The organism is Bradyrhizobium sp., assembly GCF_030697065.1.
In the GTDB taxonomy this organism is placed as follows: domain Bacteria; phylum Pseudomonadota; class Alphaproteobacteria; order Rhizobiales; family Xanthobacteraceae; genus Bradyrhizobium.
The window spans coordinates 1-47556 of the sequence record NZ_JAUYQU010000027.1 but is presented as its reverse complement, the minus strand read 5'-3'; the positions used below and the strand labels follow the sequence as shown (position 1 = coordinate 47556).

The 47556-nt window shown below is 64.1% G+C and carries 45 protein-coding genes; 28 read left to right on the top strand and 17 right to left on the bottom strand.

Annotated elements, in window-relative coordinates:
* Both cimA and Q8R73_RS02270 read left to right on the top strand, forming a co-directional pair.
* Positions 1–1474: citramalate synthase (cimA, locus tag Q8R73_RS02275; protein WP_305717928.1), on the top strand; the 1474-nt coding region annotated here is incomplete at its 5' end.
* A gap of 134 nt (positions 1475–1608) precedes the next feature.
* The gene (locus Q8R73_RS02270) at positions 1609–1992 is read left to right on the top strand and encodes a VOC family protein (RefSeq protein WP_305717927.1); all 384 of its coding nucleotides are present in this window, start codon (positions 1609–1611) and stop codon (positions 1990–1992) included.
* A 3-nt stretch (positions 1993–1995) separates the two neighbouring features.
* Here the strand turns inward: Q8R73_RS02270 and Q8R73_RS02265 are convergent, their stop codons facing one another.
* A complete protein-coding gene (locus Q8R73_RS02265) occupies positions 1996–2601 on the bottom strand; it encodes a TIGR00730 family Rossman fold protein (RefSeq protein ID WP_305717932.1) in 606 nt (201 codons plus the stop codon).
* Positions 2602–2918: 317 nt separating this feature from the next.
* Here Q8R73_RS02265 and Q8R73_RS02260 point away from each other — a divergent pair, with 317 nt between their 5' ends.
* The 5 genes from Q8R73_RS02260 (at position 2919) to Q8R73_RS02240 (ending at position 10157) form a co-directional block, all read left to right on the top strand.
* The gene (locus tag Q8R73_RS02260; RefSeq protein WP_305717926.1) at positions 2919–4811 is read left to right on the top strand and encodes an ABC transporter ATP-binding protein/permease; all 1893 of its coding nucleotides are present in this window, start codon (positions 2919–2921) and stop codon (positions 4809–4811) included.
* A 133-nt stretch (positions 4812–4944) separates the two neighbouring features.
* Entirely contained in the window at positions 4945–7485 is a 2541-nt protein-coding gene (locus tag Q8R73_RS02255; protein WP_305717925.1) for an excinuclease ABC subunit UvrA, read from the top strand.
* A 137-nt stretch (positions 7486–7622) separates the two neighbouring features.
* Positions 7623–8321, top strand: coding sequence for a phosphatidylserine decarboxylase (locus Q8R73_RS02250; protein WP_305717924.1), 699 nt, complete (start codon positions 7623–7625; stop codon positions 8319–8321).
* 48 nt (positions 8322–8369) lie between these two features.
* Positions 8370–9296, top strand: a complete 927-nt coding sequence (gene pssA, locus Q8R73_RS02245) for a CDP-diacylglycerol--serine O-phosphatidyltransferase (protein WP_371126007.1) — start codon at positions 8370–8372, stop codon at positions 9294–9296.
* 141 nt (positions 9297–9437) lie between these two features.
* Positions 9438–10157: an RraA family protein gene (locus Q8R73_RS02240; RefSeq protein WP_305717923.1), complete on the top strand. Its 720-nt coding sequence runs from the start codon at positions 9438–9440 to the stop codon at positions 10155–10157.
* Positions 10158–10221: 64 nt separating this feature from the next.
* On the opposite strand, the gene Q8R73_RS02235 is transcribed toward Q8R73_RS02240, so the two are convergent.
* Together Q8R73_RS02235 and Q8R73_RS02230 are read right to left on the bottom strand one after the other, a co-directional pair.
* Positions 10222–13386 carry an efflux RND transporter permease subunit gene (locus tag Q8R73_RS02235; protein WP_305717922.1) on the bottom strand — a complete coding sequence of 1055 codons (3165 nt, stop codon included), beginning with the start codon at positions 13384–13386 and terminating at the stop codon, positions 10222–10224.
* Positions 13386–14657, bottom strand: a complete 1272-nt coding sequence (locus tag Q8R73_RS02230) for an efflux RND transporter periplasmic adaptor subunit (RefSeq protein WP_305717921.1) — start codon at positions 14655–14657, stop codon at positions 13386–13388. The genes Q8R73_RS02235 and Q8R73_RS02230 overlap by 1 nt, the downstream gene beginning before the upstream one ends.
* A gap of 497 nt (positions 14658–15154) precedes the next feature.
* Here Q8R73_RS02230 and Q8R73_RS02225 point away from each other — a divergent pair, with 497 nt between their 5' ends.
* The 7 genes from Q8R73_RS02225 (at position 15155) to Q8R73_RS02195 (ending at position 21939) form a co-directional block, all read left to right on the top strand.
* Positions 15155–15928 carry a motility protein A gene (locus tag Q8R73_RS02225; RefSeq protein WP_305717920.1) on the top strand — a complete coding sequence of 258 codons (774 nt, stop codon included), beginning with the start codon at positions 15155–15157 and terminating at the stop codon, positions 15926–15928.
* A 32-nt stretch (positions 15929–15960) separates the two neighbouring features.
* Positions 15961–16788 (top strand): flagellar motor protein MotB, encoded by an 828-nt coding sequence (locus Q8R73_RS02220; protein ID WP_305717919.1) that lies wholly within the window; start codon positions 15961–15963, stop codon positions 16786–16788.
* Between the two features lie 161 nt (positions 16789–16949).
* On the top strand, positions 16950–18851 hold the full coding sequence (locus Q8R73_RS02215; RefSeq protein WP_305717918.1) for a potassium transporter Kup: 1902 nt from the start codon (positions 16950–16952) through the stop codon (positions 18849–18851).
* 122 nt (positions 18852–18973) lie between these two features.
* Complete coding sequence (locus tag Q8R73_RS02210) at positions 18974–19309, top strand: rhodanese-like domain-containing protein (protein ID WP_305717917.1); 336 nt, start codon at positions 18974–18976, stop codon at positions 19307–19309.
* 8 nt (positions 19310–19317) lie between these two features.
* Positions 19318–20481, top strand: coding sequence for an aminotransferase (locus Q8R73_RS02205; RefSeq protein ID WP_305717916.1), 1164 nt, complete (start codon positions 19318–19320; stop codon positions 20479–20481).
* 49 nt (positions 20482–20530) lie between these two features.
* Positions 20531–21601, top strand: a complete 1071-nt coding sequence (locus Q8R73_RS02200; RefSeq protein ID WP_305717930.1) for a polyamine ABC transporter substrate-binding protein — start codon at positions 20531–20533, stop codon at positions 21599–21601.
* Between the two features lie 107 nt (positions 21602–21708).
* Positions 21709–21939: a DUF433 domain-containing protein gene (locus Q8R73_RS02195; RefSeq protein ID WP_305717915.1), complete on the top strand. Its 231-nt coding sequence runs from the start codon at positions 21709–21711 to the stop codon at positions 21937–21939.
* A 38-nt stretch (positions 21940–21977) separates the two neighbouring features.
* On the opposite strand, the gene Q8R73_RS02190 is transcribed toward Q8R73_RS02195, so the two are convergent.
* The 8 genes from Q8R73_RS02190 to Q8R73_RS02155 all read right to left on the bottom strand — a co-directional run bounded on the left by Q8R73_RS02190 (position 21978) and on the right by Q8R73_RS02155 (position 30113).
* Positions 21978–22910 carry a lipid A biosynthesis lauroyl acyltransferase gene (locus tag Q8R73_RS02190; protein ID WP_305717914.1) on the bottom strand — a complete coding sequence of 311 codons (933 nt, stop codon included), beginning with the start codon at positions 22908–22910 and terminating at the stop codon, positions 21978–21980.
* A 20-nt stretch (positions 22911–22930) separates the two neighbouring features.
* Complete coding sequence (locus tag Q8R73_RS02185) at positions 22931–24208, bottom strand: beta-ketoacyl-ACP synthase (RefSeq protein WP_305717913.1); 1278 nt, start codon at positions 24206–24208, stop codon at positions 22931–22933.
* Positions 24209–24235: 27 nt separating this feature from the next.
* Entirely contained in the window at positions 24236–25423 is a 1188-nt protein-coding gene (locus Q8R73_RS02180; protein WP_305717912.1) for a beta-ketoacyl-ACP synthase, read from the bottom strand.
* Positions 25420–25890, bottom strand: coding sequence for a 3-hydroxyacyl-ACP dehydratase FabZ family protein (locus tag Q8R73_RS02175; protein ID WP_305717911.1), 471 nt, complete (start codon positions 25888–25890; stop codon positions 25420–25422). Before Q8R73_RS02175 ends, Q8R73_RS02180 begins: the two co-directional genes overlap by 4 nt.
* Positions 25891–25899: 9 nt before the next feature.
* Positions 25900–26187 (bottom strand): acyl carrier protein, encoded by a 288-nt coding sequence (locus Q8R73_RS02170; RefSeq protein ID WP_304738538.1) that lies wholly within the window; start codon positions 26185–26187, stop codon positions 25900–25902.
* A 243-nt stretch (positions 26188–26430) separates the two neighbouring features.
* On the bottom strand, positions 26431–26790 hold the full coding sequence (locus Q8R73_RS02165; RefSeq protein ID WP_305717910.1) for a hypothetical protein: 360 nt from the start codon (positions 26788–26790) through the stop codon (positions 26431–26433).
* Between the two features lie 157 nt (positions 26791–26947).
* Positions 26948–27526 (bottom strand): peroxidase-related enzyme, encoded by a 579-nt coding sequence (locus Q8R73_RS02160; RefSeq protein WP_305717909.1) that lies wholly within the window; start codon positions 27524–27526, stop codon positions 26948–26950.
* A gap of 1024 nt (positions 27527–28550) precedes the next feature.
* Complete coding sequence (locus Q8R73_RS02155) at positions 28551–30113, bottom strand: AMP-binding protein (RefSeq protein ID WP_305717908.1); 1563 nt, start codon at positions 30111–30113, stop codon at positions 28551–28553.
* 90 nt (positions 30114–30203) lie between these two features.
* Between Q8R73_RS02155 and Q8R73_RS02150 the strand changes: the two genes are divergently transcribed.
* The 5 genes from Q8R73_RS02150 (at position 30204) to Q8R73_RS02130 (ending at position 34944) form a co-directional block, all read left to right on the top strand.
* Positions 30204–31178, top strand: a complete 975-nt coding sequence (locus tag Q8R73_RS02150) for a nitronate monooxygenase family protein (protein ID WP_305717907.1) — start codon at positions 30204–30206, stop codon at positions 31176–31178.
* Positions 31179–31282: 104 nt separating this feature from the next.
* On the top strand, positions 31283–33127 hold the full coding sequence (gene ilvD / locus Q8R73_RS02145) for a dihydroxy-acid dehydratase (protein ID WP_305717906.1): 1845 nt from the start codon (positions 31283–31285) through the stop codon (positions 33125–33127).
* A 119-nt stretch (positions 33128–33246) separates the two neighbouring features.
* Complete coding sequence (locus Q8R73_RS02140) at positions 33247–33741, top strand: DUF305 domain-containing protein (protein WP_305717905.1); 495 nt, start codon at positions 33247–33249, stop codon at positions 33739–33741.
* Positions 33742–33913: 172 nt separating this feature from the next.
* Positions 33914–34156, top strand: a complete 243-nt coding sequence (locus Q8R73_RS02135; protein WP_305717904.1) for a hypothetical protein — start codon at positions 33914–33916, stop codon at positions 34154–34156.
* Positions 34157–34284: 128 nt separating this feature from the next.
* Entirely contained in the window at positions 34285–34944 is a 660-nt protein-coding gene (locus Q8R73_RS02130; protein ID WP_305717903.1) for a hypothetical protein, read from the top strand.
* Between the two features lie 86 nt (positions 34945–35030).
* Here Q8R73_RS02130 and Q8R73_RS02125 read toward each other — a convergent pair whose 3' ends face one another.
* Entirely contained in the window at positions 35031–35258 is a 228-nt protein-coding gene (locus Q8R73_RS02125) for a cysteine rich repeat-containing protein (protein WP_305717902.1), read from the bottom strand.
* 236 nt (positions 35259–35494) lie between these two features.
* Here Q8R73_RS02125 and Q8R73_RS02120 point away from each other — a divergent pair, with 236 nt between their 5' ends.
* Together Q8R73_RS02120 and Q8R73_RS02115 are read left to right on the top strand one after the other, a co-directional pair.
* Positions 35495–35770, top strand: coding sequence for a hypothetical protein (locus Q8R73_RS02120; protein ID WP_305717901.1), 276 nt, complete (start codon positions 35495–35497; stop codon positions 35768–35770).
* A 286-nt stretch (positions 35771–36056) separates the two neighbouring features.
* Complete coding sequence (locus tag Q8R73_RS02115; RefSeq protein WP_305717900.1) at positions 36057–36356, top strand: hypothetical protein; 300 nt, start codon at positions 36057–36059, stop codon at positions 36354–36356.
* 11 nt (positions 36357–36367) lie between these two features.
* Here the strand turns inward: Q8R73_RS02115 and Q8R73_RS02110 are convergent, their stop codons facing one another.
* Complete coding sequence (locus tag Q8R73_RS02110; protein ID WP_305717899.1) at positions 36368–38302, bottom strand: ATP-binding protein; 1935 nt, start codon at positions 38300–38302, stop codon at positions 36368–36370.
* On the bottom strand, positions 38299–38976 hold the full coding sequence (locus tag Q8R73_RS02105; RefSeq protein WP_371126006.1) for a response regulator: 678 nt from the start codon (positions 38974–38976) through the stop codon (positions 38299–38301). Before Q8R73_RS02105 ends, Q8R73_RS02110 begins: the two co-directional genes overlap by 4 nt.
* Before the next feature lie 177 nt (positions 38977–39153).
* On the opposite strand from Q8R73_RS02105, the gene Q8R73_RS02100 reads away from it, so the two are divergent.
* Positions 39154–39774, top strand: coding sequence for a hypothetical protein (locus tag Q8R73_RS02100; protein WP_305717897.1), 621 nt, complete (start codon positions 39154–39156; stop codon positions 39772–39774).
* Between the two features lie 75 nt (positions 39775–39849).
* On the opposite strand, the gene Q8R73_RS02095 is transcribed toward Q8R73_RS02100, so the two are convergent.
* Positions 39850–40635, bottom strand: a complete 786-nt coding sequence (locus Q8R73_RS02095) for a 2-keto-4-pentenoate hydratase (protein WP_305717896.1) — start codon at positions 40633–40635, stop codon at positions 39850–39852.
* Positions 40636–41092: 457 nt separating this feature from the next.
* On the opposite strand from Q8R73_RS02095, the gene Q8R73_RS02090 reads away from it, so the two are divergent.
* Positions 41093–41548, top strand: a complete 456-nt coding sequence (locus Q8R73_RS02090) for a response regulator (protein ID WP_371126005.1) — start codon at positions 41093–41095, stop codon at positions 41546–41548.
* A gap of 35 nt (positions 41549–41583) precedes the next feature.
* On the opposite strand, the gene Q8R73_RS02085 is transcribed toward Q8R73_RS02090, so the two are convergent.
* Positions 41584–42360 carry a c-type cytochrome gene (locus tag Q8R73_RS02085; RefSeq protein ID WP_305717895.1) on the bottom strand — a complete coding sequence of 259 codons (777 nt, stop codon included), beginning with the start codon at positions 42358–42360 and terminating at the stop codon, positions 41584–41586.
* Positions 42361–42665: 305 nt separating this feature from the next.
* Between Q8R73_RS02085 and phnC the strand changes: the two genes are divergently transcribed.
* From phnC to Q8R73_RS02060, 5 genes are read left to right on the top strand one after another with little or no spacing between them, the layout of a single operon-like run.
* Positions 42666–43424, top strand: coding sequence for a phosphonate ABC transporter ATP-binding protein (phnC, locus tag Q8R73_RS02080; protein WP_371126004.1), 759 nt, complete (start codon positions 42666–42668; stop codon positions 43422–43424).
* A gap of 54 nt (positions 43425–43478) precedes the next feature.
* A complete protein-coding gene (phnD, locus tag Q8R73_RS02075; RefSeq protein WP_371126008.1) occupies positions 43479–44327 on the top strand; it encodes a phosphate/phosphite/phosphonate ABC transporter substrate-binding protein in 849 nt (282 codons plus the stop codon).
* A 5-nt stretch (positions 44328–44332) separates the two neighbouring features.
* Positions 44333–45136 carry a phosphonate ABC transporter, permease protein PhnE gene (gene phnE / locus Q8R73_RS02070; RefSeq protein ID WP_305717893.1) on the top strand — a complete coding sequence of 268 codons (804 nt, stop codon included), beginning with the start codon at positions 44333–44335 and terminating at the stop codon, positions 45134–45136.
* Positions 45133–46137: a phosphonate dehydrogenase gene (locus tag Q8R73_RS02065; RefSeq protein WP_305717892.1), complete on the top strand. Its 1005-nt coding sequence runs from the start codon at positions 45133–45135 to the stop codon at positions 46135–46137. The genes phnE and Q8R73_RS02065 overlap by 4 nt, the downstream gene beginning before the upstream one ends.
* Positions 46138–46163: 26 nt before the next feature.
* The gene (locus tag Q8R73_RS02060; protein WP_305717891.1) at positions 46164–47042 is read left to right on the top strand and encodes a LysR family transcriptional regulator; all 879 of its coding nucleotides are present in this window, start codon (positions 46164–46166) and stop codon (positions 47040–47042) included.
* A gap of 36 nt (positions 47043–47078) precedes the next feature.
* On the opposite strand, the gene Q8R73_RS02055 is transcribed toward Q8R73_RS02060, so the two are convergent.
* Positions 47079–47556: transmembrane anchor protein (locus Q8R73_RS02055; RefSeq protein WP_305717890.1), on the bottom strand; the 478-nt coding region annotated here is incomplete at its 5' end.

Genomic DNA, 47556 nt, shown 5'->3' with positions numbered 1-47556 from the left:
CTATGTCGAGGGCGGCTATCCCGGCGCCAATCCGTCCGACACGGAATTTTTCGCAACCAAGCCGAAATTCAGCCACTCGAAATTCACTGCGTTCGGCATGACGCGCCGTCCCGGCCGCTCGGCCTCGAACGATCCGGGATTGGCTGCTCTGATCGAGGCCAAGGCAGACGCGATCTGTTTCGTGGCGAAGTCGTCCGAATATCAGGTGCGGGTGGCGCTCGAGACGACCAACGAGGAGAATCTCGCTTCGATTCGCGACAGCGTGAAGGCGGCGAAGTCGGCGGGCCGTGAGGTGATGCTTGATTGCGAGCATTTCTTCGACGGCTACAAGGAGAACGCCGAATTCGCGCTGGCCTGCGCCAAGGCGGCTTACGATTCCGGCGCGCGCTGGGTGGTGTTGTGCGACACCAATGGCGGCACCATGCCGCACGAGGTCGCGAGCATCGTCGCTGCGGTGACAAAGCAGATTCCCGGCGATCACCTCGGCATTCACGCCCATAACGACACCGAGCAGGCGGTGGCCATTTCGCTGGCCGCGGTGCGTGCGGGGGTGCGGCAAATCCAGGGCACGCTGAACGGGCTCGGCGAACGCTGCGGCAACGCCAATCTGTGTTCGCTGATCCCGACGCTGCGGCTGAAGTCCGAATTCGCCGATGCCTTCGAGATCGGCGTGTCCGCCGACAGGATGGCGACCTTGATGAAGGTGTCGCGAACGCTGGACGACATGCTCAACCGCGCGCCGAACCGCCACGCGCCCTATGTCGGCGAAAGCGCGTTCGTGACCAAGACCGGCATTCATGCCTCGGCGGTGCTGAAGGATCCGCACACCTATGAGCACGTGTTGCCTGAAACGGTCGGCAATCACCGCAAGGTGCTGGTGTCCGACCAGGCCGGTCGCTCCAACGTCATCGCCGAACTCGATCGCGCCGGCATCCCATATGAAAAGAGCGATCCGAAACTGGCACGGCTGGTCGAGGAGTTGAAGGAACGCGAGGCTGCGGGCTATGCCTATGAGTCCGCCAACGCGTCGTTCGACCTGCTGGCGCGGCGCACGCTCGGCAAGGTGGCTGAGTATTTCCGGGTCGAGCAGTTCGACGTCAATGTCGAGCAGCGCTACAACGCCAACGGCCAGCGCATCACCGTCGCGCTGGCGGTGGTGAAGGTCGATGTCGCCGGCGAGCGGCTGATCTCGGCTGCCGAGGGCAACGGCCCGGTCAATGCGCTCGACGTGGCGCTGCGCAAGGATCTCGGCAAATACCAGAAATACATCGAAGGCCTGAAGCTGATCGACTACCGCGTGCGTATCCTCAATGGCGGCACCGAGGCGGTGACGCGGGTGCTGATCGAGAGCGAGGACGAGGAGGGCGAGCGCTGGACCACGATCGGCGTGTCGCCCAACATCATCGACGCCTCGTTCCAGGCGCTGATGGATTCGGTGGTCTACAAGCTGGTGAAATCAGCCGCGCCGGTGTGAGGGGATTTCGCGTCATTCCGGGATGGTCCGAAGGACCAGACCCGGAATCTCGGGATTCCCCGATGCGCAATTGCGCATCTGTGGTTCGCGCTATCGCGTGCCCGGAATGACGTTGAGGAAGCGGGGGACTTTCCATGATCGATCACGTCTCCGTCGGCGTCAGCGATCTCGACCGATCAGCGCGCTTCTATGAGGCGGCCCTTGCGCCGCTCGGCCTTTCGCGGCTGGTGACGCGGCCAGCGACGGTCGGTTTCGGCAAGACCTATCCCGAATTCTGGATCAATTTGCGCGCCGGCATGGAGCGGGTCGCGCCCGAAAACGGCGTCCATATCTGCTTCCGCGCCAGGGCCATCGCCGATGTCGACGCGTTTCATGCGGCGGCGTTGCAGGCGGGCGGCCGTTCCGACGGCGCGCCGGGCCTGCGCCCGCATGATCGCGTGAAATACTATGCGGCGTTCATCACCGATCCCGACGGCAACCGCATCGAGGCGGTGACGTTTCCCGGCGATGCGGGATAAGTTTTAGAGCTTGCTCGCCAGTTCAGGCGTCAGGTCCCCGGCGCCCTCGGGCGTACGCGCCGCTGCGGCCTGCAGGCGCGGCAGGATGTCCTCGACGCGTTCGGCCTTGAGAATATCGACCTGCAAATTGGGCCGGATGAACTCGGTTTCCCGCATATGCGCGAGCAGCGCCAGCAGGGGCTCCCAGAAGCCGTCGATGTTGGCGAGCAGGATCGGCTTGCTGTGTTGACCGAGCTGTTGCCAGGTCAGTTGCTCTACCAGTTCCTCCAGCGTCCCGATGCCGCCGGGCAGTGCCACGAAGGCATCGGAGTGCTCGAACATCAGCCGCTTGCGTTCGTGCATGTCAGGCGTGACGATCAATTCCTGCACGCGCCTGAGCGCGTTTTCGCGGGCGGTCAGGAACTCGGGAATGATCCCGGTCACCGCGCCGCCGTGATCGAGCACGGACTTGGCCACGGCGCCCATCAGCCCCACCGAGCCGCCGCCATAGACGAGACGGATACCGTCTTCGGCGAGGGTCTTTCCGAATGCGATGGCGGCTTCGACGAAGCGGGGGTTGGTGCCGGGGCCGGAGCCGCAATACACACAAACGGTTTTGATCGTGGTCATATCGGGCATGTGGCACTGCGAAGTAGGGGCGTCAACCCTGGCGGATTCACAAAGGCAGTTGAATCGTCGGCAAAATGGGGGAAATCGCGAGAGATTCGCCGCCCTTTGAGGGTGCACGCGGCGGGCAAACCCTCTATATGACGCAGCATGCCGAGGAACCGAAAAATAGCCGCGACCGCTGGTCGGCGCTGCGACTTGCCCAAGGTCTTTTGTTGATGGCCCACGGTGATTCGCATCGCGGCGCCGGAGACGCGCCGTCTTCCCGAGTGACTTCTGGTGGAACCTCCGGAGACAAGTCGATTGAACAGGCTTCCCTGATGGGGACGCTGGCGCATCTGTGGCCGTATATCTGGCCCGGCGATCGCGCCGACCTGAAGACGCGCGTGGTCTGGTCGATGGTGCTGCTGCTGGCAGCGAAGCTGGCGACGCTCACGGTGCCGTTCACCTTCAAATGGGCGATCGATGCGCTGACCGGCGCCGACAGTGCGCCGGTGCAGGCGTCGAACTGGATGCTCTGGCTGATCGCCTCGCCGCTGATCATGACCGCGAGCTATGGCGGCCTGCGCGTGCTGATGGCGGTGCTGACCCAGTGGCGCGACGGAATTTTCGCCCGGGTAGCGATGCATGCGGTGCGCAAGCTCGCTTATCTCACCTTCGTCCACATGCACGAACTGTCGCTGCGCTTTCACCTCGAGCGCAAGACCGGCGGGCTGACCCGGGTGCTGGAGCGCGGCCGCTCCGGCATCGAGGTCATCGTGCGGATGGTGATCCTGCAACTGGTGCCGACCGTGGTCGAAGTCGTCCTGCTGATGGCCGTGCTGCTGTGGGTGTTCGACTGGCGCTATGTGCTGGTCACCCTGATCACCGTCGTGATCTTCATGTACTACACCTATGTCGCGACCGAATGGCGGATCGAGATCCGCCGCAGGATGAACGAGTCCGACACCGAGGCCAACACCAAGGCGATCGACTCGCTGCTGAACTACGAGACGGTGAAGTATTTCAGCGCCGAGGAGCGCGAGGCCGCGCGCTACGACCGCTCGATGGAGGGCTACGAGCGCAACAGCGTGAAGACCTACACTTCGCTGGCCGTGCTCAATACCGGGCAGGCGATCATCTTCACCGCCGGCCTCACCGCGACCATGCTGATGTGCGCGATCGGGGTGCGCAACGGCACCAACACGGTCGGCGATTTCGTCATGATCAACGCCATGATGATCCAGCTGTATCAGCCGCTGAATTTCATGGGCATGGTCTACCGCGAGATCAAGCAGGCAGTGATCGACATCGAGAAGATGTTCAGCGTGCTGTCGCGCAACCCCGAGATCAAGGATGTTCCGGGCGCCCAGCCGCTGATCGTGAGCTCGGGCAATGTGCGTTTCGACGACGTGAAGTTTTCCTACGATCCCGACCGCCAGATACTGAAGGGTCTCAGTTTCGAGGTGCCGGCCGGCAAGACCGTGGCGATCGTCGGTCCCTCCGGCGCGGGCAAATCGACCATCTCGCGGCTCTTGTTCCGGCTTTACGACGTGTCCGGCGGCAGGATCCTGATCGACGGCCAGGACATCAAAAACGTCACGCAGTCGTCGCTGCGGGCCTCGATCGGCATGGTGCCGCAGGATACCGTGCTGTTCAACGACACGATCAGGTACAACATCCGTTACGGCCGCTGGGACGCGTCGGACGCCGAGGTGGAAGAGGCGGCGCAGCTGGCGCAGATCGACGGTTTCATCCGGATGTCGCCGAAGGGGTATGAAACCCAGGTCGGCGAGCGCGGACTGAAACTGTCCGGCGGCGAGAAACAGCGCGTCGCGATCGCGCGTACGGTGCTGAAGGCGCCGCCGATCCTGGTGCTCGACGAGGCGACCTCGGCGCTCGACAGCCATACCGAGCAGGAAATCCAGGATGCGCTGGAGCGGGTGTCGCGCAACCGCACCTCGCTCGTCATCGCGCACCGGCTTTCCACCATCGTGGGCGCCGACGAAATCATCGTGCTGGATCAGGGCCGCATCGCTGAACGCGGCACCCATTCCCAGCTTCTGGCATCGGGCGGACTTTATGCCAGCATGTGGAACAGGCAGCGCGAAGCCCAGGAGGCGCGGGAACGCCTGGCGCTTATTGCCGACGAGAACGCAGCGCCCAACCGGGCACCGCCAGCGGTTGACGATCCCGTGGTGACGGACAGGCCGGAAGCGCTGCCTCTGGCTTAGCCCGAAGTCGCGTTCCGCTGACGAGAGAACGATAGTTCGCCGGATCGGCGGTATCCCGTAGTTTTCAGCGGATCAAAACCTTTATTGGCCGGTTAGCCACAGGCAATCCACGCGGTCTTGAAAGCCCTTTCGAATGGACGAACCTGTTACTGGAGGCTCTCGAGCCGGCCCGGACCTTGACGGCTTTGTCCAGGTTCGAGGCGCGCGCGAGCACAATCTCAAGAATGTCGACCTGAGGATTCCGCGCAACGCGCTGGTCGTCTTCACCGGCGTCTCGGGGTCGGGCAAATCATCGCTGGCCTTCGGCACCCTCTATGCCGAGGCGCAACGCAGGTATCTCGAATCGGTTTCTCCTTATGCGCGGCGACTGTTTCATCAAATGGCGGTGCCGGAGGTCGATGAAATCGAGGGGCTGCCGCCTGCGGTGGCCCTGCAGCAACAACGTGGTTCGCCAACGACGAGATCGTCGGTCGGCAGCGTGACGACGCTCTCCAATCTGCTGCGGATGCTCTACTCGCGTGCCGGTGATTACCCGCGCGGCCAACCGCTGCTGTATGCCGAGTCGTTTTCGACCAATACCCCCGAGGGCGCCTGCCCTCGATGTCATGGGCTCGGCCGGGTCTATGAAGCCACCGAGAAGTCGATGGTGCCCGATGATAGTCTGACGATCCGGGAACGCGCCGTCGCCGCATGGCCGACCGCGTGGCACGGACAAAACCTGCGCGATATCCTGACCACGCTCGGATACGACGTGGACCGACCCTGGCGCACGCTTCCGAAGAAAGACCGCGACTGGATCCTGTTCACCGACGAGCAGCCGACGGTGCCGGTATATGCCGGCTACGATGCGGCCGAGGTCAAGCGCGCGCTCAGGCGGAAGGAAGAGCCGAGCTATCAGGGTACCTTTACCGGCGCCAGGCGCTATGTGCTGCAGACTTTCGCCAATACCCAAAGCCCGCTGATGAAGAAGCGGGTGGCGCGATATCTGTTGAGTGCCGAATGTCCGCTCTGTCGCGGCAAGCGGCTGACCCGTGCGGCGCTGTCGGTCAAATTCGCCGGGCTGGACATCGCCGAGATGTCGCGTCTGCCGCTGAAACGGTTGGCGCAGCTGTTCGAAGTCTTTTCCGCCCAAGGGACGGCTGGCCGAAAGGAGGATGCACAGCATCCGGAAAAGGCGGTTGTCGTCGGGCGGATCGCGCAGGATCTGAACTCGCGGCTTTCGGTGCTGCTCGATCTCGGGCTCGGCTATCTCAGCCTCGAACGCAGTACGCCGACGCTGTCGCCCGGGGAGTTGCAGCGGCTCCGTCTGGCCACCCAGGTTCGCTCCAACCTGTTTGGCGTCGTCTACGTGCTCGACGAGCCCTCCGCGGGTCTTCACCCATCCGACACCGAAGCACTGGTTCGAGCGCTGGGTCGCCTGAAAAAATCGGGCAATTCGCTGTTTGTCGTCGAGCATGAACTGGACGTCATCCGACAGGCAGACTGGATCGTCGATGTCGGGCCGGGCGCGGGCGAACTCGGCGGTCACGTGCTCTACAGCGGACCGCCGGAGGGGTTGAAGCGGGTCGAGCGCTCGCTGACGCGGCGTCACCTTTTTAGGGAGGTTGGACCGGCCCAATCGCCCCCGCGGGCGCCGACCGGTTGGCTGCGTCTGCGCGGCGTGATGCGCAACAATCTCGTTGGCGTGGATGCCGATTTCCCGCTGGGCGTCCTCACCAGCGTGACCGGCATTTCCGGTTCGGGCAAGTCGAGCCTGGTCAGCCAGTTCCTGGTCGAAGCGGTAGCTGAAAAGCTTGGCCATGACATGCCACCGGAGGATGACGAAGAGGAACAACTCGAACGGTCGGCCGTCGCAACGCTCGGCGGCAGCATCACCGGCGGCATGGAGGGGGTGAAACGGCTCGTCGTGGTCGATCAAAAGCCGATCGGCCGCACACCGCGCTCCAACCTGGCCACCTACACCGGCCTGTTCGATCATGTCAGAAAGCTGTTCGCGGCTACCAAGGCGGCGCGTGCGCGCCGCTACGACGCGGGACGTTTTTCGTTCAATGTCGCCAAGGGCCGATGTCAGACCTGCCAGGGCGAAGGGTTCGTCACCGTCGAACTGCTGTTCCTTCCCAGCGTTTACGCGCCGTGTCCGGCCTGTCACGGCGCCCGGTTCAATGCCAGGACGCTCGAAATCAGGATTCGCGAGAAGTCGGTTGCCGATGTGCTGGGTATGACGGTCGACGCGGCGTTCGAATTCTTTGCGGACGATGCGACGCTTCGCAGGTCGTTCGAGGTCATTCGCGAGGTCGGTCTCGGCTATATCCGGCTGGGACAGCCGGCGACCGAGCTTTCGGGAGGCGAGGCGCAGAGGGTAAAGCTGGCGACCGAACTGCAACGCGCGCAGCGGGGTGGCACCCTGTATGTGCTCGATGAACCCACGACCGGGCTGCATCCGTCCGATGTCGAAAGGCTCAACATACAGCTCCGCAAACTGGTGGAAACCGGCAATACCGTGATCGTGGTCGAGCATGACATGAGCGTCGTGGCGGCCAGCGACTGGGTCATCGATATCGGACCTGGCGCGGGCGACGAAGGCGGCCGGATCGTCGCCGCCGCCACTCCTGCGGATCTGGCATCGGCGCCGGGCAGCCGGACGGCCAGGTATCTGGCAGGTTTTCTCGCCTGAACCGCGCCGGCATCCTGCCGTCGTCCGCATCAAGATCAGGGGTTTCGCGACCTGCGGTTCTGGAATAATGAGGGGCGGACAACGCCGCCTTTTCCCACCAAGGGGGAGGGGGATAACGAACCAGTGAACCCCTGAAAATGTCTATCGTAAACTCGATCCGCGCTCAAATTCCGCCGATTCATCCCGAGGGCTACCCCTTTATCGGCGGCTTTGCGCTGGTCAGCCTGTTCCTGTTCTGGATCTGGACCCCGCTGGGCTGGATCGGCACCCTTTTGACGGTGTGGTGCGCGCTGTTCTTCCGCGATCCGGTGCGGGTGACGCCGGTGCGCGAGGGCATCGTGGTGTCGCCGGCGGACGGGCGCGTCTCGCTGATTTCGACGGTGTTGCCGCCGGCCGAGCTCGGCCTCGGCGACAAGCCGCTGCTGCGCATCTCGGTGTTCATGAGCGTGTTCAACTGCCACGTGAACCGCAGCCCGGTGACCGGGCGGATCGACCGGATCGCGTACCGGCCGGGCGCTTTCATCAACGCCGAGCTCGACAAGGCGAGCGAAGACAATGAGCGCAATTCGCTGGTCATCTCGACGCCGGACGGCCGCATCGGCGTGGTCCAGATCGCCGGCCTGGTGGCGCGTCGAATCGTCTCGTTTGTGCGCGAAGGGCAGTCGCTGGGCGCAGGCGAGCGGTTCGGCTTGATCCGTTTCGGCTCGCGGCTCGATGTCTTCCTGCCGGAGGGCAGCAAGGCGCTGGTGTCCGTGGGGCAGACGGCGGTGGCCGGGGAGACCGTGCTGGCCGATCTCAGGCTGGGCGACGGCGGCCGCACCTGGCGCACCGATTAACTATTTCAGGCGATGACCGGCCTGGCCGGCCGCCACGGCGCCGCCACAATGGCGCAGCCGCCTGGCAGTTGCTATATCTTGTCGATGCAGACCCCCATCGATCCCAAATCCCCGGAAATGCGCCGGCGCCGGTTTCGCCCGATCCCGGTGCGGATGCTGGTGCCCAACGTCATCACGCTGCTCGCGATCTGCGCAGGGCTGACCGCGATCCGCCTGTCCACCGAGGGGCGGATGGAACTCGCCGTCGCGGCGATCGTGTTCGCCGCGGTGCTCGATGGTGTCGATGGCCGTGTCGCCCGCATGATCAAGGGCCAGTCGAAATTCGGCGCCGAGCTCGACAGTCTTGCCGATTTCGTCAATTTCGGCGTCGCACCCGGTCTGATCCTGTATTCCTGGACGCTGCACGATCTGAACAATGTCGGCTGGATCGCCGCGATGGTGTTTGCGATCTCGGGCGGCCTGCGGCTGGCGCGCTTCAACGCCACCATGGACGATCCGAACAAGCCGGCCTTCGCGGCGAATTTCTTCACCGGCGTTCCGGCACCCGCCGGCGCGATCCTGGTGCTGTTGCCGATCTATCTTTCTTTCCTCGGTGTGCCGGTGCCGCCGGTCGAACTGACTACGGCCTATACGCTGCTGATCGCGTTCCTGATGGTATCGCGGTTGCCGGTATTTTCCGGCAAGACCGTGCGCTTGCGGGTGCAGCCCGAAATGGTGCTGCCGGTGTTCGTCGCGGTGATCTTGTTCGTGGCGCTGCTGATCGGATATCCCTGGCACATTCTGTCGGTGGGGTCCGTGCTCTACCTCCTGAGCCTGCCCTGGGGCTGGAAGGCCTATCGCGGCCATCAGCGTGCTGCCGATGCGCTGGCCGCGGCGCCGCCGGCCGATGCCGCCCCGCCGGATACCGCCGCGCCGCCGTTCGTTCCGCCGGTCGCCGAGCCGGCGAAGGACGACCGTCCGACGCGGCTGAACTGATCCGCCGATCCGCCGGCGACTTTTCCTTCGGATATCTGCCATGAGCTGCCGCCGAGTTGGGTTCGGTCCCAATCTCGGCTATAGGCAGATCAACGGGCGGCTTCAAAACGGCGGCCCTTCAAAATCTGGAGAGAAACGCCCGTGACGAAATCCGCATCCGCGCCGCTGCCCGCATCCGTGCTCGAAGCATTGGCGCGCTACGACACCCCGACGATCTGCAATGCGATGGAAATCGTCGCCCCAGAACGCCGCCTGATCGGCTACACCACCAAGCCCCTGGTCTGTCCGTTCCCGGATCTGCCGCCGATGGTCGGTTATGCGCGCACGGTGACCATCCGTTCGGTCGTGAAGTCGGGCCTGCCGGCCGATGAGGCGTCGAAACGGCGCATCGACTATTACGAATATGTCGGTACCGGCCATGGCCCGCGCATCACCGTGATCCAGGACATCGACGGCCCCGACGTCGGCTACGGCGCGTTTTGGGGCGAGGTGCAGAGCAACGTGCACAAGGCGCTCGGTTGTCTCGGCGTCATCACCGACGGCTCGATCCGCGACATCCCGCAATGGGCGCCCGGCTTCCAGGCGCTGGCAGGCTCGATCGGTCCGTCGCACGCCTGGGTTCACGCCGAAAGCTTCGGCGGCGAAGTCCGCGTCGCCGGCATGACAGTACGCTCCGACGATCTCATTCACGCCGACAGCCACGGCGCGATCGTGATCCCGCATGATATCGCAGCCAAGGTGCCGGATGCCTGCGAACTCTGCGCCCGCCGCGAGACGCCGATCCTCGAGATCGCGCGCAGCAAGGATTTCTCGCTGGAAAAGCTGAAAGAGGCCTTGAAGCGTTCCGCTGAAATTCACTGACGGAGAAAGCGAGCACTTCGACACCGGTCCGTATCACGGGTTCGAGTTGCATTGTCGATTCCGGCTACTTGGGTGTTCCGGTCCGAGATTCGCTTGAACTCGTGTTGCCCGGTACCGTCCGCAATTCAGCGGACGAATGTCTTCGGTCGCGTGTCACCAGACGGAAGAACAGCGGAACGAAAATGATCGCCAGAACCGTGGCCGCGATCATGCCGCCGATCACGCCGGTGCCGATGGAATGTCGGCTGGCAGAACCTGCTCCGCTGGAAATCGCCAGCGGCAGCACGCCGAGTATGAACGCCAGCGAAGTCATGATGATCGGGCGAAATCGCAGGCGCGCCGCTTCGATTGCGGAATCGTAGACCGACAGACCCTCACGGTGCCGCTGCGCGGCGAACTCCACAATCAGGATCGCGTTCTTTGCCGCAAGCCCGATCAGGGTGATGAGACCGATCTGGAAGTAGATGTCGTTTTCGATGCCCCGCAGCCAGATCGCAACGATGGCCCCGAACAGTGCGAACGGCACGGCAGTCAGCACGGCCAGCGGCAGGGACCATCTTTCGTACTGCGCCGCCAGGATGAGAAAGACCATCAGCAACCCGAACAGGAATCCCTGATAGCCGGTGCCCGCCGTCGAAATCTCCTGGTAGGCCGAGCCGGTCCAGCCGATCGAATAATCCGTCCCGAGATTGGCCGTCACGATCTCCTGCATCGCCGCAAGCGATTGGCCTGACGAGTATCCCGGCGCTGGGTTGCCGAGCAGCTTGGCGGAGGGAAAGATGTTGAAGCGGTCGACGGTATCGGGGCCGATCGTTCGGTCTACGGACACCAGGGCATCCAGCGGGATCATGGCTCCGGATTCGGAACGCACATAGATGAAGCGGAGATCGCCCGGCGAACTGCGAAACTCCGCTTCGGACGACAGGCTGACCCGGTAGGTACGTCCGTACAGTGTGAAGTCATTGACGTAGAGGCTCCCGAAGCCGCTCTGCATGGTCTCGAAGATGCTGTTGATGGGAACGCCGAGGGTCTTGGCCTTGTCGCGATCGACGTTGATCCTGTATTGCGGAATCGAAGTCGAGAATTGCGAACTGACTCCGGTCAGTTCGGGACGCTTGGCCGCCTCGGCGACGATCTTGTTGGCCGCTTCCGACAACGCTTCCAGAGACGCCCCGGAACGGTTCTGGAGATAAAGCTCAAAGCCGCCGGTGGTGCTGATACCCTGGATCGGCGGCGGGTTTAATCCAAACACCACGCCGTCGCGGAACTTGGTGTTCAGGCTGCCGAGAGCCGGTGCGATCTGCCGGGCGTCCGATTTTGCATTGGTTCGTTCCGCCCAATCCTTCAGGGTAATGAAGGATACGCCGGCGTTGGTCTTCTGCGCGCTCGACAGGACATCGAACCCCGTGAGCGACACCACGCCCCGGACCTCCGGCATGTTCTTGATCTCGTTGGCGGTGATGTCCTGGATCGCCTTGGTCCGGCTGAGGGCGGCTGCCGGCGGCAGCGAGGTGACCATCAGCACATAGCCCTGATCCTCCTGTGGCACGAGGCTGCCCGGCACCTTGGAGAACAGCAGCCCCGTTGCGGCCAACATCACGGCGACGACCGCCAGCGACAGGAATGTGCGTTTCAGGAAGAAGGTCACGACGGACCCGTAGCGGTCAGTAAGCCAGTCGAAACCGCGATTGAAGATCCTGAACGGTCTTGCGGGCTCTTCATGCTGCTCTTTTAGCAGCAGCGCGGCCAGGGCAGGAGTCAGCGTGAGCGCCACGATGCCGGAGATCACGACGGAAACCGCAATGGTCACGGCAAACTGTCGATACAATTCCCCCGCAAGCCCGCCGAGAAATGAGACCGGAATGAATACCGCGCAGAGCGTGAGAACGATGGCGACCACCGGGCCGCTGACCTGCTCCATGGCCTTGATGGCGGCATCGCGAGGACTTTTTTTCTCGGTCCGCATGATCCGCTCGACGTTTTCGAGCACCACGATCGCGTCGTCCACGACGATCCCGATCGCCAGCACGAGTCCGAACAACGTCAGCAGGTTGACCGAGAATCCGAGCAGGTACATTCCGCCGAAAGTGCCGATCAGCGAGACCGGAATGGCGAGGACGGGAATCAGAGTCGCGCGCCAGCTTTGGAGAAAGACGAAGACCACGGCGATGACGAGAATGATGGCCTCAATGAAGGTCTTGATCACTTCCTCGATCGACACCTCGACGAACCGCGTCGTGTCGAACGGAATCCGATACTCCACGCCCTCAGGGAAGCGGGCCTGAAGGCGATCCATCGTCTCCTTGACGCTCTTGGCGACTTCGAGGGCGTTGGCGCCTGGTTGCAGGTACACACCGATCGGGACGGTCGGCGCTCCATTGTAGGTCGCCGAGAAGCTGTAATTGAGCGCGCCCAGTTCGACGCGCGCGATGTCCTTGACACGGAGGGCGCCGCCAAACGCGTCCGAGCGGATGATGATATCCTCGAACTCCCGAGGGTCGGCGAAGCGTCCCTGGGTGGTAACCGAATAGGTGAAAGTGGTTGCATCCTTTTGTGGCTCTTCGCCGAAACGGCCCGCGGCGAATTGCGCGTTTTGTTCGCGAATCGCCGCGGCGACGTCACCGGGTGTAAGGCTGAACTGGGCCAGTTTGTCCGGACGAAGCCATATCCGCATCGAATAGTCGGAGGCACCAAACAACGAAGCGTCGCCGACTCCCGGCGTGCGCCGCAGCTCGTCGATGATATTGATGAGTGCGTAGTTGCCGATGAATACGGTGTCGTAGCGGTTGCTGGGCGAAGACATCGTCAGAACCTGGAGGATGGCGGCCGAGCGCTTCTGCACGACCACGCCCTGGCGCTGCACCTCGGAGGGCAGCAGCGGCGTGGCCCGCTGCACCCGGTTGGTCACGTTGATCGTGTTCTGGTCGGGATCGGTGCCAATGGCGAATGTCACGGAAATCGTGAGCGTTCCGGAGCCGGTAGAGGTCGAGCGCATGTACAGCATGTTTTCAACGCCGTTGATCTGCTGCTCGAGCGGAGCAGCCACCGTCTCCGCGATGGTTTGCGCCGACGCGCCGGGATAGCTGGCGGTGACCCTGACTTCCGGCGGTACGATCGCTGGATACTGCGCAACCGGCAGGGCCCGCAGGGCCATGAGGCCAGCCAGAACGATGATGATCGAGATGACGGCGGCGAAGACCGGACGGTCGATGAAGAATTTCGAAAACATCACTTGGCCCGACCTGGATTGCCGGGCGCGGCTTGTGCGGCACCGGATCCCGGTTCACCGGATTTGGACTTTGCTGCATTCGACGGATTGGCTACCGGTTCGAACGGCACCGGCTTGATTGGTGCGCCCGGCTTCACCCGCTGCAAACCATCCACAACGATGGTTTCGCCGTCTTTCAGTTCGTCCTGGACAGCCCAGCCGCCGGCGACTTCCCGGTAGAGCTTGATCGGACGCACCATCACGCCGTCGTTCGCGGAATTGACGACATAGACGAATGCGCCCTGAGGTCCTTGCGAGACCGCCTGCTGTGGCACGATGACGACGTCCTGCAGCGATACGCCCGTAAGCAGCACACGAACGAACTGGTTCGGCAGCAGCGCGCCGTCGGCGTTCGGGAAGATCGATCGGATCTGCAGGGTGCCGGTTCGCGGATCGACGGTGGATGCGGAAACGTCGAGCTTGCCCTTGACAGGAAACGGCGAACGATCCCCGAACTGCAAGGCGACCTCGATATCATCAAGGGTCAGCGGCTTCTCGCGTGCCCGGTTGATGCCGCGAAGCTCGACGAACTCCGATTCGCTGGTCGAAAAGTTCACATAGGCGGGGTCGAGCTGCGTGATCGTGGTGAGGACGGTTTGCTGGGCCTGGACGAGTGAGCCTTCGGGCGGGGAGGCCAGGCTGGTCGCCCCGCTGACCGGCGCGGTCACGGTGGTGAACTCGATATTCAACTTTGCCGTCTGGATTTCCGCCTGCGCGCCTTGAACCGCGGCGCGCGCGAGATCGCGGGCGGCGCGTGCGTCCTCCAGCTGTTTTTCGGTCGCCACCTGCTTCTGCGAGAGTTCCTCGATCCTGCGGTAGTTTTCCTCGGTCTGGGTCAGCGTGGCCTGGGTCTGCGCGAGTTGCGCGGCGGCACGGTCCAGGGCTGCTTGATACGAGCGCGGGTCGATGCGGAACAGGACGTCGCCCTGTTTGACTTTCGCCCCTTCCACGAATTCGCGCTTCAGGATGATACCGCTGACCTGGGCGCGGATTTCGACGTTGCGAAAGCCCGCGACGCGGCCGGCATAGGTCAGGGGCAGCGGTACGTCCACCCGCTGGACCTTAATGACGCCGACTTCGGCAGGGGGAGTGGCCGGCCTTGCTGCCTGCTCCGGCCTGGCGGCAAGGAAGTAGTATCCGGCAGCGACACAGCCCAGAACGACGACCGCAACAATCGCAACGTGAGACGTCCTCATTGAGATTCCTTCGCTGGCAAGGCGGTCGTCGTTCAAGTCGGGAGCGTCGCCGGTCTGCTGGAACGACCGACGTTCAGGGTGGTCTGGTGCGTGTGAAAAGGCAGCTTGCTGAATTGGTGGAGGCTGCAGCTCACTGGCAGGATCGCAACAACAACGCCTCCATGAACCCGGGTTAAAATCCTAAGCGTTGGCGCACCCCCGCGGTTCCCTCGGTCAGGACACTTTCCGCTTCGCAGGTCTCAAACCTTCACCCGCCGCTCACCGAAAATCCCCGTGAACGGCTGGCCGGACACCCCGCGCGGCGGGCCGGGTCGACATTTGAACCTTGGCGCATCAGCCGGCGCGCCATTGGTTAGCAAGACCTTTACAAATGCCGCATCGCGCGGCGGCTGTTGAGGTCTTTTACGGCCTCGCGGGCGCTTAACCTTTACGCGTCTTTAATGGCAGCGACGTAGGGTTCCTGAGCGCGGCCCGGGATGGGCGGCGTCGCCGCCCAGAATGGCCGGTCGAGTGCGTGTGCGTCGGAGTTTATGATGGATATCGCTACCCTTCTTGGCCTGATTTCCGGCGCGATCGTTCTGTCGACGCTCATCCTGATGGGCGGCGACTTCCGGATGTTCTACGACATCCACGCCGTCATCATCATCTTCGGCGGCTCGTTCGCCGCGACGCTGATCCGGTTCCCGATGTCGGCGATGATCCATGGCTTGCCGCTCGGCGCCAAACTCGCCTTCCAGCTGAGCAGCCTTTCGGCGCGCGACCTGGTCGACGAACTGGCCCGCATCGCCGAGGTCGCGCGCAAGCAGGGTCCGGTTGGCCTGGAAAAGGTCGAAACCTCAGAGCCGTTCCTCGCCAAGGGAATTCGCTACGTCGCCGACGGCTACGATCTGGAATTCATCCGCGACAATCTCGAGCGCGACCGCGACAATTTCCTGCTGCACCTGAACGAAGGGTCGAAGATCTATCGCGCCATCGGCGACTGCGCACCGGCCTTCGGCATGATCGGCACGCTGCTCGGCATGGTGCAGATGTTCTCGAACATGTCGGATCCCTCGAAGCTCGGCCCCTTCATGGCGGTGGCCTTGCTGGCGACGCTGTACGGCGCGCTGGTGGCGAACCTGATCTGCCTGCCGATCGCCGACAAGCTGCATGGCAGGCTGATCGACGAGGAAACCAACCGCACGCTGATCATCGACGGCATTCTGATGATCCGCGATTCCAAGAGCCCGACGCTGGTGCGTGAAATGCTGCTGGCCTATCTGCCCGAAAAACACCGTCACGAAGAGGGCGAACTGGTTCCCGCTTGATCAACGGCGACATACAGGCGCGGACATAGAACATGGCCAAGAAGAAGCGCGAAGAGGCACATGGCGGGCACGGCTGGTTCGTGACCTTCGCCGATCTGATGGCATTGCTGCTGGCATTCTTCGTGATGCTGGTCGCGTTCTCGACCCAGGACTCGGTGAAGCTGAAGGTGGTCGCCGGCTCGATGCGCGACGCGTTCGGGGTGCAGACCGAGGCGCGCTATTCCGGGATCATCGAATCCGATGGCCTGCCGACCAGGGCAAAGCTGAAGAACGCCGCGCATATTCCGCCCGAGGAAGCCTCCAACACGCCGACACCGGATGAAAAGGAAAACAGCCTGGCGCAGGGCGCCCGGCTGAAAATCGATCGTGAATTCGCGCTGGCCTCGGCGTCGCTACGGCAGGCGCTGCAGGACATGCCGGAACTGACCGAAATCTCCAAGCACATCATGTTCGAGGAAACCAATGCGGGCCTCAACCTGGAAATCGTCGATCAGGACGGCCGGTCGATGTTTGCCGACGGCTCCAAGGCGCCGTATGACCGCACCCGCCGGCTGATCCAGAAGCTTGCCGGCCCGCTTAAGGCGACCCCGCTTCGCATCTCCATCGTCGGTCACACCGCGGCGGGTTTCGTGCCGTCGCGAAACGAGTATGGCGCGTTCGATCTGTCTGCCGACCGCGCCAACGCGGTGCGCCAGATCCTGGAATGGGAGGGGGTGCCGACATCCCACATCTTCGCCGTCTCGGGAAAGGCCGACAGCCAGCCGCTGTTTCCCGACGATCCGACCCTGTCGGCCAACCGCCGTGTGACCATCACGCTGATGCGTGAGGATCCGCCGCTGCCGCCCGGACTGAAGCCGTAGCCGAAAACGCTACCATGATACCTTATTCGGTGCCGAAAGCTCGCGTTTGCGGGTGAGTTTGCGTCATCCGGCGGTGCCAGGGAGCAGCGGTTGACAAGCTTCCCAGGAAGGCGTCGATAGCCGGCCCGGGCATATCAATCGACAAAGCGTCTTCAGACATCATGGCTCCCAGCGTTCCCACACCCGAAGCCCATGAGGCGGCGCCCGCGACCACCGGATTTTGGGCCCTGACGCTGGGCAGCATCGGCGTGGTGTTCGGCGATATCGGCACCTCTCCGCTGTATGCATTTCGCGAGGCGGTCCACGCCGCGGCGCATGGCGGACCGGTTACGCGCGACATCGTGCTCGGCGTTCTCAGCATGATCCTGTGGTCGCTGTTCATCGTCGTCACCGCAAAATACGTGCTGCTGCTGCTGCGCGCCGACAATAACGGCGAGGGCGGCACGCTTTCGCTGATGGCGCTCGGCCAGCGCGCGCTCGGCCGCCGCAGCTGGCTTTTGCTGGCGCTGGGCGTGCTCGGCGGCTCGATGTTCATCGCCGATTCCATGATCACGCCGGCGATTTCGGTATTGTCGGCGGTCGAGGGCCTCAAGCTCGTCACGCCGGCGCTGGCAGATTACGTCGTGCCGCTGACGATCCTGATTCTGGTCGGGCTGTTCTCGGTGCAAAGCAGCGGTACCGCCCGCGTCGCGGCGGCGTTCGGGCCGGTGATGATGCTCTGGTTCACCACGCTGCTCGTATTGGGCTTGCTGCATATCAGCGACGATCCGTCGGTGCTGGCGGCGATCAATCCCTGGTATGCGATCCAGTTCCTGTTCTCGCATGGAACGATAGGCCTGGTGACGCTGGGGCTGGTTTTTCTCGCGGTGACCGGCGGCGAGGCGCTGTATGCGGATCTCGGGCACTTCGGTCGCAAGCCGATCCAGGCCGGATGGTTCTACTTCGTGTTGCCGGCGCTGCTAATCAATTATTTCGGCCAGGGCGCGCTTGTGCTGGCCAATCCCGCGGCGATCGAGAACTCGTTCTACCGGCTGGTTCCGGAAATCATGCTGATACCGCTGGTCATCCTGGCGACCGCGGCGACGGTCATCGCCAGCCAGGCCGTGATCACCGGCGCCTTTTCGCTGGTCCGCCAGGCGGTGCAGCTCGGCCTGTTGCCGCGCTTCGAGGTCCGCTACACCTCGGAGGCCCATGCCGGGCAGATCTATCTGCCGCGCGTGAACCGGCTGCTGCTGATCGGCGTGCTGCTGCTGGTGCTGCTGTTCCGCACCTCCAGCGGGCTGGCCTCCGCCTATGGCATCGCCGTCTCCACCACGATGGTGGTGGACGGCATCATGGGTTTCGTCGTGATCTGGAAGCTGTGGAACTGGAAAGCGGCCACGGCCGCCGCGGTGATCGTGCCGCTGATCGTCGTCGACATGACGTTCTTTGCCGCCAATCTGCTGAAACTGTTCGAAGGCGCCTGGGTGCCTCTGCTGTTCGGCCTGTTGATGGCGGGCCTGGTCTGGACCTGGCGCCGCGGCGCCGCGATCCTGATCCTGAAGACGCGGCGCATCGAGGTGCCGCTCGATGACCTGATCAAGAGCCTGGAAAAACGCCCGCCCCACATCGTCAAGGGCACCGCGGTGTTTCTCACCAGCGACCCCAGTTTCGTGCCGACCGCGCTTCTGCACAATCTCAAGCACAACAAGGTGCTGCACGAGCACAATGTGATCCTGACCATCGAGACCGCGCAGACGCCGCGCGTCGACGTCGCCGAGCGCGTCCGGATGGAAAAGATCAGCGAAAAATTCTCAACCGTCCGGCTGCGCTTCGGCTTCATGGAATCGCCCAACGTCCCGAAGGCGCTGGTGATCGCGCGCAAGCTCGGCTGGCAGTTCGACATCATGGCGACGTCGTTCTTCGTCTCGCGGCGCTCGCTGAAGCCGTCGCCGCAGTCCGGGATGCCGCAGTGGCAGGATCATCTGTTCATTGCCATGAGCAAATCCGCCAACGACGCCACCGACTATTTCCAGATCCCGACCGGGCGCGTCGTCGAAGTCGGGACGCAGGTCATCATCTAGGGTGTTCTCCCAGATAGGCTTCAAGCGCTTGATTTTCGCCGCGCCAGAGGCGAGTTTGGAGCCGAAGAGCGACGGCTCGATTCAGCTGAATTCGCTCGTGTCGGGATATTGGGAGATTTTCAGTGGCGGACCAGGGTCATCGGGTGCACGATTTGACGCCGGAAGAGGTATCGCGGGGCGTGGCAGAGGGCCGTTATCTTCTGGTGGACGTCCGCGAGACCAATGAGGTTGCCATGGAAGCCTATCCCGGCGGCGTCGTCGTTCCGCTTTCGACCTTCGATGCGAATGATATTCCGGATCCGCAGGGCAAAGAGGTGGTTTTCGCCTGCCGCTCCGGCAAGCGATCGGTGACGTCCTCTCTGGCGGCGCAGGCTGCGGGTTTTGCCTATGACAAGCATCTCGCCGGAGGCATCATCGGCTGGAAAGCCGCGGGATTGCCGACCAAGAGCGGCGGCTGAGCGCTGCCATGACGTCCATGAACCCGGTTTTCTCCAATCTTCCCGTCACCGTCTTCGAGGCGATGTCGCAAGCCGCCCGCGACAACAATGCCATCAATCTCGGCCAGGGCTTTCCCGACCATCCCGGACCTGAGGATATCAGGCGGGCCGCGGCCGACGCCGTGATGAACGGCTACAACCAGTATCCGTCGATGATGGGCCTGCCGGAGCTGCGGCAGGCGATCGCGTCCCATTACGGCCGCTGGCACGGCCTCGACCTCGACCCGATGAGCGAGGTGATGGTCACGTCTGGAGGCACCGAGGCGCTGACATCGGCCATTCTGGCCGTGGTCGAGCCGGGTGACGAGGTGGTGTGCTTTCAGCCGGTCTACGACTCCTATTTGCCGATCATCCGCCAGGCCGGCGGCATTCCGCGGCTGGTGCGCCTGGAGCCGCCGCACTGGCGGTTGACCGAGGAAGCGCTGCAGGGCGTCTTCAACCACAAGACCAAGGCGGTGCTGTTCAACAATCCGCTCAATCCCGCCGCGGTGGTCTATCCGCGCGAGGACCTCGAGTTGCTGGCGCGTTACTGCCAGGAGTTCGACACGGTCGCGATCTGCGACGAGGTCTGGGAGCATGTGATCTTCGACGGCCGCGAACATATCCCCCTGATCGCCATTCCGGGCATGCGCGAGCGCACCATCAAGGTCGGCTCCGCCGGCAAGATCTTTTCGCTGACCGGCTGGAAGATCGGATTCGTTTGCGCCGCCCCGCCGCTGCTGCGTGTCGCCGCCAAGGTGCACCAGTTTCTTACCTTCACCACCGCGCCCAATTTGCAGGTCGCGGTCGCCTACGGCCTCGGCAAGCCGGCGGACTACTTCCTCGACATGCGCAAGGAACTGGCGCGCAGCCGCGACCGATTGACAAAAGGCCTGGAAAGCATCGGCTTTCCCGTGCTCAAATCACAGGGCACGTATTTTCTCACCGTCGATCTTTCGCCGCTCGGGCTCAACGAGACCGACGAGGCGTTCTGCAAGCGCATCGTCAGCGATTACAAGGTCGCGGCGATACCGGTGTCGGCGTTCTATGAAGAGAATCCGGTGACTTCGGTGGTGCGCTTCTGCTTTTCCAAGAACGATGCGACGCTCGACACCGCGCTGGAGCGGCTGTCGGACGCGGTGCATCGCCGCTAGGAGGAAGGCCGGGATGCGCCACCGCTCTCACGTCCCGTTGGCCGCCGCGATGGCCGTGGCGCTGGCGTTGTGGTCGCTGCCTGCGCAGGCGCAGCAGCGCACCGTCAATTTCTACAATTGGTCGAATTACATGGCGCCGGGGGTGCTCGAGGATTTCACCAAAGAGACCGGCATCAAGGTCGTCTACGACACGTTCGACGCCAACGAGACCCTGGAGACCCGGTTGCTCGCCGGCAAATCCGGTTACGACGTCGTCGTTCCCACCGGCTATTTCCTGCAGCGCCAGATCACCGCGAAGGTCTTCGTCAAGCTCGACAAGTCGAAGCTGCCGAACCTCGCCAATGCCTGGCCTGTCGTGACCAACCGGCTCGCCACCTACGATCCCGGAAATAGTTACGGCGCCAACTACATGTGGGGCACCACCGGCATCGGCTACAACGTCAGGATGGCGCAAAAGCTGCTCGGGCCCGACGCCAGGATCGACAGCTGGGACATCGTCTTCAAGCCGGAGAACCTGGCGAAATTCAAGGATTGCGGCATTCACATGCTGGATTCTGCCGATGACATTCTGCCCGCGGCGCTGGGCTATCTCGGGCTCGATCCCAACTCGACCAAGGCGGCCGACCTGGAAAAGGCCGCCGAACTGGTCGGCAGGATCAGGCCCTTCGTCCGCAAGTTTCATTCCTCCGAATATCTCGGCGCGATGGCCTCCGGCGAGATCTGCTTCGTGGTCGGCTGGTCCGGCGACATCATGCAGGCGCGAAGCCGCGCGGCGGAGGCCAAAAACGGCGTCGAGATCGGCTATGCGATCCCGAAGGAAGGCGCGCAGATGTTCTTCGACAATCTGGCGATTCCGGCCGATGCGAACAACGTCGCCGAGGCCTATGAGCTGATCAATTATCTCTACCGGCCCGAGGTCGCAGCCAGAAATTCCGATTTCCTGTCCTACGCCAACGGCAATCTGGCAAGCCAGAAGCTGATCGATCCGAAGATTCTCAACGACCGGAACATCTATCCGGACGAAGCCACCATCGCAAAACTGTTCGTCATCACCGCCCGCGACCCCAAGACCCAGCGCGTCATCAACCGGCTGTGGACCCGGGTGAAGACGGGGAGGTAGCTGCCGTCGCCGGACGGATGGTCGGCAGACGGACGGCCCTCGCCTTGTTTGATCGGGCCGCGGCGTTCGGATAATATCGGTTCGGAGAATGGAGCAAGCGATCAATCATGGCCGAACATCCTCGGATCTCGCTGTCGCCAGACGTGCTTGCGGGCAAGCCGGTTATTCGCGGAACCAGGCTCTCGGTCGAGTTCATCATTGGATTGCTGGCGGATGGTTGGGGCGAGGCCGATATCCTGACGAATTATCCGGATGTTTCGCACGATGACGTCATCGCGTGTCTCGCCTATGCGCGTGATACGCTGAGTGCAGAGAAAGTGTACCCGAGCGCGGCTTGAGATGCGCTTTCTCGGATGCGGCGGCTGGGAAAATAGCCCTACCGCCACCTTCGATGCAGCCACAGCCACTGTTCCGGATATTCGCGGACCCAGCCCTCGACCACCGAGGTGACCGCCTGCATCGTGCCCTGGATGTCGATTTTTCCTGAGGCGTCGCGCACCGGCTTTACTTCCTCGGAGAGTTCGGCGCGAAAGCGGTTGCCGGGCAGGCGGATGATGCGGGTGCCGTGGATCGGGCAGTCGACCTGGCGCAGTAGTCGCGCCAGCATCGGGTTGGCTTTGGTCTTGCGGCCGAAGAACGTCACCTCGACGCCGTTGGTGAGATACTGGTCGACCAGCATCGCGACGTGCTGGCCTTTCTGCAGGGCTTCGGCAAGCTTCAGCGGCGCCTCCCGGCCGGCCGGAATCAGCGTGCCCATTTTCACGGCGCGGATCCGCTCGATGGCGCGGTCGGCGGACTGGCTGTTCGGCCGCCGGAACAGGATGGCGGCATCCAGCCCGTGCGCCACCGCGGCCAGCGCCGGCAGTTCCCAATTGCCGAGATGACTGGCGAAGATCAGCGCGGGCTTGCCGTCATTCTTGAGCTGGGCGAACAATTCGTGGGTCCGCTGGGGGATTTCGACCCGGCTCTTCTCGGGGCAATTGATGTCGTAATCCCAGATGTGATCGAGATGGGCGAACTCGGCGCCGATGCGGCCGAGATTGTCCCACACGCCCGCCAGGATCTTCTCGATTTCTTCCGGCGACTTTTCCGGGAAGGCGGCCTTGAGATTTTCGCGGCCGATCCGGTCTTCGCGCAGCCGCGGTCCGATGAATCGCAACGCGCGGCCGAACCGGTTCGCGGTCTTGAACGGATCGAAGAAGCGGGTGACGCGCAGCATCCCGATCGTCAACGCGCCCACGGCGGCGTCGCCCAGCGACTTCGCCGAGTTGCGCAAATGAAGCTTGGTGCGAAGGACCAGATGGCTCATCGGAACGGACTGGCGGGCCGCTAGATCGGTTCGCGCGTCAGGATCAGCGAGGCGTTCTGGCCGCCGAATCCGAACGAGTTCGACATCACGGCGGTGACGCGCGCGTCGCGGGCGACGTTCGGGACCACGTCGAAGGGTATCGCGGGGTCCGGAATCTCGTAATTGATGGTCGGCGGAATCCGCTGGTGCTCGAGCGTCAGCAGCGAAATGATCGCTTCGACCGCGCCTGCGGCCGAGATGGTATGGCCGATCATCGACTTGTTCGAAGACACCGGAATCTGCTTGGCGCGCTCGCCGAACACGGCCGAGATGCCGAGATATTCCATCTTGTCGTTTTCCGGCGTCGCGGTGCCATGCGCGTTGATGTGATCGATCTGTTCGGGCGTCATGCCGGCATCGGCCAGCGTCTTGCGCACGCAACCGATGATCGGCTTGCCGTCCGGGCTGGAGCGGGTGCGGTGGAACGAGTCGGTCAGCTCGCCGCAGCCGGCCACGACACCGAGAATGGTCGCGCCGCGGGCGACCGCGGCTTCGTAGCTTTCGAGCACCAGCGTCCCGGCGCCCTCCGCCATCACGAACCCGTCGCGGTTCTTCGAGAACGGCTTGGAGGCGGCCTGCGGCGGATCGTTCTGGGTCGACAGCGCCGACAGCAGCGAAAACCGGATCAGGGCTTCCGGATTGACCGAGCCGTCGGTCGCCACGCACAGCGCCGCGTCGGTTTCACCGCGGCGGATGGCTTCGACGCCGAGCTGGATCGCGGTGGCGCCCGACGCACAGGCGGTCGACAGCGAGATCGGCGATCCCTTGGTGCCGAATTTCTCGGCCAGATGCCCCGCCACCGAGCCGAACATGAAGCGGTGGTGATACGCCGCGAATTTTCCGCCGCCGCTGATCGCCAGCACGTCGTTGACGTCGAAATCCGGCTTGCCGACGGCGCGCCCGACTTCCAGTCGCTGCGGCCACTCGACCTCGACCGGCGCCACCGCGAGGAACAGCGGTCCCGGGAAATCGCCCTTGCGGCCGATGCCGGATTGCCCGAGCGCTTCCTCGGTCGCGATATCGGCGAGGCGCTCGGTCAGGGCGGTCGATGAGGGGGGGTCCACGGTGACGAAATCGACCGTTCCGGCCATCGTCGATTTCAGCCCGTCGATCGGAAAGCGCGTCACGGTCCGGATGCCGGATTCGCCCGCGGTCAATCGCTTCCAGTTGTCGGACTTGCCGGCGCCGAGCGACGTGACGACGCCCATGCCGGTAACGACGACGATCGGCCTGCCGAATTTGTCGCGTGGTGCTGTCATGTTGTCCCCGTCGATCCCGTGCCGTCGCTACGTGATGGCTTCGACCAGGGCCATGCCCTCGCCCTGCCAGTGACCGGCTCCCGTGACCACGATCTGGGTCGGTGGTTTCGACATTTCAACCTCGAGCCCGGTCGGATCGTTGGGCGGAAACAGCGCGCCGCGCGAGATCGAAAGCGCCGCCAGCGCCAACCCCAGTGGAAACTGGGTCTCCAGCGTGTGGCCGAACGAGGTGCCGGTGCCGCGAATGGCACAACCGGCGAGCCCGCCCAGAAATGCCTTTTCCTCCGACGTGACCGGTTCGACGCCGGTCGCGCCTGATATCACGGCGCCATTGTCAGCCGGCATGTCGAGTTTCGACCACAGCGCTTCCAGCGACTTCGTCACCGCGCCCGGCTGCTTGCGCTGCGCCAGATCCGATACCACCCTGGTCAGCCTCGCGTAAGGCTTGGCTCCGCGGGCCTCGGCGTGCTCCCTGGATTCGATCACCAGGAAGACGCCGGCCGAGCCGAGCGCGAAGCCGCCATGCTTGTCGCGCGCCCAAACCGGATCGAACTTGTCCTTGAGATTGAAGTCGCCGAATTCATAGAGGATCAGCAGGTCGCTCCGCTCGCCATTATGGGCGGCGCCGACCAGGGTGATGTCGCTCTGGCCGGATTCGATCCGCGCCAGCGCAATCCGCGCCGCGTCGATGCTCGCGGCCTCCTCGCCCATGAACGTCCGCGAGGTGCCGGAAACCCCGTGAACGATGGCGATGTTGCCGGCCAGCAGATTGGAGAGTTGGGCCAGGAACAGCGTCGGCCGCAGATCGTTCAACAGCCGTTCGTTGAGAAAGCCGGGGGCCGAGTTGCCCTTCGCAGCCGCATTGAGAATGGACATGTCGACCGCGACATCGCGTTCGCCGCCGCCGGCCGCGACGATCATGTCCATCCGGCCGAGAATTCCCTGGTCGCCCTTGACGCCGGCGGAGTCCAGCGCGAGCCCGGCGGCATAGGTGCCGATGCGCTGCCAGGCTTCCATCTGGCGCTGGTCGCCCTTTTTCGGGATCTGCGCGTCGAAGCTGACCGGCGCCAGCGGGTGAACGATGTAGGGAGCAAAGCGCTTTTCATCGACATTGATGCGGCGTGCATTGAGGGCGTCCCAATGCGCGTCCAGCCCTTCGCCGAGCGACGAGACGATGCCGATGCCGGTGATCCAGGCTTCCTTCGGGGCGTTCATGGCGTCATGGCCTGCAGCGGAAAGCCGATCTTGCTGGCCATCGCATCCATGTGGACGCGCAAGGACGGATCGGGGAAGGGAATCTGGCGGAAGGTGAGGTCGGCGCTGCACTTCAGTTCGGTGCCGACCCGCGCCTTGGCCGAGGTGACGGCAAAGCCCGAGCCTTCGTGCTCGACCTTCGCTTCGATCGTCAACAGCTGGCCGGGACTGACGAAACCGCGCATCTTGGCTTCCTTCACCATCGCCAGGAACGGCATGCGTTCGAACCTCGTCACGCCGAGCAGCAGCCAGCCGGAACTCTGCGCCATCGCTTCGGTCAGCAGCACGCCGGGCATGATCGGGAAGCCCGGGAAGTGCCCCTCGAAGATGGTGTGAGCTTGCGGAACCTGGGCCTCGACGACGATCGTCCTGGCCTCGAGGTTGAACTCGACGATGCGGTCAATCAGCTGAAAATAATCAAGATTCATGGCGGGCGATTAGGCGCCCGCGCTCTTGGCCGCGACCAGCTCGTCGATGCGGGCGGCGAGGTTCTTCAGGACGAAATACTGCTCCGTGGTCGCCTTGCCGTCATTGACCTCCTGGGTCCACTTCTCCAGCGGCATCTTGATTCCGAACGCCTTGTCGATGGCGAAGGCGATGTCGAGAAAATCGAGGCTGTCGATGCCCAGATCGTCGATGGCGTGGCTCTCCGGCGTGATCGTGTCGCGCGGGATGTCGCAGGTCTCGGCGATGATCGTGGCGATCTGATCGAATGTAGAAGACATCATTAAGCCTTTGATATATTGGAGATAAATCCGATGGCGGCACTGGAGCTGGGCGCGGCGCTCCGGAATGCCTCAAGCCCCCGGCCGGAGTCGAGTGCCCGTATATCGGAGCGAGGCCCTGAGTTCAATGGACGCAGCCGCCGGGGGGCTGGATTCGCAGGGTAAAACCGCCGGATTTGCCTGAAAATCAATGCATTTAAGACCGCAGCGCCCCGTTTCACGCTATCGAAGCTTGTGAGCCGGTCAGCCGCGCGGCGTCGCTATCTGGGCGCAGTTGTGCCGTCCCATCAGCACACAATCCTGGGTCTTGCGCAGATCAGCGATGCTGAAGGCCAGCCAAATTCCGATCGCGGTCAGCGCGAGGGTAAAGGCGAGGGCGGCGACGTTCGCCAGCATGCGATGACGGAACTCGTCCGGTTCCTCGGGGGCGTGCTCGAAGCGCGAGAGATCCCGTGTCGGATGTCGCGTCGGATCCTGGGGCTGTTGCTGGTCCGGCTGCCGCGGGCCCGGTGGATGCGCCAGCGTACGCGGCCGGAACTTGAGCACGCGATGCTCGTCGTCCGATGCGATGGGCTGCGGCGTAACGGGCTGCCGGGTTTTCACTGCTGCCAACTCCGGGAAATATCGACCTCCGATTTAGCACGCTCCGCGACACGTCTCACAGAAAAAGTTGGCAGGAAATTCACATGGCATGGACGCGCCAGTCGCGTCGGCGGAACCCGTCAACGGCGGGCGATTCATCATGCTGCAGTGCCGCACTTCATTTCGGCAGCCGGCCCATCAGATAGAATTCGTCGTTCGGCCGCATCGCGGTGACGTTGGCCATCCGGTTCGACAGCGCAAAGAACGCGGAGATCGCGGCGATATCCCAGATGTCGTCGTCGGAAAAACCGTGGGCCGCGACCGCGGCAAAATCCGTTTCCGAAACCTTGTGCGCCTCGGCGCTCACCTTCATCGCGAAGTCGAGCATGGCGCGCTGCCGCGGCGTGATATCCGCCTTGCGGTAGTTGGCCGCGATCTGGTCGGCGATCTGCGGGTTTTTGGCACGGATCCGCAGGATCGCGCCATGCGCGATCACGCAATACTGGCACTGGTTGGCGCTCGACGTCGCCACCACGATCATCTCGCGCTCGGCCTTGGTCAGCCCGCTGTCCTTCTCCATCAGCGCGTCGTGATAGGCAAAGAACGCCCGGAATTCATCGGGCCGGTGTGCCAGCGTCAAGAACACGTTCGGCACGAAGCCGGATTTCTCCTGCACGCCAAGCAGGCGCGTGCGGATGTCCTCGGGCAGGGAGTCGATCGCGGGGGTCGGGAAGCGTTTTGGGGCGGGCTGGGTCATGGAAAAGATTCCGGCTTGCGCCGCGAGATGCGGTTGGCCAGGACCATAATGCATGGTTGGGTCAGCGCAAGGCGGGCTGGTGGGAGGTTTGCGCGAAGTTTGCCCGGCAAGATGTCTATCAAACCGGTACCGTCGCGACGGCCTCGATGGGTTTAGCTTGCGCCCTGAACGGGTTTGGCTTCGGCACGGTGGTCGCTCAACCCATCGCCGAAGTTCTTATTTTCGGGCAGGGGCCATGCGCATCCTAAAATCGCGGGATGATGCAACTGTGCCGGTGATTTGCCCGACGTGTCAAAATGTTTTCGCGGGACGTTGTAAGCCCACAGCGCGCGCTGCTATCTGTGCATGGGGTTGTCTTCAATATTTTCGTTTTGGGGGCGCCGGACCGGCCGCCAGCGGTTGGCAAGATCCGCGTCGTGACTTCCTGCTGCGATCCCGCGAGAAAACGACCCGACGGGCAAATCGATTCTGGTTATCAGAATTGAGAGTCAAGCCCCTCGCTCAAAAATAATTCTGTTTACCAGAAGTCTGGATCGGGCTATATGTCTGGCCATCCCGTCCCACTCCGAGGGGCGTTGCGCAAGGTCACCAGTGCGGGACGGGGAGGCGGTGGACGCGGATGGCACTCCTGACCAGAGCGCCTGAGGCGGATGCGAAATCGTGCGGTCCTGACACCTCGGTGCTGGTGTCAAGCTTGCGGTCAGTCCCGCAAGCGACGGTGGCAAGAAAGCCGATCACCGGGGAGACCACGTATAAGCTTAAACCATCGCGCGGGGAGTGCCGGGTGATTCCGGTGTGACCTGACAACACGTGTGCGCTCTACCTCTACCCGTTGCACACGTGGCTATCGGGCGCATCGGGCGCCCGGCATTCCCCGCGCCCTCTGATTGGAGAGGGCGGCGAGTTTCCGGCAAACCTCGGGCGCAACGCGCCGCGAGATTGCGAGGTCGTGTTTGCCCATCCCCATTACCGACTATGTGAGATCGGTAAGTCGCTTGCATGGCCGCTTTAGCGCGAGCGCTTCTTACCCCACCATCCGGTCGCGGCCGACCCAGAACCCCGCCTTCAGCACCTTCTTGTCGACCTTGCCGACGCCGGTCATCGGCAGCTCGGTGACGAACTTGATGTGCTTGGGCGCATGCGCCGCGCCCTTGCGCGCCTTCACCAGCGCGATCAGTTCATCGGCATTCGGCCTCGCGCCTTCGCGCGCGACCACGACGGCGGTGACCGCCTCGCCCCATTTGTCGTCGGGCACGCCGACCACGGCCACCATCGCGACGTCGGCATGCTGCGACAGCACGTCCTCGACCTCGCGCGGGAAGATGTTGAAGCCGCCGGAGACGATCATGTCCTTCTTGCGGTCGAGGATGAACAGATAGCCGCGCTCGTCCGATCGGGCGATGTCGCCGGTATGCAGCCAGCCGCTCTTCAGGGTTTCGGCGGTCTGTTCCGGCCGCTTCCAGTATTCGGCCATCACATGCGGGGCGCGCACGCAGATCTCGCCGGCTTCGCCGGTCGCGACTTCCCGGTCGTCGTCGTCGAGCACCTTGACCTCGCAGGCGGCGATCGGAAAGCCGCAGGAGGTGAACAATTCCGGCGTCTTCGGGTCGTGGTCCTTCTTGCGCAGCACCGATACCGGATAGCACTCGGTCTGGCCGTAGAGCTGCGAAAACACCGGCCCGATCCGCTCGATGCCCTCGACCAGCCGGCTCGGCGACATCGCCGACGCGCCATAGAGCAGCAGCTCCAGCGAGGAGAGATCGGTTCGCTCGAGCGCGGGATGATCCAGCAGCACGTAGATCATGGTCGGCACCAGCAGGGTAAAATTGATGCGCTCGCGCTCGATGGTCCTGAGCACCGCCTCGGGATCGAAACCCTTCACCAGGTGGACGGTGCCGCCGCGCATCAGCGTCGGCAGCACCTTGGTGCCGGCGACGTGGCTGATCGGCGCCACCGTGAGATAGCTCGGCGTATCCGGGATCTCGAAATCGGCCAGGATGGCGTTGGCGAAGCCGCCATATTCGCGGTGGTAGCGCAGCGCGCCCTTTGACCTGCCGGTGGTGCCGCCGGTGTAATTGAGCGTCGCGATATCGTCCGGGCCGGCAAGACTGCGCGGGCTGGCGGTGCCGGCCTCCTCGACCGCGGCCAGCAGGTCGCTGCCGTAGCCGGCCGCGCCCAGCGTGAACACGGCTTTCAGGCTGGACGCCCTGGCCGCGAGCTCGCCGCCTCGGTCCCGGAACGTATCGGCGTCGACCACCAGCACCTGCGCTTCGGAATCCTCGATCTGGAACAGCTGATCGTCGAGCGATCCCAGCGGATGCAGCGAGGTGACCGAAAGCCGGGCCAGTTGCGCCGCCACGCCGCTGCACCAGCTGTCGGCGCGGTTGGCGGACAACAGCGCGACGCGCGCGCCGGGAGGCAGCGCGAGCTGCATGAAGACCTTCTGGATGCGGCCGATCAGGTCGGTGGCGCCGGCATAGCTGATCGATCCGCCCGACCAGGAGAATGCCGTGCGCGTCGGATAGCGCGCCAGCGCCCGCAGCGTCTGCGCGCACACGGTCGGAAATGCATAAAGCGGATCGGACATGTTTCCTCCTGATTTTGTCACTGGCTTTGTTTGGGCGTCTGGTCGTGCCAATGTTGAGAAAACGCTAGCATCAGTGTCGAAGCGGGGACAATGACTTTGAAGAAAACCGATCTGCTCACGCGCTTTCACGGCCGTCTCGGTCTGCCGCTGATTGCAGCGCCGATGTTTCTGGTCTCCGGCGTCGATCTGGTGACGGCGGCCTGCCGCAATGGCGTGATCGGCTCGTTTCCGACGGTGAATTGCCGCAGCCCCGAACAGCTCGATGGCTGGCTCGACGAAATCGAAGACCGGCTGCGCCGCCACGCCGACGAGACTGGAAAGCCTGCGGCGCCTGTTTGCCCGAACCTGATCGTGCACCGTTCCAACGCACGGCTGGATGCCGATCTGCAGGTGCTGTTGCGGCACAAGCCCGAACTCGTCATCACTTCGGTCGGTTCGCCTGCGCCGGTGCTGGCGGCGCTGCATGATGCGGGCGCGCTGGTGTTCGCCGACGTCGCCAGCATCCGCCATGCCGAGCGGGCGGTGGCATCGGGCGCCGATGGTCTGGTGCTGCTGACGGCCGGGGCGGGCGGCCAGACCGGCTGGCTCAACCCCTTCGCATTCGTGCGTGCCGTGCGCGCGTTCTTCGACGGGCCGGTCGTACTGGCCGGCGGCATCGGCGACGGCCATGCGCTGCGCGCGGCGCAGGCGCTCGGCTGCGATCTTGCTTATATGGGCACCAAGTTCATCGCCACCGCCGAGAGCATGGCCGACCCGAGGTACAAGGCGATGCTGGTGGCGAGCAGTGCCGACGATATTTTGCTGACGACGGCCTTTACCGGCCTGCAGACCAATATGCTGCGTCCCTCCATCGCCGCCGCCGGCCTCGATCCCGAAAACCTGCCGCCGCGCGGTGCGATCGACATCGGCAAGGATATCGACATCGGCGCCCGCGACAGCCGCCCGGCGCGCTGGCGCGATATCTGGAGCGCCGGGCATTCGACCTCGGGGGTATCGGCGGTGCTTGCGGTCGACGACCTCGTGGCGCAGACGCTGGCCGAGTATCGCTGCGCTGCAGTGCAATAGAACGGGCCGCCGCATGGCGCCCCTGCGACAAAGCGCTTTCAAGCCGAAGGCCACACCGGCTAAACACCTCCCGTCAACCGTTCTCGATCCTCAAAGGAAATTCCATGCCCGTCTATCGTTCCCGCACCACCACCCACGGCCGCAACATGGCGGGCGCCCGCGGCCTGTGGCGGGCCACCGGCATGAAGAACGAGGATTTCGGCAAGCCGATCATCGCCGTGGTCAATTCGTTCACCCAGTTCGTGCCGGGCCACGTCCATCTAAAGGACCTCGGCCAGCTGGTGGCGCGCGAGATCGAGAAGGCCGGCGGCGTCGCCAAGGAGTTCAACACCATCGCGGTCGATGACGGCATCGCCATGGGCCATGACGGCATGCTCTACAGCCTGCCGTCGCGCGAAATCATCGCCGACAGCGTCGAATACATGGTCAACGCGCATTGCGCCGACGCCATGGTCTGCATTTCCAACTGCGACAAGATCACGCCGGGTATGCTGATGGCGGCGCTGCGGATCAACATTCCGACCGTCTTCGTGTCGGGCGGACCGATGGAATCCGGCAAGGTCAGCATCAAGGGCAAGATCAGGTCGGTCGACCTGATCGATGCCATGGTCGCCGCCGCCGACGAATCCGTCAGCGACGCCGATGTCGAGGCCATCGAGCGCTCGGCCTGCCCGACCTGCGGTTCGTGCTCGGGCATGTTCACCGCCAACTCGATGAACTGCCTGACCGAGGCGCTCGGCCTGGCGCTGCCCGGCAACGGCTCGGTGCTGGCCACCCATGCCGACCGCAAGGGGCTGTTCGTCGAGGCCGGCCACCTGATCGTCGATCTGGCGCGACGCTATTACGAGCAGGACGACGAGAGCGCGCTGCCGCGCAACATCGCCAGCTTCAAGGCGTTCGAGAACGCCATGACGCTGGATATCGCGATGGGCGGCTCCACCAACACGGTGCTGCATCTGTTGGCCGCCGCCTATGAGGGCGAGATCCCCTTCACCATGCAGGATATCGACCGGCTTTCGCGCCGGGTGCCAGTGCTGTGCAAGGTGGCGCCTTCGGTGCCCGACGTGCACCTCGAGGACGTGCATCGCGCCGGCGGCGTGATGGCCATCCTCGGCGAACTCGACCGCGCCAATCTGATCCACCGCGAACTGCCGATGGTGCATGCCGCGACGCTGGAGGATGCGCTCAGCCGCTGGGACATCAAGCGCACCCGGAGCGAGAGCGTCCGCAAGTTCTTCATGGCGGCGCCGGGCAACGTGCCGACCCAGGTGGCGTTCAGCCAGGAACGCCGCTTCGAGGAAGTCGATACCGACCGCAGCACGGGCTGCATCCGCGACTTCGAGCATGCCTATTCGAAGGACGGCGGTCTCGCCGTGCTGTCGGGCAACCTCGCGCTCGACGGCTGCATCGTGAAGACCGCCGGCGTCGACGAGAGCATTCTCAAATTCGAGGGACCGGCGCGGATCTTCGAAAGCCAGGACGCCGCGGTCGAGGGCATCCTCGGCGGCAAGATCAAGCCTGGCGACGTTGTCGTGGTGCGTTACGAGGGCCCGCGCGGCGGCCCCGGCATGCAGGAGATGCTGTACCCGACCAGCTACCTCAAATCGAAGGGGCTCGGGAAAGTCTGCGCGCTGGTCACCGACGGCCGCTTCTCCGGCGGCTCCTCGGGACTTTCGATCGGGCATCTTTCGCCGGAAGCGGCGGAGGGGGGCCTGATCGGATTGGTCGAGGACGGCGACCGGATCCGCATCGACATTCCCGCCCGCTCGATCAGCCTGCTGGTGGAGGACGCCGTTCTGGCGCAGCGCCGCGAGGCGATGCTGAGCCGCGGGGCGGGGGCGTGGAAGCCGGCGAAGAAGCGGCCTCGCAAGATCACGATGGCGCTGAAGGCCTATGCCGCGCTGACCACCAGCGCCGCCCGCGGCGCGGTGCGGGTGGTGCCTGAATAGCCGGGATGCGGACCTCGCGTTAGCGCGCCAGGCCGCCTCGGGCGCTTCCGGACTTGCTGCTGTCCCAAGCGGAACCTTTTCAGGGATTGAGGCGTCATGCTTGTTCCGGGAGGTCCAGCATGTCCTACGGCCGCTTCGCCACGATGATCGTCACGTCCACAGTCGTCATGTTTGCGCTCATGTACCTCAATACCTGGGCGCTCGATCATGTCTTTTACAGCCAGACGCGGACCTGGATGGCGCTGCTGATGGGGGCGGTGATGGCCATGATCATGCTGAGCTTCATGTGGGATATGTACAAGAACAGGATGGCGAACATCGCGATAATGGTAGGCAGCGTTGCTGTATTCGCAGCGTCCCTGTGGCTCGTTCGAAGCCAGCAAACGGTCTCGGACCTTTCATACATGAAGGCAATGATTCCGCATCACTCGATAGCCGTGATGACGAGCGACAGGGCGCACATTCGCGATCCGCGCGTGAGAAGACTCGCTGACGATATTCTGAAAGCTCAGGTCAGGGAAATCCGGGAGATGAAGGATTTGATTGCCGACCTTCAGAGGATTCCAACGCCCGACGGGGCTCCCGATCTCCCGCCTCAACAGGTTGGCCAATGAGTGCGTCCCGCTACAGCGGCAGCGTTGCGGCTGATCTCGGACAGGAACAGCGCCCGGCCGTGGTACTACGGATTCACCGCGGCTTAACGCGCGGTTAACCATCTCGCTCCAAGAATCGCTTCCATGGCCGTGCGTCGCATGCGCCAGGAACTGCCGTTCGAGGGGATGCGGGATGGATTTCGAGACATTTGCAAAGACCCCGGCCACCATCGACGAGATCAGGGCCCGGGTTGCCTGTGCGCTGGAACGGCACCCTTTGTGCCGCAGCGTGAAATTCGACATCGTCTCGATGCCCCGCACCCCCAAGGGCAACTGGACCATCAGCCTGAAATCGGTGGCGCCGGACGCGCTGTGGGAGGCCTCCGATATCGTGGCTGATATCCAGGATGCCTACGAACTGGCAGTTGCGGCCTGAAATTAACCATTTTGGCGACGGTTTTGCCCGGATTGGGCCATGCCGCAGGGCCGGCATGGTTAGGCCTTAATTAATTCCTAGTCATCCTGAAAGTATGATCGGGTCGCCTTGGGGAAACGGAGAGTTGCTTGACGCGGGTAACGACGATTATCGCGCTGACCTGTTTTCTCGTGGTTGGCGCCACCGCCGCCAGCATTCTGGGGCGCGATGGCGTTCCGGCAGCCGGACTCGAAATGACCACGGCATCGCTTTCCCAAAGCCCGGTTCCCAGTCCGGTCTCCAATAAGGCGAACAAGCAGGACAAGCTGGCGGTCGCCAACCGGTTCGCACTGGCCTCGCTCGCACCGTCGCAAGAGGTGGCGCTGAGCGAGCCGCTTCGCCAGGCCTATGCATCGACCGCCCCCGCCGACCTGGTGCCGCCGCAGATTGCCGCCCCCCTGCCGCCGCCGAAGCCTAAAGTCGTCGCCAAGCCGCAGCCGCCGGTACAAAAACCCTACGCGCTGCTCAGCGACACGCAGATCGCCGGTATCAAGGAACGGCTCAAGCTTTCATCTTCCCAGGAATCCTATTGGCCGGCGGTGGAAACGGCGCTGCGCGGCATTGCCCGCAAGATCCACGCGAGCCGCAAGTCCGATCCCGGCGCCCTGATCGATCCCGATGCGGCCGAAGTCCAGCAGCTGAAGTCCGCAGCGATGCCGCTGCTGTTCCAACTGCGCGAGGACCAGAAGCGCGAAGTGCGCACGCTGGCCCGCATCATCGGTCTGGATAAAGTCGCCTCGATGATTTGAGGACGGCGCGCGCTCGCTGCCGTCCGCAGGCGCTCCTCACCATGAGGCAGCGGAGGATGGTTCGAGGAGCGAAAGCTCTCGCCAACTCATCCGCCGCGGGATTCCACCACCTTGCGGCAGGAATCCGAGAGCCTGGTCTTGTTCTCCTTCAGGCAGGCGTTCATCTGCGGCGGCTTGCCGATATGCGCGGCGCAGAATTTTCCAGCGTCGGAACGGCAGGCCATCTGTTCCTGCGGACTCGGTCCCGACTGTGCGCCCGCCAATGCGGCCGACAATACGAAGACAAGGGTAGCGAGTAGTGAGGTTCTCATCATGGGTCCTTTTCCAAAGGTTGCTTGACCGCTAGCGGGTGAAACCTCGTCGAAATGGCGCTCGGGGTATACGCCATGTTCATGGTGTCGCGGGTTCTGCCGCGGGCGACGCTGTTGCACGCAAACTGCACACGTTTTTTCATCTGATGTTGACCCGCGCGGCCCAGCGTCGCGGCTCTGGTGCCGGCTGCGACGATCCAACGTTGATCGCAAGACCGATCCCAACGGGGAGATAAGAAATGTCGAAAAAAGCAATGTGGCTCGGTGCGGGTCTGACCTTGACGGTGCTGTCGGTGCTGGCGCCGCTTTCGCTGGGTGCAGGCTCCGCCGAAGCCGCCGTGGTCTGCCAATCCGCCGGCGTGCCGCAAGGCTGCGTGGCCCGGCCGGCTGCGGCGGTGGGCGCACCGGGCAGGGTCGGCGTCGCCGGTGTCGGCGTCGGCGCGTCGGGTGCGGGCGTTCGCGCCGGCACGCCCATGAACCGCGGTGGTCCGGTCAACCGCGCCGGCCGCCGCTAGGCTCGAACCCGCCGGCATCGCGTCTCTGCCGGCAACGGAAGTTACGAGTCTCGCACCAAAGCGCCCGCACGGCTTCGCATGTTGTGCAAGCCGCGCGGGCCTTCGTCGTTCACGGGGATGCCGCGGGTCCCCGTCACCATGAATACGGACTGAACGGCAGCGCCGGCCTCCACCCCATCTTCATGGGATGTTTTCGCGCGCGGCGATGGTTCACCAACATCTCACGGCAGCGGCGATGACCGGCCGGTCGTTCGCCCGGGCTGCATGGCCAATCAGGAGAGATGAGATGAAGAAGGCAGGATGGGTGGTCGCTGGTTTGAGCTTGACGGTGCTTTCGACGCTGGCGTCGATTTCACTGGGCGCAGCCACGGCCGAAGCCGCGGTGGTCTATTGCAAGACGGTCGGCGTGCCGAAAGGCTGCGTGGTCCGGCCGACCCCGGTTGCAGTCGCGCCGGTGGTGGCCGCGCCTGTGGCCGCCGCTGCGGTGGTGACGCCGAGGGTCGGCGTCGGTGCGCCGGGCGTTGGCGTCCGCGCCGGCACGCCGATGAACCGCGGCGGTCCGGTCAACCGCGTCGGCCGCCGCTGAACAACCCGGGCTCAACCGGCAGCGGCGTCGCTGTCGGGGAAGCGGCGGGGTAATGTCAGCCTGACGCGGGTGCCGCCCGCATCCGAGGTCAGATCCAGTTCCGCGCCGCAGCGTGCGGCGCGGCTTCGCATGTTGCGCAGGCCGCGCGCCGCATGCTGACCGGCCGCGCCGGCCTCGCAGTCCGGCGCCAGCACGAAGCCCTTGCCGTCGTCCTCTATGGTGATGCGGCCCCGCGCGACGCCCGAGGCATCGCCCGTTGTCTCGATGCTCACGGTGATGCGCCGGGCCCCGGCATGCTTGACGGCATTGGTCACGGCCTCGTCCAGCAGCCGCACGATCTGGATGACGTGCCACGGCCTGAGTTCCGGATGGACCGGCAGGCCCTGCGGGCCGACCGCCCGCCAGACCAGCGCTATGTCATGCGGCCGCAACTGTGCGGTGACCCGCTCGCGCCACGAGCCGAGCGCCAGCATCAGGTCGCCGCCGATATCGTCCATCGAATCGATCACGAGACGGAGATCCTTCAGCGCCGCCCGCGCCGCGTCGCCAATTCCGGCGCTCGCATTGCCGCGCTCGCTGAGCGCGACGATGCTGACGAGCTGGCCGCCGAGGCCGTCATGCAGGTCGCGCATCAGGCGGGTGCGTTCGCGCGCCAGCGCCGCGGCGCGGGCGCGTTCTTCCTCGCGGACGAAACTGGCCTTCAGCTTGTCCTCGGCCTCGCGCACCTTGACGACCATGCTGGCGGCAAAGCCGTCGACCTGGTTGAGCGCGCGGGCAAACCGCCAGGTCAGCGCGGCGCCGATCGCCACCAGCATGGCCGAATAGGACAGACGCGCGAACAGGATGCGCCGATTGGGAAAGATCTGGACCACCGAGAGCACGTCGAGGGCCCAGCAGGTCAGCACGATCGTCAGCGCGCAGCCCAGCATGAAACTGATCGCGTCCTGTCGCCGCCACACCGAGTGTCCGACCACCACCGCCAGCGCGATGAGATAAAGGCCGACCGTCGGCGCGCCGACCAGCAGGAAGGCGTCGCGGCTCAGCGTCGCATCGCCGGCCAGTCCGGCTGCCGCGACCACCAGGCCGGGGACGAAGATGAGCCAGCCGTAACGCGGCCATTTCCAGCCGAAGAACAACAGCGCGAAGGCCAGCACGAACGCGCTTTCCAGCGGCGCCGCGGAGATCAGGATCGCGTTCAGCCTGGATAGCGCCGAATCTTCCAGCGGCGTGTGGAAAAATGCCTGGCCGACGCCGATCGCCATCGCCACGGCGAGCACGCCATAGGCCGGCTCATGGCGCCGCATTGCCCACATGATGCCGAGAATCACGGCGAGGATCGCCTGCCACGCCGAAATCACCACCGGCAGGGTGACGAACAGCAGCGTGCGCGCGTCGTAACTCGGCCGCAGCATCGCGTCCGGGCCGACCGAGATGCGATCCAGAAAGCCCGGGATCGGGCCCCAGACGAACAGCCGGATGGCGATATCGTTGGCGCCGTTGCGCAGCAGCGATGCCGGAATTACCGCGATTTCCGGCGTGTTGCGATCGGGACGGTTGGCGGCGGGGTTGCGCCGGCTGTCCAGGATCACGACGCCGTTGACGGCTACCTCGACGCCGTTGGTGAAGCGCGGCAGAAATACCGACCACGCGCCATGTGGCACGCCGCCGGACAAATCGAACCGGCCGCTGTAGAGCGGCGGATCGCGCATCGTGTAACGCGACGTGATGAAATGCGGCAGCGTGACGGACCGTTCAACGCCGTTTTCCCGGAGGCTGAAATCGGTGACGAGATAACGGGAAGGGGGCTCCGGTGACGGGATACGCAGTACGACCAGGCACAGGACAATGATGAGCGGCTGGAGCAGCAGATACTGGATCAGCAGCGTCGCCCGCCTCGGCCAGCGGCGCCGGCCGGAAGGAGCGGTCGTCGGTGCGGCGTCGGTCACAACCGGATCAGGCCTTGCTGCAGCGCCTCGAACACCGCTTCGCCGCGTGTGTGAACTTCCAGCTTGCGGTAGATGTTCTTGATGTGGCCGGGGACGGTCTGGCGCGACAGACCGAGATGGCCGGCGATCTCGGCATAGCTGAAACCCTTGGCGATGCCCCAGAGGATGTCGATCTCGCGCGGCGTCAGCCTGGCGGTATTCAGCGGCGGGCCGGGCGGAGCTTCTGCCGTGCTCTGGGTCCGGCGCACGATGAAGCGGGCGATCGATGCCGAGATCGGCGAATGCCCGGCCACCAGTTCGCGCACGGTGGCGGCGATGTCGGTCGGAAACGCGTCCTTCAGGAGATAGCCGGTGGCGCCGACGGTGATGGCGGAGATCACGCTCTCCTCGTCGCCGAGAATCGAGATCACCATGATCTCGGTGTCGGGAAAGCGCAGCCGTGTCTCGCGGATCAACTCATTGCCGTGGCCGTCCGGCAGTTGCAGGTCGGTGAGAAGCACCTTGGGGCCGGCCTGCGCCAGGCTGGCGCGCGCCTCGGCCAGGGTCGCCGCCGATGTGACGTGGAATCCGGCCGTGGCCAGCGCGTCCTGCAGCCGCCACAAGGTCGGCGCGTCGTCCTCGACCAGCAAGATCGAGATCGGCTGCGAAGCGCCCTGATCGCTCAACACACTCATTCCTGTCCCGGCTGCCTTCCCATGGCAGTCGCAGTTTAGCGCCGGGAACCGGTTTGGCGACCGCCATGTTCATGGGGGGCATCCGAATCCGGTTCCCTTGCTCAGGCCGGTTCAGTACCGGGCAGCCGGAACATCGGCAACGGCCGCGCGTTTTTCAATTGGAAAGGGAGCACCATCATGCGCGCTTCGACGGCTTATTTTGCAGGGGCGGCAACCGTGATCGCCGCGATCGCCGGCGGTCTCGGCGGTGGGTTGCTGATTGCCGAAATGGTCAATCCAAAATCCCCCACCGCGGAACTGACCAAGCTCGAGCAGCGGATGTCGTCGCAGCCGATTGACCCGATAGCCGTGCCGTTGGAACCCGCGCCGAACCCGGCTGCAGCGTCGCCTTCCACGATAGCCGCTGCGCCGGCCGCACCGGCGCCCGAGACGCCGGCACAAGATGTTGCGCCGGCCACGCCAGCGGCTGAGACGGTGGCTGCGCCGCAGCCCGCCGTTGCGGTTGCACCCCCGGAGTCCAAGCCATCCCCGCCCGCGCAGAAAAAGGCCGCACCCGAGGCCAGCGACGCGTTCGCCAGTGCGAAGGATACTGACGTCAAGCGAGCCGCTACTGAGAAGCGACGGAGCGAGCGCCGCCGGCAATGGTCGGAGAGGCGACGCCATCAGCGGCGGCAAGATCCGGATCAAGGACTGCGCGCGTTTGAGGCAAAGGTAAGGGAAGAAACCGAACACCGTCGTCCAGCCTTCGACCCGAGGAGCGCGGAGGCGCCTCGAATTCGCTTGTTTGGGCTGGATTGAAGGACCTGCTTTCTGCCGATCTTGCAAACATGTGCTTCGTCGACGGGGGCCTTCCTGGCGTAACGGGCAGGTGCGTCACGCTACCCGCACCTCGACGGAGCCCAATCCCTCGAGCTCGAACCGGTAGCGCGCGGCGGCGTCCGGAAACACGGTTTTCATCACGGCTCCGGTCATCACGACTTCGCCTTTCTTCAGCCCCGCGCCCCGCGAAGCCAGCTGTGTGGCAAGCCAGGCGACGGAATTGAACGGATGACCGAGAATGTCGCGGCCGTGGCCTTCGCCGATCGCCGCGCTGTCCTTGCTGGCGCGGCCGGGCACGGCTGCCAGATCGGGCCATGTGTTGGAAAATTCCGACAGCACGATGCCAGCATTCCAGGAATTATCTGCCACCAGCGACAGCACGTCGAGGCCGGCATAATCCGCGCTCCGATCGTCGACGATTTCGATCGCGGCGCAAACGCCGTCGATGTGCGGCGCGATGGACTCGGCGGTAAACGGCATGCCGGTCACCGGCACGTCCGATTTGAGACGAACGGCGATTTCGAATTCCAGCCCGATCCGCCCGTAATCCGCGCGGCGGACCGCGGCTCCCGATGGCACCACGCGCCGCGCGAGCACGACGCCGGCGATCGGATGGTCGATCCCGCAGAACGTCTGCATCGCGGCCGAGGTCAATCCGACCTTGTAGCCGACGGCGTCGCCGTGCGTGGCCCGCAGCAGCGCGACGAAGCTCTGCTGGATATCATAGGCATCCGCGACATCGGCGGGTCGGTCCGGCGCGCCGAGTGCCGCGAACTGCGCATTGGCCTGATGTGCTGCGAGCAGCGTTTCGGCTGCGCGTCGTGCCGCGAGTTGGTCCATCGGTTGTCTCCCCGTAAATCTTGGCGTTCACTTGCTGCCCATGATATCGGAAATTGACCCGGGAAGCTCGCCTTCTTGTCCGGTTCCGTCTCGGCATATCCGCAACGGGATTGATTTCATGGATGAAAAAGTCGATTTGGTCGGTTTGGCCGCGATCGTTCGCAGAGCCGGGGCTTCCGCAATCGATCCCTGATCGGTGGTGCCCTGCGGCGGAACGAAGCGTTGTTGCCGGCGTTGGGGTGCGTGGTCCTTCGGGCAGTTGATACGGCAGGCTCCTTGAAGCTCTCCGTGTATGGTCAGCACTCCGTGAAGTGGCGCTACCCAGAACCGGCCATGTCATGCCTTCCGAACCGAGGATGGTCGCCCCGACCGCCTCCGATTCCTTTCCGAACGGTCAGGACTTCCTTACCGGCGCCGCCAGGTGTGATCTGGGTGGATGCAAGGAGATCGGCGGACCTTGTCGAGATTTCCGACCGAACTGAAACCGATACCCCGGCGCTTGGCCAACAACCCAGATCCTGTGAGCTCCCTTGATATGCCTTTGATCCCCACGCCCATCCGCATTCTCGTTGTCGAGGATGAAACGTTCATTCGCATGGATGTGGTCGAGACCCTCTCCGCAGCCGGTTTCGAAACGCTGGAGGCCACCAACGCGGACGAAGCCATTCAGATGCTGGAGAACCATCTCGAAATTCGGCTTGTGTTCACCGACATCGATATGCCCGGCATGATGAACGGCTTGAAACTGGCGGCGGCCGTCAGGGACCGTTGGCCGCCGGTCAAGATCATCGCAACGTCGGGACATTTCAAGTTGCAGGACGGCGATCTTCCGGCGGATGCCCGGTTCTTCCCGAAACCCTACGAGGCAACGCAGATCATCGATGCGGTCCGGGAATTGACCCGCGCGATGTGATCGCAGCCGGAGCGCGCAGCGCAGCCGGGCGCCGATTACTTCGACGGCAAGGTCCGGGCGAAAGCCAGAACGTCAATGGCGTCCTGGAGCGGAAAACCGCGCAGGTTGATCATCACCACGCCCGGATGTGCGTTACGAATTTTGTGCAGCACCTCGTGCGGGAATTTGTTGGCTTCGGTGCCGACATATGCCGGCTCCTTGGCGGCACCCCAGTCAAGTGCGCGACCGTCGAATCCGTGACAGGCGGCGCAGGTGGTCTGAAATAGTCCGGCACCCCGCACGGGATCGCCTCTTGCAGTTCCGGTTTTCAGGTCGATCAGACGGTCGGCATTATCCTGTCCCCGGCTGACGAAGATCGCCACGCGCTGCACTTCCTCGTCGTTGATCAGTTCCCGCTTGTAGCTGTGAGGTTCAGCCCGCAGCAGCGCCGCGATGCGGTTTACGTCTCGCCCCACAGCCCCGCGTATGCCCTTGATACCGGTGTAGCGCTCGCCGCTGCCGTACAGTCCGTCCTTGCCGTTATAGTCCCAGCCGTGACATTCCACGCAGCGCCAGGTATTCGCGCCGGTGCGTTTCCCGGCCCCGGGATAGGCAGGATGCGTACCCTCCGGCTTCCTGCGGTCGAGGGCATCCCACCAGTTGTCATAGATACGCCCGCCCGCCGCGCGCAACCAGATTTCGGTGGGCTGCGGTGGCGCGCGATGGACGAAATCGGCGAGGTTGCTATGCTCCGCGGGCCCGGCAGCGCCTTTGCCGTCCTGCGCGTGAAGCATCTGGATGGCCGACAGCAGCGAGCCGGCAACAACCAGCATTCCGAGAGTTCGGCGGCTCGCGTCCATCGCACCATGATCCCCGAGCGTTGAATCCTGCGCCACAACGGCTGCCCTTTGGTACGATTACTCCCCCATCCCCGATCTTCGTATTGATTTGAATCAATCGAGCGGCAGCTCTCCGGTAGCGATGCTCCGCGCAGCAAAGCCGCCCCTGGGATCAACGCTTCGCAATTATCCGACCTGTCATTCCCACGTCACGGGGGCTTGATAGTCGGTAGGAGTGAACAATGACCGGTTTTGTTCGGATCAGCCGAACATGCGGCCGCTGCGCTCCGAGGTCCGACATGTTATCGCTTTCGAATGTGGCCGTTACATATCCCAACGGCGTTGTGGCGCTGCGGCCTACCAGCGCGGTGTTTCACCGCGGCAAATTCATCGTGCTGCTCGGCACCTCCGGCGCCGGCAAATCGACCTTGCTGCGCAGCCTGAACGGGCTGGTGCGACCGACCTCCGGCGAGGTTCGTGTCGAAGGGCACGGATCGATTTTCTCCAGCCGGGCCCAGTTGCGGGATCACCGGCGGCGCACCGGCATGGTGTTCCAGCAGCATCACCTGATCGGCCGGCTGTCGGCGCTCGACAACGTCCTGACCGGACGACTCGCCGCGCATGGCGCGCTGCGCTCGATGTTTCCGCTGCCGCGCGCCGACCGCCTGCTGGCGCTGGAGGCGCTCGACCGGGTGGGTCTGGCCGACCGGGCGCTGCACCGCGCCGACCAGCTTTCCGGCGGGCAACAGCAGCGCGTCGGCATCGCCCGCGCCATGGCGCAGAAGCCGGAGATCGTGCTGGCCGACGAGCCCGTCGCGAGCCTCGATCCCGCCACCTCGGTCCGGGTGCTGGAGGACCTTCACCGGATCTGCCGCGAGGACGGCATCACCGCGATCGTCAGCCTGCATCAGGTCGATCTCGCCCGCCAGTTCGCCGATCACATCATCGGCCTCGCCCAGGGCCGCATCGTCTTCGACGGCGCGCCCGATCAACTCGGGTCGCTCACGCTCAATCATATCTACGCGACGGAACGCCAGAGCCTGGCGCAGGCCGCCTGACCGAACCCTTCAACAGGATGGAGAGAATACATGATTCGACGCCGTGATTTCCTGATGGCATCGGTCGCGACCGGCCTCGGCCTGCTCGCAGGTCCCGCCTTCGCCGACAAGGCCAACCCCGACAAGCTGCGTGTCGCGCTGCTTCCGGACGAGAATGCCGCGACGCTCATCCAGAACGCGCAGCCGCTCAGGGTCTACCTGGAGGGCGTGCTGAAGAAGCCGGTCGAGATCATCGTCACCACGGATTACTCCTCGATGATCGAGGCGATGCGGTTCGGGCGGATCGAGGTCGGATATTTCGGCCCGTTCTCCTATGTGCTCGCCAAGTCCAAGGCGCCGGAAATCGAGCCGTTCGGCGTCGGCGTCGAAAAGGGCAAGCCCAATTACCAGTCGATCCTGATCGCCACCGCCGACGGTCCGGTGAAGGAAATCGCCGACATCAAGGGCAAGCCGTTCGCGTTCGGCGACCGGGCCTCGACGTCGAGCCATCTGGCGCCGCGCGCCCATCTCGCCAAGCAGGGACTGATCGGCGATGCCGACTACAAGGTCGTTCATCTCGGCCAGCACGACGCGGTCGCGCGCGCCGTCGCCGCCGGCCAGGTGCCCGCGGGGGCTCTCTCGGAGCAGATCTATCGCGTTCTGGTCGAGACCAAGAAGGTCGATCCCGCCAAGCTCAGGCAGCTTGCGCTGTCAGATCCGATCCCGAACTATCCGCTGACGATGCAGGGCTACCTCAAGCCCGAACTCAAGGACGCGATCAAGAAGGCGTTCCTCGAACTCAAGGATCCCGAGATCCTCAAGCTGTTCCGGGTCGAGCGGCTCGCGCCAGCCACCGACAAGGACTACGACGTCTTGCGCGACATGGCGAAGATTCTCAATCTCGATATCGCCAAGCTCGGGTGAATGGCATGAGCGCATCCGGGTCCTTCGATACAATTCTTGCCGAAGAACGCCGCTCCGCCTTGCGTGGGGCGGGGCTTCTGGCCGCGATCATCGCCGTCTGCGTCATCGCGTTGGGTGTGACGGGATTTTTCGACCTCCAGCGCTTCATCGAGAGCGGCCCGGCGATCAGCCAGCTTGCCGACGAAATGATCCCGCCCGATTTCGGGCGCTGGCAGTCCTGGCTGCGGCCGCTATTTGACACCCTTGCCATGTCGATCGCGGGCACGGCGCTCGCGGTCGTCTTCTCGCTGCCGCTAGCGCTGTTGGCCGCCCTGAACACCAGCCCGCACCCAGTTGTCTGTTTTGCCGTCCGAACCCTTTTGGCGTTCCTCCGTTCCGTGCCGGAGATCATCCTTGGCGTGCTGTTTGTGGCTGCCGTCGGCTTTGGCGCATTGCCCGGCGTGTTGGCCCTTGCGCTTCACTCGGTCGGGATGGTCGGCAAGTTCTACGCTGAGGCGATCGAACATGTTGACCCCAAACCTCTGGAAGCGGCGCGAGCGGCCGGCGCGACGCCGCTGCAGGTCATCGCGCATGCGGTCCTGCCGCAGGTCCTGCCGCAGCTCACGGACGTGACGATCTATCGCTGGGAGTATCATTTCCGCGCCTCGGCCGTGCTTGGCATCGTCGGAGCCGGCGGGATCGGGTTCGAGCTGATCGCGGCCTTGCGCCTGCTGAACTATGATCAAGTATCGGCGATACTGCTGTCGATATTAGCCTGCGTCGTCGCCGTCGACAGCATCGGCGCATCTCTCCGAAAGTCTCTAAAATGACAAGCGCGCCATCGGCGGCCTTGCCTCTTGTTGTCCTGACCAGCCGGTCCTTCGACGAAACCCGCGCGACGTTCGATGGCGCGGCGCGTGTTCTGTCCAACCAGGCGGTCGAGCCTTGGCCGCGCGAGTCGCTCATCGAGCGCTGCCAAGGCGCGTCCGCTCTCATGGCGTTCATGCATGATTACATCGACGGCGCTTTTCTCGATCGATGCCCCGATCTGCGGATTATCGGCGCAGCGCTGAAGGGCTATGACAACATCGACGTCGAGGCGGCGACCGAGCGCGGCGTCTGGGTCACCATCGTGCCCGACCTGCTGACCGTGCCGACGGCAGAGCTGGCGGTCGGGCTCACGATCGCGCTCGGACGCCATATCCGGATCGGCGACGAGCGAATCCGGCATGACGGCTTCACAGGATGGCGGCCGCAGTTCTACGGCACTGGGCTATCGGGCTCGACCGTTGGGCTCGTCGGGTTTGGCCAGGTGGGGCAGGCCATCGCGCGATGCTTGTCGGGCTTCAACTGCAGGCTGATCGCCTGCGACGCGCAGGAGCGCGAGATATCCCAGCCCATCGAGATGGTGGCGCTGCCGGCTTTACTGGCGCAGGCCGACATCGTGATCCTGGGACTCCCGCTGACCCCAAGCACTCTCTCTCTAATGGACGCCGCCACCATTGCCCAGATGAAACCGGGTGCTCTTCTGGTCAATCCAGCCCGCGGGTCACTCGTCGATGAGCAAGCTGTCGCCGATGCCCTCGATAGCGGTCGACTGGGCGGCTACGCTGCGGACGTCTTCGAATGCGAGGATTGGGCGAGGCCCGATCGACCTCTGGCGATCCATCCTCAACTGATCGCGCAACGGGACCGCACTATCCTGACGCCCCATCTCGGCTCGGCAGTGACTCTAGCGCGGCGCCAGATCGAGCTATCGGCCGCGCATAGCATCCTTCAAGCTCTAGCCGGGTCCACGCCTGACGGCGCGGTCAACCAACCTAATATCTGATTTGCTCTCTGGAAGACGTCTGATCGATGCTGAATCTTGTCCATGCGCGAACCTTTCTAGCAATCGTCGAGACGCGTGGGGTGAGATCGGCTGCGCGTCAGCTCGAACTCGCGCCGTCGACGATCATCGATCACATCCGCCAGTTGGAAGAGGAACTGGCTGTTCCCCTGCTCGATCGCCAGACCCGAGAGGCCAGAACAACGGCGGAAGGGGAGCGTTTCCTGCCCATCGCGCGTGCGCTCGTCGAGACAGCCGAGCGCGCACCTGCCCTGTTACGCGGTCGCCGTTTGCGAGTTGTCTCCTCGAGCAATGTCGGCATCTACATGCTGCAGCCATCGATCGCGGATTTTCAGACCACGACCGGCATCATTGTCGAAACCTGGATTGGCCCCAATCCCGATGCGATCGACCGCATAGGGCGCGGCGAAGCCGATCTTGCCGTGCTCGAATGGTGGGACGAGCGAAAGGGCTTCTCGGCCCGGACATGGGCATTTGAACCGCTCGTCATCATCGTTGCACCCGGTCATCGCTGGGGCGGGCTTGACGCGCTCACGGTCGAGGAGTTGCTCACAGAGCCACTGCTGGGTGGTGAGCCTGGGACAGGGACAGGCCGGCTGCTGCGTGAGCAGCTTGGACCGCTAGCGGATCGACTGATAACGATCGGCGGTTTGGGGAGCACGGAGGCTGTCAAGCGAGCCGTGCGCGCGGGTCGCGGAGCTTCCGTCGTGATGAGGTCGGCCGTTTCGGACGAGATTGCGGCTCATCAACTGGTAGCGCTGTCCTTGCGCGGGATCGCGCTGTCCAAAGAGATCAAGATGGTTGTCCCAGAGGCTCTGCCATCCACGGCTCCCGCCATGAGTTTTTTCGCGGAAGCCGGTCCGGAGCGATCGTACCCGGTAGTGTGAGGGCGATCACTCGCCCTCACCGGCATGAGGCAAGGCTCAGGTCATTCGCTTGATCTCGGCATAGGCGCCCTTGGTCCGTAGGATAATGGTGACGGGCTTCGCTCCCCGGTTGCGCCAGAACCAGCCATGGCCGCCATCGAACTCAGCGGTCAGCACGCCGGTATCGCCTGCCACCGCGCGGCCGGTCTTGTAGCTCTTCTCTTTGGCGCCGGGGCCGGGCGTGCCGTGCATGTCGTAGTTCACGACGCCGTCCTTGACGCTCCAGTCGAACGTGACCTGCGCGCCCTTGACCATGGTCAGCTTGTATTCGACGCCCTTGGTCGGCTCCAGCGTGATCACCGTCTCGTCAGTCTTCTCAGCTTGGGCGAGAACGACCCGTTCGCCGGCCTGTGCAGGCGAGACGAGGAGCCCGGCCAGCGTGGTCAGCAGGCTTGAACGCTGGTCCGGCGAAGGCGTCGCTGGGGCCGGCTGAGCCGGCGTGGTCGAACCGTCCTTCAGGCGGTCTGCCTCGGCT

Coding starts and splice junctions, on each gene's coding strand:
- Q8R73_RS02270 (WP_305717927.1), top strand. CDS start 1,609: ATGATCGATCACGTCTCCGTCGGCGTCAGCGATCTCGACCGATCAGCG.
- Q8R73_RS02170 (WP_304738538.1), bottom strand. CDS start 26,187: ATGTCTTCTACATTCGATCAGATCGCCACGATCATCGCCGAGACCTGC.
- Q8R73_RS02190 (WP_305717914.1), bottom strand. CDS start 22,910: ATGAGCCATCTGGTCCTTCGCACCAAGCTTCATTTGCGCAACTCGGCG.
- ilvD (WP_305717906.1), top strand. CDS start 31,283: ATGCCCGTCTATCGTTCCCGCACCACCACCCACGGCCGCAACATGGCG.
- Q8R73_RS02265 (WP_305717932.1), bottom strand. CDS start 2,601: ATGACCACGATCAAAACCGTTTGTGTGTATTGCGGCTCCGGCCCCGGC.
- Q8R73_RS02105 (WP_371126006.1), bottom strand. CDS start 38,976: ATGAGTGTGTTGAGCGATCAGGGCGCTTCGCAGCCGATCTCGATCTTG.
- Q8R73_RS02200 (WP_305717930.1), top strand. CDS start 20,531: ATGGCCGTGGCGCTGGCGTTGTGGTCGCTGCCTGCGCAGGCGCAGCAG.
- Q8R73_RS02160 (WP_305717909.1), bottom strand. CDS start 27,526: ATGACCCAGCCCGCCCCAAAACGCTTCCCGACCCCCGCGATCGACTCC.
- Q8R73_RS02260 (WP_305717926.1), top strand. CDS start 2,919: ATGGGGACGCTGGCGCATCTGTGGCCGTATATCTGGCCCGGCGATCGC.
- phnC (WP_371126004.1), top strand. CDS start 42,666: ATGTTATCGCTTTCGAATGTGGCCGTTACATATCCCAACGGCGTTGTG.
- Q8R73_RS02250 (WP_305717924.1), top strand. CDS start 7,623: ATGTCTATCGTAAACTCGATCCGCGCTCAAATTCCGCCGATTCATCCC.
- Q8R73_RS02235 (WP_305717922.1), bottom strand. CDS start 13,386: ATGTTTTCGAAATTCTTCATCGACCGTCCGGTCTTCGCCGCCGTCATC.
- Q8R73_RS02135 (WP_305717904.1), top strand. CDS start 33,914: ATGGATTTCGAGACATTTGCAAAGACCCCGGCCACCATCGACGAGATC.
- Q8R73_RS02140 (WP_305717905.1), top strand. CDS start 33,247: ATGTCCTACGGCCGCTTCGCCACGATGATCGTCACGTCCACAGTCGTC.
- Q8R73_RS02215 (WP_305717918.1), top strand. CDS start 16,950: ATGGCTCCCAGCGTTCCCACACCCGAAGCCCATGAGGCGGCGCCCGCG.
- phnD (WP_371126008.1), top strand. CDS start 43,479: ATGGCATCGGTCGCGACCGGCCTCGGCCTGCTCGCAGGTCCCGCCTTC.
- Q8R73_RS02225 (WP_305717920.1), top strand. CDS start 15,155: ATGGATATCGCTACCCTTCTTGGCCTGATTTCCGGCGCGATCGTTCTG.
- Q8R73_RS02100 (WP_305717897.1), top strand. CDS start 39,154: ATGCGCGCTTCGACGGCTTATTTTGCAGGGGCGGCAACCGTGATCGCC.
- Q8R73_RS02195 (WP_305717915.1), top strand. CDS start 21,709: ATGGCCGAACATCCTCGGATCTCGCTGTCGCCAGACGTGCTTGCGGGC.
- Q8R73_RS02180 (WP_305717912.1), bottom strand. CDS start 25,423: ATGAACGCCCCGAAGGAAGCCTGGATCACCGGCATCGGCATCGTCTCG.
- pssA (WP_371126007.1), top strand. CDS start 8,370: ATGGCGCAGCCGCCTGGCAGTTGCTATATCTTGTCGATGCAGACCCCC.
- Q8R73_RS02175 (WP_305717911.1), bottom strand. CDS start 25,890: ATGAATCTTGATTATTTTCAGCTGATTGACCGCATCGTCGAGTTCAAC.
- Q8R73_RS02185 (WP_305717913.1), bottom strand. CDS start 24,208: ATGACAGCACCACGCGACAAATTCGGCAGGCCGATCGTCGTCGTTACC.
- Q8R73_RS02120 (WP_305717901.1), top strand. CDS start 35,495: ATGTCGAAAAAAGCAATGTGGCTCGGTGCGGGTCTGACCTTGACGGTG.
- Q8R73_RS02095 (WP_305717896.1), bottom strand. CDS start 40,635: ATGGACCAACTCGCGGCACGACGCGCAGCCGAAACGCTGCTCGCAGCA.
- Q8R73_RS02125 (WP_305717902.1), bottom strand. CDS start 35,258: ATGATGAGAACCTCACTACTCGCTACCCTTGTCTTCGTATTGTCGGCC.
- Q8R73_RS02155 (WP_305717908.1), bottom strand. CDS start 30,113: ATGTCCGATCCGCTTTATGCATTTCCGACCGTGTGCGCGCAGACGCTG.
- phnE (WP_305717893.1), top strand. CDS start 44,333: ATGAGCGCATCCGGGTCCTTCGATACAATTCTTGCCGAAGAACGCCGC.
- Q8R73_RS02150 (WP_305717907.1), top strand. CDS start 30,204: ATGACTTTGAAGAAAACCGATCTGCTCACGCGCTTTCACGGCCGTCTC.
- Q8R73_RS02115 (WP_305717900.1), top strand. CDS start 36,057: ATGAAGAAGGCAGGATGGGTGGTCGCTGGTTTGAGCTTGACGGTGCTT.
- Q8R73_RS02085 (WP_305717895.1), bottom strand. CDS start 42,360: ATGCTGGTTGTTGCCGGCTCGCTGCTGTCGGCCATCCAGATGCTTCAC.
- Q8R73_RS02255 (WP_305717925.1), top strand. CDS start 4,945: ATGGACGAACCTGTTACTGGAGGCTCTCGAGCCGGCCCGGACCTTGAC.
- Q8R73_RS02065 (WP_305717892.1), top strand. CDS start 45,133: ATGACAAGCGCGCCATCGGCGGCCTTGCCTCTTGTTGTCCTGACCAGC.
- Q8R73_RS02060 (WP_305717891.1), top strand. CDS start 46,164: ATGCTGAATCTTGTCCATGCGCGAACCTTTCTAGCAATCGTCGAGACG.
- Q8R73_RS02205 (WP_305717916.1), top strand. CDS start 19,318: ATGACGTCCATGAACCCGGTTTTCTCCAATCTTCCCGTCACCGTCTTC.
- Q8R73_RS02220 (WP_305717919.1), top strand. CDS start 15,961: ATGGCCAAGAAGAAGCGCGAAGAGGCACATGGCGGGCACGGCTGGTTC.